The 54,658-nt window shown below is 71.6% G+C and carries 57 protein-coding genes and 2 pseudogenes (2 of these 59 only partly in view); 25 read left to right on the top strand and 34 right to left on the bottom strand.

The annotated features are described in order from the left end of the window. Positions 1–179: the beginning of a phospholipase gene (locus ACZ6CL_RS06375; protein ID WP_468931867.1), read on the bottom strand. 271 nt of this gene lie to the left of the window's left edge; the window shows 179 of its 450 coding nt (coding positions 1–179); it begins with the start codon at positions 177–179; the stop codon falls past the left edge of the window. A gap of 201 nt (positions 180–380) precedes the next feature. Then, positions 381–1,385, bottom strand: coding sequence for an Lrp/AsnC family transcriptional regulator (locus ACZ6CL_RS06370; protein ID WP_468931864.1), 1,005 nt, complete (start codon positions 1,383–1,385; stop codon positions 381–383). Between the two features lie 136 nt (positions 1,386–1,521). Between ACZ6CL_RS06370 and ACZ6CL_RS06365 the strand changes: the two genes are divergently transcribed. The 5 genes from ACZ6CL_RS06365 to ACZ6CL_RS06345 all read left to right on the top strand — a co-directional run bounded on the left by ACZ6CL_RS06365 (position 1,522) and on the right by ACZ6CL_RS06345 (position 6,571). After that, positions 1,522–3,066 carry an MFS transporter gene (locus ACZ6CL_RS06365; protein WP_468931861.1) on the top strand — a complete coding sequence of 515 codons (1,545 nt, stop codon included), beginning with the start codon at positions 1,522–1,524 and terminating at the stop codon, positions 3,064–3,066. A gap of 275 nt (positions 3,067–3,341) precedes the next feature. Beyond that, positions 3,342–4,094 (top strand): hypothetical protein, encoded by a 753-nt coding sequence (locus tag ACZ6CL_RS06360; RefSeq protein ID WP_468931859.1) that lies wholly within the window; start codon positions 3,342–3,344, stop codon positions 4,092–4,094. Positions 4,095–4,206: 112 nt separating this feature from the next. Beyond that, positions 4,207–4,917 carry a FadR/GntR family transcriptional regulator gene (locus ACZ6CL_RS06355; RefSeq protein WP_468931857.1) on the top strand — a complete coding sequence of 237 codons (711 nt, stop codon included), beginning with the start codon at positions 4,207–4,209 and terminating at the stop codon, positions 4,915–4,917. 35 nt (positions 4,918–4,952) lie between these two features. Beyond that, on the top strand, positions 4,953–6,245 hold the full coding sequence (locus ACZ6CL_RS06350) for a CynX/NimT family MFS transporter (RefSeq protein ID WP_468931855.1): 1,293 nt from the start codon (positions 4,953–4,955) through the stop codon (positions 6,243–6,245). Positions 6,246–6,346: 101 nt separating this feature from the next. Beyond that, positions 6,347–6,571, top strand: coding sequence for a hypothetical protein (locus ACZ6CL_RS06345; protein WP_468931852.1), 225 nt, complete (start codon positions 6,347–6,349; stop codon positions 6,569–6,571). Positions 6,572–6,595: 24 nt separating this feature from the next. On the opposite strand, the gene ACZ6CL_RS06340 is transcribed toward ACZ6CL_RS06345, so the two are convergent. The 8 genes from ACZ6CL_RS06340 to ACZ6CL_RS06305 form a co-directional block, all read right to left on the bottom strand. After that, positions 6,596–7,321: an ABC transporter permease subunit gene (locus ACZ6CL_RS06340; protein WP_468931849.1), complete on the bottom strand. Its 726-nt coding sequence runs from the start codon at positions 7,319–7,321 to the stop codon at positions 6,596–6,598. Between the two features lie 14 nt (positions 7,322–7,335). Then, complete coding sequence (locus tag ACZ6CL_RS06335; protein ID WP_468931846.1) at positions 7,336–8,262, bottom strand: ABC transporter ATP-binding protein; 927 nt, start codon at positions 8,260–8,262, stop codon at positions 7,336–7,338. Further along, entirely contained in the window at positions 8,259–9,158 is a 900-nt protein-coding gene (locus ACZ6CL_RS06330) for an ABC transporter permease (RefSeq protein ID WP_468931843.1), read from the bottom strand. The genes ACZ6CL_RS06335 and ACZ6CL_RS06330 overlap by 4 nt, the downstream gene beginning before the upstream one ends. Next, on the bottom strand, positions 9,148–10,182 hold the full coding sequence (locus ACZ6CL_RS06325; protein WP_468931840.1) for an ABC transporter ATP-binding protein: 1,035 nt from the start codon (positions 10,180–10,182) through the stop codon (positions 9,148–9,150). The genes ACZ6CL_RS06330 and ACZ6CL_RS06325 overlap by 11 nt, the downstream gene beginning before the upstream one ends. 136 nt (positions 10,183–10,318) lie before the next feature. After that, entirely contained in the window at positions 10,319–10,882 is a 564-nt protein-coding gene (locus ACZ6CL_RS06320) for a hypothetical protein (protein WP_468931838.1), read from the bottom strand. 75 nt (positions 10,883–10,957) lie between these two features. Further along, positions 10,958–11,545: a PspA-associated protein PspAB gene (pspAB, locus tag ACZ6CL_RS06315; RefSeq protein ID WP_468931835.1), complete on the bottom strand. Its 588-nt coding sequence runs from the start codon at positions 11,543–11,545 to the stop codon at positions 10,958–10,960. Positions 11,546–11,550: 5 nt separating this feature from the next. Beyond that, entirely contained in the window at positions 11,551–12,459 is a 909-nt protein-coding gene (htpX, locus tag ACZ6CL_RS06310) for a zinc metalloprotease HtpX (protein WP_468931833.1), read from the bottom strand. A 145-nt stretch (positions 12,460–12,604) separates the two neighbouring features. Continuing rightward, complete coding sequence (locus tag ACZ6CL_RS06305; protein ID WP_468931830.1) at positions 12,605–13,516, bottom strand: LLM class flavin-dependent oxidoreductase; 912 nt, start codon at positions 13,514–13,516, stop codon at positions 12,605–12,607. 117 nt (positions 13,517–13,633) lie between these two features. Between ACZ6CL_RS06305 and ACZ6CL_RS06300 the strand changes: the two genes are divergently transcribed. Then, positions 13,634–14,515: a Cof-type HAD-IIB family hydrolase gene (locus ACZ6CL_RS06300; protein WP_468931828.1), complete on the top strand. Its 882-nt coding sequence runs from the start codon at positions 13,634–13,636 to the stop codon at positions 14,513–14,515. A 64-nt stretch (positions 14,516–14,579) separates the two neighbouring features. Here the strand turns inward: ACZ6CL_RS06300 and ACZ6CL_RS06295 are convergent, their stop codons facing one another. From ACZ6CL_RS06295 to hisC, 6 genes are all read right to left on the bottom strand, one after another. Further along, a complete protein-coding gene (locus ACZ6CL_RS06295; protein WP_468931826.1) occupies positions 14,580–15,416 on the bottom strand; it encodes a hypothetical protein in 837 nt (278 codons plus the stop codon). A gap of 295 nt (positions 15,417–15,711) precedes the next feature. Beyond that, positions 15,712–17,391, bottom strand: a complete 1,680-nt coding sequence (locus tag ACZ6CL_RS06290) for a sensor histidine kinase (RefSeq protein WP_468931824.1) — start codon at positions 17,389–17,391, stop codon at positions 15,712–15,714. 60 nt (positions 17,392–17,451) lie between these two features. After that, positions 17,452–21,048, bottom strand: coding sequence for a thiol reductant ABC exporter subunit CydD (gene cydD / locus ACZ6CL_RS06285; protein ID WP_468931822.1), 3,597 nt, complete (start codon positions 21,046–21,048; stop codon positions 17,452–17,454). 31 nt (positions 21,049–21,079) lie between these two features. Further along, positions 21,080–22,081 (bottom strand): cytochrome d ubiquinol oxidase subunit II, encoded by a 1,002-nt coding sequence (gene cydB, locus ACZ6CL_RS06280; protein WP_468931820.1) that lies wholly within the window; start codon positions 22,079–22,081, stop codon positions 21,080–21,082. A gap of 25 nt (positions 22,082–22,106) precedes the next feature. Then, positions 22,107–23,702, bottom strand: a complete 1,596-nt coding sequence (locus ACZ6CL_RS06275) for a cytochrome ubiquinol oxidase subunit I (RefSeq protein WP_468931818.1) — start codon at positions 23,700–23,702, stop codon at positions 22,107–22,109. 232 nt (positions 23,703–23,934) lie between these two features. Then, positions 23,935–25,014, bottom strand: coding sequence for a histidinol-phosphate transaminase (gene hisC, locus ACZ6CL_RS06270; protein WP_468931815.1), 1,080 nt, complete (start codon positions 25,012–25,014; stop codon positions 23,935–23,937). A gap of 403 nt (positions 25,015–25,417) precedes the next feature. Here hisC and ACZ6CL_RS06265 point away from each other — a divergent pair, with 403 nt between their 5' ends. From ACZ6CL_RS06265 to ACZ6CL_RS06255, 3 genes are all read left to right on the top strand, one after another. Continuing rightward, complete coding sequence (locus tag ACZ6CL_RS06265) at positions 25,418–26,518, top strand: LacI family DNA-binding transcriptional regulator (protein WP_468931812.1); 1,101 nt, start codon at positions 25,418–25,420, stop codon at positions 26,516–26,518. A gap of 231 nt (positions 26,519–26,749) precedes the next feature. Beyond that, entirely contained in the window at positions 26,750–27,844 is a 1,095-nt protein-coding gene (locus ACZ6CL_RS06260; RefSeq protein ID WP_468931811.1) for a metallophosphoesterase, read from the top strand. A 190-nt stretch (positions 27,845–28,034) separates the two neighbouring features. Beyond that, positions 28,035–28,883, top strand: a complete 849-nt coding sequence (locus ACZ6CL_RS06255) for a hypothetical protein (RefSeq protein ID WP_468931808.1) — start codon at positions 28,035–28,037, stop codon at positions 28,881–28,883. On the opposite strand, the gene ACZ6CL_RS06250 is transcribed toward ACZ6CL_RS06255, so the two are convergent. Then, positions 28,880–29,413, bottom strand: a complete 534-nt coding sequence (locus ACZ6CL_RS06250; protein ID WP_468931805.1) for a TIGR03086 family metal-binding protein — start codon at positions 29,411–29,413, stop codon at positions 28,880–28,882. The genes ACZ6CL_RS06255 and ACZ6CL_RS06250 overlap by 4 nt on opposite strands. 361 nt (positions 29,414–29,774) lie before the next feature. Further along, a pseudogene (locus ACZ6CL_RS06245) lies at positions 29,775–29,954 on the bottom strand (helix-turn-helix domain-containing protein); the annotation flags it as partial. Between the two features lie 137 nt (positions 29,955–30,091). Between ACZ6CL_RS06245 and ACZ6CL_RS06240 the strand changes: the two are divergent. Further along, complete coding sequence (locus tag ACZ6CL_RS06240) at positions 30,092–30,637, top strand: flavoprotein (RefSeq protein ID WP_468931803.1); 546 nt, start codon at positions 30,092–30,094, stop codon at positions 30,635–30,637. Between the two features lie 200 nt (positions 30,638–30,837). Here the strand turns inward: ACZ6CL_RS06240 and ACZ6CL_RS06235 are convergent, their stop codons facing one another. Then, the gene (locus ACZ6CL_RS06235) at positions 30,838–31,254 is read right to left on the bottom strand and encodes a hypothetical protein (RefSeq protein ID WP_468931801.1); all 417 of its coding nucleotides are present in this window, start codon (positions 31,252–31,254) and stop codon (positions 30,838–30,840) included. An 82-nt stretch (positions 31,255–31,336) separates the two neighbouring features. Continuing rightward, entirely contained in the window at positions 31,337–33,100 is a 1,764-nt protein-coding gene (thiC, locus tag ACZ6CL_RS06230) for a phosphomethylpyrimidine synthase ThiC (RefSeq protein ID WP_468931799.1), read from the bottom strand. Positions 33,101–33,278: 178 nt separating this feature from the next. Between thiC and ACZ6CL_RS06225 the strand changes: the two genes are divergently transcribed. Continuing rightward, complete coding sequence (locus ACZ6CL_RS06225) at positions 33,279–34,700, top strand: YibE/F family protein (protein ID WP_468931798.1); 1,422 nt, start codon at positions 33,279–33,281, stop codon at positions 34,698–34,700. A gap of 29 nt (positions 34,701–34,729) precedes the next feature. Here ACZ6CL_RS06225 and ACZ6CL_RS06220 read toward each other — a convergent pair whose 3' ends face one another. The 3 genes from ACZ6CL_RS06220 to ACZ6CL_RS06210 all read right to left on the bottom strand — a co-directional run bounded on the left by ACZ6CL_RS06220 (position 34,730) and on the right by ACZ6CL_RS06210 (position 36,214). Then, positions 34,730–35,164, bottom strand: a complete 435-nt coding sequence (locus ACZ6CL_RS06220) for an SsgA family sporulation/cell division regulator (RefSeq protein WP_468931795.1) — start codon at positions 35,162–35,164, stop codon at positions 34,730–34,732. Between the two features lie 372 nt (positions 35,165–35,536). Then, the gene (locus tag ACZ6CL_RS06215; RefSeq protein WP_385443286.1) at positions 35,537–35,749 is read right to left on the bottom strand and encodes a DUF5326 family protein; all 213 of its coding nucleotides are present in this window, start codon (positions 35,747–35,749) and stop codon (positions 35,537–35,539) included. 147 nt (positions 35,750–35,896) lie between these two features. Beyond that, positions 35,897–36,214 (bottom strand): cupin domain-containing protein, encoded by a 318-nt coding sequence (locus ACZ6CL_RS06210; RefSeq protein WP_468931793.1) that lies wholly within the window; start codon positions 36,212–36,214, stop codon positions 35,897–35,899. A 66-nt stretch (positions 36,215–36,280) separates the two neighbouring features. Here ACZ6CL_RS06210 and ACZ6CL_RS06205 point away from each other — a divergent pair, with 66 nt between their 5' ends. The 5 genes from ACZ6CL_RS06205 (at position 36,281) to ACZ6CL_RS06185 (ending at position 40,025) form a co-directional block, all read left to right on the top strand. Continuing rightward, a complete protein-coding gene (locus ACZ6CL_RS06205) occupies positions 36,281–36,661 on the top strand; it encodes a phage holin family protein (RefSeq protein ID WP_468931790.1) in 381 nt (126 codons plus the stop codon). Positions 36,662–36,685: 24 nt separating this feature from the next. Further along, on the top strand, positions 36,686–37,231 hold the full coding sequence (locus tag ACZ6CL_RS06200; RefSeq protein ID WP_468931788.1) for a low molecular weight protein-tyrosine-phosphatase: 546 nt from the start codon (positions 36,686–36,688) through the stop codon (positions 37,229–37,231). After that, positions 37,228–38,358 carry a cystathionine gamma-lyase gene (locus ACZ6CL_RS06195; RefSeq protein ID WP_468931785.1) on the top strand — a complete coding sequence of 377 codons (1,131 nt, stop codon included), beginning with the start codon at positions 37,228–37,230 and terminating at the stop codon, positions 38,356–38,358. The genes ACZ6CL_RS06200 and ACZ6CL_RS06195 overlap by 4 nt, the downstream gene beginning before the upstream one ends. A 221-nt stretch (positions 38,359–38,579) precedes the next feature. Continuing rightward, positions 38,580–39,476: a LysR family transcriptional regulator gene (locus ACZ6CL_RS06190; RefSeq protein WP_468931782.1), complete on the top strand. Its 897-nt coding sequence runs from the start codon at positions 38,580–38,582 to the stop codon at positions 39,474–39,476. Between the two features lie 60 nt (positions 39,477–39,536). Beyond that, on the top strand, positions 39,537–40,025 hold the full coding sequence (locus tag ACZ6CL_RS06185; RefSeq protein WP_468931778.1) for an NUDIX domain-containing protein: 489 nt from the start codon (positions 39,537–39,539) through the stop codon (positions 40,023–40,025). A 50-nt stretch (positions 40,026–40,075) separates the two neighbouring features. Here the strand turns inward: ACZ6CL_RS06185 and ACZ6CL_RS06180 are convergent, their stop codons facing one another. The 3 genes from ACZ6CL_RS06180 to ACZ6CL_RS06170 form a co-directional block, all read right to left on the bottom strand. Beyond that, positions 40,076–40,954: a pyridoxamine 5'-phosphate oxidase family protein gene (locus tag ACZ6CL_RS06180; RefSeq protein ID WP_468931775.1), complete on the bottom strand. Its 879-nt coding sequence runs from the start codon at positions 40,952–40,954 to the stop codon at positions 40,076–40,078. A 49-nt stretch (positions 40,955–41,003) separates the two neighbouring features. Further along, positions 41,004–42,539 carry a globin domain-containing protein gene (locus ACZ6CL_RS06175; protein ID WP_468931773.1) on the bottom strand — a complete coding sequence of 512 codons (1,536 nt, stop codon included), beginning with the start codon at positions 42,537–42,539 and terminating at the stop codon, positions 41,004–41,006. A 351-nt stretch (positions 42,540–42,890) separates the two neighbouring features. After that, positions 42,891–43,523: an HAD family hydrolase gene (locus ACZ6CL_RS06170; RefSeq protein WP_468931771.1), complete on the bottom strand. Its 633-nt coding sequence runs from the start codon at positions 43,521–43,523 to the stop codon at positions 42,891–42,893. 110 nt (positions 43,524–43,633) lie between these two features. Between ACZ6CL_RS06170 and ACZ6CL_RS06165 the strand changes: the two genes are divergently transcribed. From ACZ6CL_RS06165 to ACZ6CL_RS06155, 3 genes are all read left to right on the top strand, one after another. Continuing rightward, on the top strand, positions 43,634–44,158 hold the full coding sequence (locus ACZ6CL_RS06165) for a DUF2269 domain-containing protein (RefSeq protein ID WP_468931768.1): 525 nt from the start codon (positions 43,634–43,636) through the stop codon (positions 44,156–44,158). 142 nt (positions 44,159–44,300) lie between these two features. After that, positions 44,301–44,765: a MarR family winged helix-turn-helix transcriptional regulator gene (locus tag ACZ6CL_RS06160; protein ID WP_468931766.1), complete on the top strand. Its 465-nt coding sequence runs from the start codon at positions 44,301–44,303 to the stop codon at positions 44,763–44,765. 22 nt (positions 44,766–44,787) lie between these two features. Then, positions 44,788–45,243: a GNAT family N-acetyltransferase gene (locus ACZ6CL_RS06155; protein WP_468931764.1), complete on the top strand. Its 456-nt coding sequence runs from the start codon at positions 44,788–44,790 to the stop codon at positions 45,241–45,243. A 21-nt stretch (positions 45,244–45,264) separates the two neighbouring features. Here ACZ6CL_RS06155 and ACZ6CL_RS06150 read toward each other — a convergent pair whose 3' ends face one another. After that, positions 45,265–46,656 (bottom strand): serine hydrolase domain-containing protein, encoded by a 1,392-nt coding sequence (locus ACZ6CL_RS06150; RefSeq protein WP_468931763.1) that lies wholly within the window; start codon positions 46,654–46,656, stop codon positions 45,265–45,267. 99 nt (positions 46,657–46,755) lie between these two features. Here ACZ6CL_RS06150 and ACZ6CL_RS06145 point away from each other — a divergent pair, with 99 nt between their 5' ends. Together ACZ6CL_RS06145 and trxA are read left to right on the top strand one after the other, a co-directional pair. Then, positions 46,756–47,199, top strand: a complete 444-nt coding sequence (locus ACZ6CL_RS06145) for a MerR family transcriptional regulator (RefSeq protein ID WP_468931760.1) — start codon at positions 46,756–46,758, stop codon at positions 47,197–47,199. A gap of 14 nt (positions 47,200–47,213) precedes the next feature. Next, the gene (gene trxA, locus ACZ6CL_RS06140; RefSeq protein WP_468931757.1) at positions 47,214–47,576 is read left to right on the top strand and encodes a thioredoxin; all 363 of its coding nucleotides are present in this window, start codon (positions 47,214–47,216) and stop codon (positions 47,574–47,576) included. A 109-nt stretch (positions 47,577–47,685) separates the two neighbouring features. On the opposite strand, the gene ACZ6CL_RS06135 is transcribed toward trxA, so the two are convergent. The 3 genes from ACZ6CL_RS06135 to ACZ6CL_RS06125 form a co-directional block, all read right to left on the bottom strand. After that, a complete protein-coding gene (locus ACZ6CL_RS06135; RefSeq protein WP_468931754.1) occupies positions 47,686–48,357 on the bottom strand; it encodes a class I SAM-dependent methyltransferase in 672 nt (223 codons plus the stop codon). A gap of 81 nt (positions 48,358–48,438) precedes the next feature. Beyond that, positions 48,439–49,041 carry a class I SAM-dependent methyltransferase gene (locus ACZ6CL_RS06130; protein ID WP_468931751.1) on the bottom strand — a complete coding sequence of 201 codons (603 nt, stop codon included), beginning with the start codon at positions 49,039–49,041 and terminating at the stop codon, positions 48,439–48,441. 82 nt (positions 49,042–49,123) lie between these two features. Beyond that, positions 49,124–49,669: a winged helix-turn-helix domain-containing protein gene (locus ACZ6CL_RS06125; protein ID WP_468931749.1), complete on the bottom strand. Its 546-nt coding sequence runs from the start codon at positions 49,667–49,669 to the stop codon at positions 49,124–49,126. Positions 49,670–49,782: 113 nt separating this feature from the next. Between ACZ6CL_RS06125 and def the strand changes: the two genes are divergently transcribed. Continuing rightward, positions 49,783–50,358, top strand: a complete 576-nt coding sequence (gene def, locus ACZ6CL_RS06120) for a peptide deformylase (protein ID WP_468931746.1) — start codon at positions 49,783–49,785, stop codon at positions 50,356–50,358. Positions 50,359–50,411: 53 nt separating this feature from the next. Here the strand turns inward: def and ACZ6CL_RS06115 are convergent, their stop codons facing one another. After that, on the bottom strand, positions 50,412–51,350 hold the full coding sequence (locus ACZ6CL_RS06115) for a quinone oxidoreductase family protein (protein WP_468931743.1): 939 nt from the start codon (positions 51,348–51,350) through the stop codon (positions 50,412–50,414). Positions 51,351–51,432: 82 nt separating this feature from the next. Between ACZ6CL_RS06115 and ACZ6CL_RS06110 the strand changes: the two genes are divergently transcribed. Then, on the top strand, positions 51,433–51,912 hold the full coding sequence (locus tag ACZ6CL_RS06110) for a MarR family winged helix-turn-helix transcriptional regulator (protein WP_468931741.1): 480 nt from the start codon (positions 51,433–51,435) through the stop codon (positions 51,910–51,912). Between the two features lie 127 nt (positions 51,913–52,039). Here ACZ6CL_RS06110 and ACZ6CL_RS06105 read toward each other — a convergent pair whose 3' ends face one another. Together ACZ6CL_RS06105 and ACZ6CL_RS06100 are read right to left on the bottom strand one after the other, a co-directional pair. Continuing rightward, positions 52,040–52,477, bottom strand: a complete 438-nt coding sequence (locus ACZ6CL_RS06105; RefSeq protein WP_468933371.1) for a hypothetical protein — start codon at positions 52,475–52,477, stop codon at positions 52,040–52,042. 225 nt (positions 52,478–52,702) lie between these two features. Next, a pseudogene (locus ACZ6CL_RS06100) lies at positions 52,703–52,906 on the bottom strand (helix-turn-helix domain-containing protein); the annotation flags it as partial. 1 nt (position 52,907) lies between these two features. Here ACZ6CL_RS06100 and ACZ6CL_RS06095 point away from each other — a divergent pair. After that, on the top strand, positions 52,908–53,408 hold the full coding sequence (locus ACZ6CL_RS06095; RefSeq protein ID WP_468931738.1) for a hypothetical protein: 501 nt from the start codon (positions 52,908–52,910) through the stop codon (positions 53,406–53,408). A gap of 219 nt (positions 53,409–53,627) precedes the next feature. After that, complete coding sequence (locus tag ACZ6CL_RS06090; protein ID WP_468931735.1) at positions 53,628–53,981, top strand: VOC family protein; 354 nt, start codon at positions 53,628–53,630, stop codon at positions 53,979–53,981. Between the two features lie 83 nt (positions 53,982–54,064). Here ACZ6CL_RS06090 and ACZ6CL_RS06085 read toward each other — a convergent pair whose 3' ends face one another. Continuing rightward, positions 54,065–54,658 carry the 3' portion of a helix-turn-helix domain-containing protein gene (locus ACZ6CL_RS06085; protein ID WP_468933279.1) on the bottom strand. Its footprint extends 216 nt past the window's final position, so 594 of the gene's 810 nt are visible here — the last part of the coding sequence; its start codon lies beyond the right edge, outside the window; it ends in the stop codon at positions 54,065–54,067.

Here is a 54,658-nt window from a genome sequence, read left to right as displayed (position 1 = left end):
CACGCGGCCTGATTGCCGCGGGCCGCGACCCAGGCGTTGTAGCTGGCGGCGCTGGTCTGGGTCCAGTTCGCGAGCACCTGGGCCTTGTCGGCGGGGACGGCCTGGGCGGGTGCGGCCAGGGCGACGGTGGCGGCCGCGGTGACGGCGGTGGCGGCGAGACTCGTGGCGAGACGACGCATTTCGGTTTCCTCCCGTTGGATGCTGACGGCAGCTCAAACCGCCCGCGTGGTGCACGGGTTGCGGGACGGTGTGAGGTGGCGCACATCCAGAGTTCGGCAGGTTCCTGACAAGCGTCAAGATCTAGACGGGCGTATGGATGAACAGAGTTCAACCAGCGGAGGTTCGGAGGATCCTCCAAGTAGGCCCCGGGAAAGGCCAGTTCAGGAGGGAAGCAGCGACGGGTCGCGCGGCGTGGGAGGCAGCGGCCCCGGCCCCTTGATCCGGCGGATGATCGGCGAGGTCTCCATGTGCCGTACGGCGGGCAGCGCGGCGATCCGCGTCGTCAGGTAGGTGTACAGCGCGGAGACGCCCTTGCACACCACTGTCGCCATCAGGTTGTGGGGCCCGGTGGTCGCGCACGCGAACGCGACCTCGGGGTGTTCGGCGAGCGCCTGGCCCGTGGCGGCCAGATCGGAGGGCGGCACCGACAGCCAGAGCACGGTCGTGGTCTCATGCCCGAAGATGCCCTGACGCTGCTCGACGTCGAAGTACAGCGTGCCGTCGGCGCGCAGAGCGGCGAGTCTGCGGCGTACCGTCGACTGCGACCAGCCGGTGACGGCGGCGAGTTCGGCCAGCGGCGCCCGCCCGTCGCGCGCGAGGACCGCCAGCAGCTTCCGGTCCCCGGCGGTCAGGGGCCCGGCGGATCGCGCGGCCCCCTCCGCCTCGGGCGCGGCGAGTCGCGCCACCTGCCCGGGACTCAGCACACCGGACTTGCTGACCAGGCCCAGCGCACCGCCGAAGAACTGATGCAGGACACAGCGTGCGCTCACCCCCGTCACCCGGGGCGTATGAGGCAATTTGCGCAGCAGCAGCGCATCGCTGTCCCGCTCGGAAGCCGTCCGCGTCGTCGCGACGACCTCAGTGCCATCGGAGAGCACATGCACCCAGGAGGTGTCGGTGCGGCGGGCCAGCGCCTCGGCGACCGGCACCGCGGCGTCCGGCAGGCACTGCACCCGCACCATCCACACCACCTCGCCGACCGACGCAGGGTCGGTGAGGCCCAGCACCCGGAGCGCCCCCGTGGTCCGCAGCCGGGTGTAGCGGCGCGCCACGGTCTGGTCGGAGACGCCCAGCACCTCGGCGACGCGGCTGAACGGGGCCCGGCCGTCGAGCTGGAGGGCGTGCACCAGCGCCCGGTCCAGATCGTCATAGGCATCGGATTTCACCGCTCAAAGCTAGCCGGTGTCGGATAACGCCACCAGACCCGGAGTCCGCTGGAGGTGAAGCCGGTGCGGTGGCGACTGTGAGGGCCACGGGGCCGCGGCGTCGGGCCCGCCCCCTGATTCCTCCCGGAGATTCCCCATGCGCACCACCTGGTGGCCCCTGGCCGCCATCACACTCGGCAACTTCATGCTGCTGATAGACGTGACCATCGTGAACACCGCGCTGCCGCAGGTGGCGCACGGACTGGACGCGTCCTTCACCTCTCTCCAGTGGGTGATGGACATCTACGCGCTGGCGCTCGCCGCGCTGCTCATGGTGGCCGGATCGGCGGCCGACCTCTTCGGTCGGCGGCGGCTCTATCTGCTCGGCCTCACCGTCTTCGCGCTCTCCTCGCTGATCTGCGGGCTCGCCCCCGACGCCGGGATGCTGATCGCCGCCCGCGCGGTCCAGGGCGCCGGGGCGGCGGCCATGTTCGCCACCAACACCCCGCTGCTGATGGCCACCTACTCCGGACGCGCCCGCGGCGTCGCCTTCGGGGTGTGGGGCGGTACGAGCGGGGCGGCCGCGGCGGTCGGCCCGGTGCTGGGCGGGGTGCTCACCGAGTACGTCGACTGGCGGGCCATTTTCCTGGTCAACCTGCCGCTGACGGCGATCGCGGCGTGGATCACGCTCCGTACGGTCGGCGAATCGCGCGGCGCGCCGGGGTCGCGCATCGACTGGCCGGGCGCCGTCTCCTTCACCACGTGCGCCGGGGCGCTGACGTACGGGCTGATGCGGGGCGGCGAGGAGGGCTGGTCCGACACCGGAACGGTCGTCGCCCTGACCGGTGCCGCGCTCGCGCTGATCGTCTTCGCCGCGGTGGAGCGCGGGGCCCGGCAGCCGCTGCTCGATCTGCGGCTGCTTCGCCGCCCGTCCTTCGCGGTGCTGATGGCGGCGGCCCTGCTGCTCCAGGCGGCGGCCTTCCCGTACCTCACCTACGCCGGGCTGTGGCTGCAGTCCGTACTCGACATGAGCCCGGTGCGGGCGGGTCTGGCGGTGACGCCGATGGCGGGGGTCGCACTGATCGTCGGCTCGGCGGGCGGGCGACTGCTGGAGAAGGTCGCGCCGGGGCGCACGCTCGGCGGCGGACTGCTGCTGGTGGGCGCGGGCGCGTTGGTCAACGGCGCGCTGGTGGACGCCTCTTCGGACTGGACGGCCTTCGCCCCGGGCCTGGCGCTGGCCGGTCTCGGTATCGGCCTCGCCATGCCCGTCCTGGTGTCGGCGGCCCTCGGCGCCGCCCCGCCGGAGCGGGCGGGCATGGCCAGCGGCGCGGTGAACACCTTCCGCCAAATGGGCTACGCGCTCGGCATCGCGGTCCTGGGCACGGTCTTCTCGGCCCGGGTGCGGGACGTGGTCACCGACAGCGGCGGCATCCCGCCGGGGGCCTCCGGACAGGCGGCCGACGCGATCACCGGCGGCCACGCGGATGCCGTCATCGCCGCCGCCCCACCGTCCCACGCGGCCGCTGCCCGCACGCTGGTCCACGAGTCGTTCGCCTCCGGCCTCGACCGGATCTGCCTGATCTCCGGCATCACGGCGCTGGCAGCGGGACTCCTCGTCCTCGCCGTCGTCCGCGGCCGCCCGAAGCCCCCGACGCCGGGGCCCCGGGCCGAGCCGTCCCCGACGGAGCCGGTCGCGGCGTAGGCACGACAGCTCGCGCTTCCGGCCCCTCGCCGTCAACGCGGCGGAATCGCGTAACTCTGCTGCAGTCGGATCGTTGTTCTAGATGACGCGTTATGCGTGGAGGCAACGCGGGCTTGAAGCTTCGGCCGGGCGACGGATCGACGGACAGCGATGTCACGGCGGTTGGGTCCGAATGGGGTAGGCAGCCTCCGCTCCTGGTCCCTGGATACGGGCGGCCATTCGCCCCTGGCTTGTGGGGCGCGACAACACCCGTATCCACACCGGAAGGCACACCCATGCCACCCGAGACCGCACTGCTGGAATCGCGCGCGCTGCGCGACAGCGTGATCGAACGGACCGACGCCCTCGACAAGGTCAAGATCCTGACCATGCTCCCCGATGGCGTTCACGTCACCACACGAATCGTCGCGGCTTACTTCGAGGTTGGGGAAGAAGCCATCAAAAGTCTGGCCAAGCGACACCGGGAGGAGTTCCACAGCAACGGGATGCACACCCTCCGAGGCCCTGACCTGCAAGTCTTTGAAAGGTCCAACTTGGACCTTTCAGATGTGAGTTATCCACAGGGGCGTGCCCACCTCACCCTCTACCCCCGTCGCGCGGTGCTCAACGTCGCCATGCTCCTGCGCGACAGTGATATCGCCAGGCGGGTACGGATGCATCTGCTCGACGTCGAGGAGCGCGCCCGGGCGGGGCAGGAACCCGGCGCGGCACGGCTCCCGCTCGAACAGATCCTCACCGAGCGGCTGCTGGAGGGGCCGATCGGCACCCGGCTCGACGCCGTCGAATCGCGGCTGGCCGACGTCGGTTCCGCGCTGCGGGAGCTGACTCCGTGGCTGGCCAGGATGTCGGCCCGGCTGGACGGCATGGACCAGCGGCTCGACGCGCACGGGCGGGTGATCTGCGCCATGAGTGAGCGGCTCTGCGACCTCGGCGAGGACATGAAGGAGGTCCGCCGGGACGTCGCCCGGCTCAAGGCCGCGGCGGAGCCGGGGCGTCCGGTGCGGGGCAAGGGACGGCGTCGGCGGTAGCCGTCTGCTCGGTGGGTCGGCGCCTGCCCGGCCCACCGAGCACTTAGGTGGTATAGGCATTTAAGTTGTAGGATGACTGGGCAACCGGTTGATTCGAGGGGAGTCACGAGACATGGCCTTGCGGGCCGCCGGGCGGCAGTCGCTCGTCGACGCCGTCGTGGAGCAGTTGCGGGCGCAGCTCACCGAGGGCGAGTGGAGAGTCGGGGAGCGCGTCCCGACCGAGCACGCGCTCGCCGAGCAGCTGCAGGTCGGCCGCAACACGGTCCGCGAGGCGGTGCGCGTCCTCGTGCATGCCGGAATGCTTCAGTCCAGGCAGGGCGAGGGCACCTTCGTGGTCTCCACCACCGACCCGGCCGAGGTCATGCGGGACGTACGGCGCGCCGGGATCCGGGACGTGCTGGAGCTGCGCATCGCGCTGGAGGCCGAGGGCGCCCGGCTCGCCGCGCTGCGGCATCAGCCCGCCGACCTGGAGCGGATGCGCGCGGCGCTGGCCTCGCAGGCGGCCTTTGAGGACGCCGGGGGACAGCCGGAGTCCGGCAGCCATGAGCTGTACGCGGCGCATGACGTCGCGTTCCACACCGCCGTGGTGGACGCCGCGCACAACGCCGCGCTGAGCGCCACGTACGGCTGGTTCAGCAGCTCGGTGCGCGAGGCGCTGGTGGCCTCGCTCGGCGACCGCGAGATGCCGCGCATCGTGCCCGGCGACCACCACGCCGTCGTCGACGCCATCGCGTCGGGCGATCCCACGGCGGCCGAGGACGCGGCGCGGGCCCTGCTGGAGACACCGAAGCGCGCCGTCGAGACATTGCTCAACGCGGGCTGATCCCCCAAAACACCCACCACAGTACGGAGTTGTCCTTGTCACGCCCGCACGCCCCCGGCCCCGAGGCCGAGCCGCTGCTCGTCGACGCCGAGACGGATCTGCGGCCCACCCCGGAGGTGACGGCCGCCCGGCGCACGCTGCGCGCCCGCCCGGCCCTCGTCCTGGTCGGCATCGTGCTGGCGTCCCTCAACATGCGCGCCTCGCTCGCCGGGGTCTCCCCGCTGCTCGGCGAGATCAGCGGGGACTTCGGGCTGAGCGCGACCACGGGCAGTCTGGTGACCACGATTCCGCTGATCTTCATGGGACTGGCCTCGCCGCTCGCACCCCGGCTGGCCCGGCGCTGGGGCACCGAGACCGTGCTGCTGGCGGCGCTGGTGCTGCTGGGCGCCGGGGTCCTGCTGCGCGTCGCACCGCCGCTGGTCGCGCTGTTCACCGGCTGCGCCCTGGTCGGCAGCGGGATCGCGCTGCTCAACGTGCTGATGCCGGGCCTGATCAAGCGGGACTTCCCGGACCGGGCGGCGGCCATGACCGCCCTCTACACGACCGCGATGATCGGCGGAGCGACCACGTCCGCGGCGGCCGCCGTCCCGCTGGAGAACGCGCTCGGCGGCTGGCGCGGCTCGCTCGCCTCCTGGTCACTGCTGGCCGCGGTCGCGGCGCTGCTATGGCTCCCGCAGGTGGTGCTCGCCCGGCGCGGTACCCACCACGGCCGGGCGGCCGCGACACCGGTTCAGACCCGGACCGGGGACGGCCGGGCGCTGTCCCGTTCGCCGCTGGCCTGGCAGGTGACGCTGTTCATGGGGCTGCAGTCGCTGATGGCGTACGTCACCATCGCCTGGATGCCGACGATCCTCACCGACCACGGCATGGACAAGGCCACGGCCGGTCTGGTCTTCGCCTTCAGCACGCTGGTGCAGATGTCCGGTTCGTTCGTGGTGCCGCTGCTGGCCGGGCGGATGCGCGCGCAGCGACTGCTCGCGGTCGCGGTGGCCGGGTTGCTGGCGGCCGGGATCGCCGGGCTGCTGGTGGCCCCGGTGCCCGGGGCCTGGGTGTGGGCGGCGCTGATCGGTGTGGGGCAGGGCGGCGCGGTGGGGCTCGCGCTCACCCTGATGGTGCTGCGGACCGGGGACGCCCACACCTCGGCGCGGCTGTCGGGGATGGCGCAGACCTGGGGTTATCTGCTGGCCGCCGCGGGGCCGCTGACGCTCGGCGCGGTGCACCAGGTCACCGGTGGCTGGACGCTGCCGATCGTGCTGATGCTCGCGGTGTGCGCGGCGCTGGCGCTGCTGGGGCTGGGCGCGGGACGGGACCGCAAAATCACGTCCTGATCCCCCGGTTCACAGCTCATCCGCAGGCGGCGGAGGGGATACGGACAACTCCGGCCGCCACGCTCGCTGTCATCAGGCACCGGCGAGGATCGGAGGACGGGATGAACCGCGAGGAAGTGAGGGGCGCGCGGTCGTGGCGGCGGATGCTGCGGGCGCCGTGGATCGTGGCCGGTGCGGTCGCGACCGTGACCCTCGGCTCGTCCGCGACCGTGGCCTCCGCGCTCGACCAGGCCAACGCCGCCCCCGGACACACGGTGGCGGCGGTCGTCACGACGACCGCCGCCACGGGCGAGACCGGCCGCTTCGTCAACCGCTGGCGGCCGTAGGCGCGGAGGCGCCCCGCAGGACGCTCACTCCTCGCCCGCGAGGGTCAGGGAGCGCATCTTGTGGCCCGCGAACCAGGTGGCGGCCGCGGTCACGACGATCAGCAGGGTGACACCGGCCGTCAGGCCCACGTCCGAGGTGACCGACTCGTCCGTGATCTTCTGGGCGATCGCCAGCGACCACTGCTGGACGCTGAGGGCCCTGGCCCCGGCCACCAGGCTGCCGAAGAACGCCTCCCAGACCAGGGCGTAGACCAGGCCCACCACGACCGCGTGCCGGGTGACCGTGCCCAGCAGCAGGAAGATGGCGCTGTAACAGACCGACGCGACGGCGGCGGCCACGGCGTAGCCGACCGCCATGTTGTGCGCGTTGCCGTTGAGGATGAAGCCCGCCAGCAGCGTGGGCAGGGCGGAGAAGGCGGCCGTGACGCCGATCGCGACGATCAGCTTGGTGAAGATGATCGTGGGCCGCTTCACCGGCTTGGCCAGCAGATAGACGACCGAGCCGTCGTCGATCTCCGGGCCGATCGCCCCGGTCCCGGCGATCACGCCGATCAGCGGGACCATGGTGGCGATCGCGAAGCCGTCCAGCAGGGAGTTGGCGGTGGAGTCGTCGACGCCGGTCAGCAGCCGGACGGCGAGCGAGATGGCCACCAGCAGCGCGGGCAGCAGGAAGAGGATCATCGCGCGGCGGCGGCCGAGCAGGGCTCGGTAGGTGAGCCGGGCGACGGTGGGATGGTAGAGCGCGGACATCGCAGGGGCTCCTTTCAGGCCGCGACGAGGTAGGAGAACACGCTCTCCAGGGACTCGTCGGAGGGCGAGACCGTGAGGAGCCTGATGCCCTGTTCACGGGCGACACGGGGCAGCAGTTCGGTGAAGCGCGTGAAGTCGACGGCTTGGATGTGCAGTCCGCCGTCGGCCCCTCCGCTCGCGTCCACCTGGATGCCGGTGGTCGACGGGTCGGCGATGAGGGCGGCGGCGAGCGCGCGGTCGTCGCTGGACCGTACGAGATAGCGGTGCGGACGGTCCGTCATCAGCCGCCGGATCTTGCGGAAGTCGCCGGAGGCGGCGTGCCGTCCCGCGACGATCACCTCGATGTGCGAGGCCAGTTGCTCGACCTCCTCCAGGATGTGCGAGGAGAACAGCACCGTGCGGCCCTCCGCGCCCATCCGCCGCAGCAGCTCCATCAGCTGCATCCGCTGGCGCGGGTCCATGCCGTTGAACGGCTCGTCGAGGAGCAGTACGGACGGCTCGTGGACCAGGGCGGAGGCCATCTTCACGCGCTGGCGCATGCCCTTGCTGTACGTGGAGATCTTGCGCGCCCCGGCGTAGTCCATCTCGACGGTGTCGAGCGCCTTGCGGGCGGCGGCGCGGGGATCGGGCAGCCCGTGCAGTTCGGCGTTGGCGATGACGAACTCGCGGCCGGTGAGGAAGTCGTACATCCCCTCGCGCTCGGGCACGATGCCGATGTGGCGGTAGGCCTGCTCGTTGCGCCAGATCGTGGCGCCGTCGAGGGTGACGCTCCCGGTGGAGGGGGCCAGGAAGCCGGCCATCATGTTGATGAGGGTGGACTTCCCCGCGCCGTTGGGGCCGAGCAGCCCGGTGACCCCCGGGCTGATGGTCATGGTCACGTCGTTGACGGCCACGACGTTCCCGAACCAGCGCGAGACGTTGTCGATGGCGATCGTGGTCACAGCCCGACCTTTCGGTAGCGGCGCATCAGCAGCCCGAACGATCCCGCGATCAGGCCGAGGAGGACGAGGACGTAGACGGCACCGGGCCCGGCGCCCGGGCCGAAGCCGCCGGGGAAGGACGACTCGGCACCGAGGAACGCCGTCTGCGTCCCGTCGATGATCGTGACCGGCGAGAACAGCCCGAGCCAGCGCACGACGCCGGTGGCGTCCTGGGCGAGCGCGATGGCCTGGACGGTGGACACCGCGCCGTAGGAGATGGTCAGGACGGCGATGACGGCGGCGACGCCGAAGCCGCGCCGCGGGGTGGCCGCGGCGATGACCAGGCTGATACCGGCGAAGAGGAGCGAGAGCAGACCCACGGAGACCAGTCCTTGCGCGAAGCCCTTCGTCTGGTCGGCGAAGTCGAGCTCGGCGAGCAGGGCCCCGGCGTACATGATCACCAGGGGCGAGGCGGTGAGCAGGAAGAGGGCGGAGGCCATGGCGCCGAACTTGGCCACCACGTAGTCCACCGTTTCGATGGGGCGCGAGAAGTAGAGCGGGATCGTCTTGAACCGCAGGTCGCGGGAGACGGCCTGCGGCGCCTGGGCGGCGATGTAGAGGCCGATGACCGCCTGGAGCATGACCGCGTAACGGGTGTACTCGACCGGGAGGTCCTTGAGGTCGGTGGCGATGGCGACCGAGACGATGATCGCCGCGGGCGCGCACATGACGGCGAACAGCAGCATCGGCGCGACCTTGGACTTCGCGGAGCGGCCGAGGCCGTAGGCGCCGCGCAGGGTCTGGACGAAGAGCGAGCGCCGGGCGTAGCCACGGCCGAGCCGGGGGCCGTCGTAGTGGCGGTAGCCGATGTTGTGAATGACGTCGGCACGCTGCTGCGGAACAGTCTCAGACGGCATCGACGGCACCTCCGTTTCCGTTGCCCGCACTGTCGCTGTCGCCGTCGCTTTCGCTGTCGGAGCTGAAGATCTCCGCCATGCGGTGCCGGCGCTGTTCCATGCGGACCAGGCCGAGGCCGAGACCGGCGATGGCGTCCCGGACCGTGTCGTACGTCTCCTCGCCCGCGACGTCCACGAGCAGCAGGTGCTCGGAGGCGGGCGCGCCGTCCGCGCCGCGGCGCGCGGGCGAGGCGGTGAGCCCGGCCCGGTCGAGGGCGGCGCGCAGCGCGGCGGTGCCGTCCGGGTGCTCGTCGGTGTCGGTGACCTCGACCGCGAGGGAGGCCGTCACCTGGGTGAACTCGCTGGTGGAGCTGGAGCGCAGCAGCTTGCCGCCGTCGATGACCACCACGTGGTCGCAGGTGCGCTCCAGTTCACCGAGCAGATGCGAGGTGACCAGGACCGAGATGCCGAAGTCGGTGTAAATGCGGCGGATCAGACCGAGCATGTCGTCGCGACCCACCGGGTCGAGGCCGTTGGTCGGCTCGTCCAGCAGGACCAGCTTCGGATCGTGCACCAGCGCCTGGGCGAGCTTGACGCGCTGCTTCATACCGGTCGAATAGCCACCGATGGGTCGATATCGCTCCTCGTACAGCCCGACGTGGCGCAGTGTGTCGGCGGTGCGCTCGCGGGCGGCGGACGACGGCAGCCCGGACATGCGCGCCATGTGGACGACGAACTCCGTCGCCGACACATCGGGCGGCAGGCAGTCGTGCTCCGGCATGTAGCCGACGCTCTCGCGGATGGCGCTGCCCTTCGTGGCCACGTCGAGGCCGAGAACGGCGGCACGCCCCTCGCTGGCGGGGGACAGACCGAGCAGGATCTTGATCAGAGTCGACTTACCAGCACCGTTGGCACCCACCAGGCCGGTGACGCCCGGTGTGATGTCGACGGACAGCCGGTCGAGCGCGGTGACCCTGGGGAACCGCTTGCTCAGGCTTTCGGTGGCGATCACAGTCACGCGTTCGACGGTAGTGGTGTGAGCCACAGTCCACGTCACCCCAGACGGCTGGATTCTCCTAGTCCTCCGGTCTGACACCCCCGTAAGGGGGAGGGGGTGCGCCCAGGCCCGTCACGCCCGCGCGGCGTCCGGGTCCGTCACGCCCGCGCGGCGCCCAGGCCCGTCACGCCCGCGCGGCGTCCGGGGCGAGCCGGGCCTTGGCGCGCTCCGGGTAGCGGGCGGTGCACAGGAGGGGGAGGACGAACCCGGCGGCCTGCACGGCGAGCGGCACCCAGGCGTCCAGACCGGCGGCCACCGAGGCGGCCAGCGCCGCGGCGGTCAGGGCGAAGGCGACCGCCCAGACCGAGGAGATCACCACGTTGATCCGCCGGAACACCGCGGTGTGCCACACCTCGCGCGGCGCCTGCCGCCGGGCGATACCGGTGGTGAACGGGTGTCCGACGGCGAGCGTCGCCCCGGCGGTGATGGCCAGCCAGCCCATCGACAGCGCTCCGCCGTACTCCTTGAGGCCGCTGTCGGGCCGGGCGAAGGACCAGGCGGTCAGCACCGCGAAGAACAGCACCGTGCTGGCGTTCAGGATCAGGGCGTCCGCGGCCACCCCCTCCCTGCGGTACTGGACCAGCAGCCAGCCGCCCAGCACCAGCCCGGACAGCGCGCCCCACTGCCAGCCCAGCAACGCCACGAGGGAGAAGGCGATCCATGGGGTGAATCCGCGCAGGTAACTCATGTCCGCTCCGCGTGCCCCCGGCAGCCCCGGGAAAACTCCCGGGCCCGGGCCGCGGGACGGGGTGGAGGCCGCCCGTCACTGGAGTCCGGGCGCTCCCCACACCGGGAACCAGCGGCTCAGGTCCTGCTCGATCCGCAGATCGTCCCCGAGCAGCGCCCGCACCTGCAGTTCCAGCGCGTTGTCCCGCTTCTCGGCGGCGCCCGGCAGCGGTGCGAAGGGATAGAACGTACCGCGCTTGTAGAGGTAGACGAGCGCGAGCGAACGCCCCGCCGCCTCGTGGAACCCGAGCAGCGAGCACAGCAGCTGCGGGCCGAACCCCCCGTCCTGGAGCAGGGTGTTGACCGCGTGCAGGTCGTTCACCAGGGCCGCCAGGTCGTCCGGCGGCTGCCGGGCCAGCATCCAGGTGTAGCCGTATCCGTCCCGGCTGAACTCCACGGGCACCCCGCCCCGGTCGGTGTCCGCGTCCAGCAGCTCCGTCACGTCCCGCTGGAGGCGGCCGAAGGCGCCGCCCTCGACGCTGGCGAAGCACACCGACCCGAGCCCCGTCGGGGTGAACCCGGCCCCCGCCTCCAGGGTGACGGCGGCCGACGGCAGCCCGAAGAGCTGGTCGAGGTCGGGCCGTACGGGCTTGCTGCGGCCGAGGATGGCGTCGAGGAATCCCATCTGCCTCAGCCCTTCCCCGGGCCGCCCAGCTGGGCGGAGATGCGCCCGAGCTGCCCGAGCCGCTGCTCCAGCGTCGGGTGCGAGGACAGCAGTCGGCTGAGGCTCTCCCCGGAGAGCGCGGGGGCGAAGAAGAAGGCGTTGAACGGCTCGGCCTTGCGCAGATCGCGGGTCGGGATGCGGGACATCTGCCCGGTCACCTTGGTGAGGGCGGCGGCGAGCGCCGAGGGACGGCCGGTCAGCAGGGCACCGGCCCGGTCGGCGGACAGCTCGCGATAGCGGGACAGCAGCCGGGTCAGCAGAAAGCTGATCGCGTACACCACGGCGCTGACCAGCGGGATCAGCAGCACCGCGATGCCCACGTTGTTGTTGCGGCTGCTGCGGGACAGCCCGCCCCACAGGGCGGCCCGGGTCATGATGCCCGCGAGCACGCCGAGGAACGAGGCGATCGTCATGACCGCCACATCGCGGTGGGCGACATGGGACAGCTCATGGGCGAGGACGCCTTCCAGCTCGTCCGGCTCCAGCCGCCGCAGCAGCCCCGTCGTCGCGCACACCAGCGCGTTCTTCTGGCTGCGGCCGGTCGCGAACGCGTTCGGCACATCGGTGTCGGCGATCGCGACCCGCGGCTTCGGCATGTCGGCCAGCGCGCACAGCCGGTCCACCGCGCCGTGCAGCTCGGGCGCCTGCCGCGGAGTGACCTCCCGGGCGCCCATGCTGAACGCCGCGATCTTGTCGCTGAACCAGAACTGCGCGATGAACAGCCCGCCCGCGATGAGCAGGATCAGCGGCCAGGCACCGCGCAGCAGCGCGATCAGCACACCGACGAAGACCACGTAGAGCAGGCCGATGAGGAACATGGTCACGACCATGCGGGTGGTCAGCCCACGGTCGGGGGCATAGCGGGTATGCGGCATGGGTGCCTCCACAGTCACTGCGGCAGCGAAAGCCTCTCTACCCGATTCTGCTCCTCATTCCGGCCTTCGCGGCATTCGCGGCGCACCCGGCATAACGGAACGCCCACTCAGCGAGCGGTCCCGGAAGGCGTCTCAGGGGGCGGGCTCAGAGGGCGGCGACCCGCTCCGCGCCCTCCGTGGCGATCTTCTCGAAGACCCCGGGGTCGGCCGCGAAGACCGAGTCGGCGATCGGCCAGTGCAGCACGATCTCGTCGATGCCCAGCCGCGCGTGCTCGCCCGCGAAGTCGACGAAGGCCTCCACCGAGCTGAGCGGACGGGTCCCGTCCGGGGTGAAGCCGGTGAGCAGGATCTTGTCCGGCCCGTCCGCTTCCCGCCCGGCGTCGGCGCAGGCCTTGCCGAGCCGCTCGACCTGGCGGCCGATGGCGGCCAGCGAATCGGCGGGCGTGCCCGTCTCGAAGAGCTTCGGATCACCCGTGGTCACCCACGCCTGCCCGAACCGCGCCGCGAGCCGCATCCCGCGCGGGCCGGTGGCCGCGACCGCGAACGGCAGCCGGGGGCGCTGCGCGCAGCCGGGGATGTTGCGCACCTCGCGCGCGCTGTAGTGCTCGCCCTCGTAACTCACCACGTCGTGCGTCAGCAGCCGGTCGAGCAGCTCCGTGAACTCACCGAACCGGTCCGCCCGCTCCCGCGGCGTCCACGGCTCCTGTGCGCCGCGCAGCAGCGCCGTCGCGTCGAAACCGGAGCCGCCCGCGCCGATGCCGAGCGTCACGCGCCCGCCGGAGATGTCGTCCAGCGAGATCAGCTCCTTGGCGAGCGTCACCGGGTGCCGGAAGTTGGGGGAGGTGACCAGCGTGCCCAGCCGCAGCCGGGACGTCGCCGCGGCGGCCGCCGTCAGCGTCGGCACCGCCCCGAACCAGGGTCCGTCGCGGAAGCTGCGCCAGGACAGGTGGTCGTAGGTGTACGCCGCGTGGAAACCCAGCTCCTCGGCGCGCTGCCATAGCTCCCTGCCGCCGTCGGCCCAGCGGTCGACGGGCAGGATCACGGTGCTCACTCGCATGGCGTCGAGCCTAAGCGGTGCCACTGACAGCGGTGCCACCGACAGTCGGCGGCGCACGGCCCCTACGGCATGCAGGAGAGCGCCCTTCCCGCACCGATGAGCGGGCCATGCGGGAGGATGGTTGCCGTGACCCCAGCGATCGAGCAGCCCGAGAACCCGGCACCTGACCGTTCCGCCACCGCCACGCCCCGCCCCCGGCTGATCGCCACCGACCTCGACGGCACCCTGCTGCGGGACGACAAGACGGTCTCGGACCGCACCGTCGCGGCCCTCGCCGCGGCCGAGCGGGCGGGCATCGAGGTGTTCTTCGTCACCGGCCGCCCGGCGCGCTGGATGGACGTGGTCAGCGCCCATGTGCACGGGCACGGCCTGGCGATCTGCGCGAACGGCGCCGCCGTGGTCGACCTGCACCAGGGCGGCCTGCTGGTCGACGTCCGCCCCCTGGCCGCCGACCGGGCGCTGGCCGTCGTGGAGGCGCTGCGCCGGGCCGCGCCCGGCACGTCCTTCGCGGTCGAGCGCAGCGGCGGCATCTTCTACGAGCCGGAGTACCCGCCCTTCCATCTCGACCCGGGCGCGGTCATCGCCCCCGCCGAGAAGCTGCTCGACGACGGCTTCCCGCACGCCGACACCCCGGTCCTCAAGCTGCTCGCGCACCACAAGGAGCTGGTGCCGGACGACTTCCTCCGGCTCGCGCGCGGCGTCGCGGGCGCACACGGCGACTTCACCCGCTCCAGCCCGTCCGCCCTGCTGGAGGTCAGCGGACTGGGGGTCAGCAAGGCCTCCACGCTGGCCCGTTGCTGCGCCGAGCGCGGCATCGCGGCGGAGGAGGTCGTGGCGTTCGGCGACATGCCCAACGACCTGGAGATGCTGACCTGGGCGGGGACCTCGTACGCCATGGCCAACGCCCACCCGGACGTGCTCTCCGCGACCACGTACCGCACCGGCGCCAACACCGAGGACGGCGTCGCGGCCGTCATCGAGCGGATCCTGACGGGGTGAGCGCCCGCCCATGCACGCCGCCCCCGGCCGGGTGGCCGGGGGCGGTTCGTTCGTCTGACCGGATTTACCAGAAGAAGACCAGGTAGCCGTTGCCGCCGGGGGAACCGGGAGTACCGGCGGAACCGGGGGTGTTGCCGCCGGGGCCGCCGACGCCACCGTCGCCGCCCGCGCTGGTGTTGGTCGGGGGGAGCTCGACGATGCCGTCGACCGCGTCCCCGCCCTCGCCGCCCAGGGCGCCGCTCTCACCGTTCTCACCGGTGCGGTTCACCACGTAGAGGCTGTTGCAGGCGCCGGTGCCGCCGGTGCCCGGGATGCCCGGGGCGGCCGTACCGCCGCCACCGCCCGTGCCACCGATGCCGCCGCCCGCGATGAGCTGGACGCCGCTGCTGGAGGCCAGAGTGGTCGCGGTACCGGTGCCACCGGTACCGGCCGCACCGCCGGGGTTGCCGCCCGCCGGGCCACCGGGCCCCCCGGTACCGGCGGTGCCACCGGTGCCCAAGTCCACCGTGTAGGTGGCGAACGGCGTGACGGGGAGGACACACCAGGTGAAGCCGCCTGCCCCGCCACCCCCACCGGTGCCGCCGGTGCCGGTCAGCGTCGCGCTGGCGCCACCGCCACCACCGCCGCCACCGCCACCCGCGCCCCAGGCCTGGACGTGCACCGAGGTGACCCCGGGGGGCGCCGTGAAGGTGCCGTCCGCGGTGAACTCCCGCACCCCGTGGAGGATGGTCGGCGGCTTCGGCGGCTTGGGGTGGCCGCCACCGGTCAGCGGCATGGCGCCCGCCTGGGCGGGCGCCATGATCAGCAGCTGGCTGGAGATGGCCGCCGCGGTCGCGACGGAGGCGAGGAAGACCCGGCAGCGCGTCCGCGATCGCTGAGGAGTAGGGCTCTGGCTGTTCACGTCATGACGTCCTTCCCCGCGTCGGGCCGAGGAGCTGCGCGGAGTGTGAAGGGATACGGAAGACCGAGCGGCCCGCGAGCCTCATCCCACCCGCGGGCCCGGCGCCACGCACTCTGACGAGCTGCTAGTTGGACCGCGTAGGTGAGGAGTTGGGCCGCCCGGGCGATCTACGCCGCCATGGGGTTCCGTGCTGACCAGGCCGGATCGGCACGCGGCACCGGGAAGTGCCCGTGCCGGGTGCCGCGTGGTGCCCGTGCCAGGCGCCGCGAGCCCGGCCTGAACGGCGGGGCACCCCCTACAGCGGCACCTGCCAGACCACCGTCGTGCCGCCCCCGCCGGGCCCGTTGCCCGGTCCGTTCCGCAGCCCGAGCCCCGGCCCGTACGTACTCGATCCGCCCAGCGCCTCCGCCCGCCGGGCCAGGTTCGCGAGGCCGCTGCGCCGTCCGCCCGCCGGAACGCCCACCCCGTCGTCCGCGACCGTCAGCCGCACCGCGGGCCGCCCGTCGGCGAGCCGCGCCGTCACGTCCACGACCACCTCGATGCGCGCCGCCCGGGCGTGCCGGAAGGCGTTGGACAACGCCTCGCGCAGCGCCGCGATGAGGCTGGTTCCGGCCGGTTCGCCGACCCGCGTGTCGACCGGGCCGACGAAGCTCAGCGACGGCTGGAAGCCCAGCGGCACCGCCGCCGCCCCGACTTCCCGCAGCACCCGGGTGCGCAGCCCGGACGGCGCCCCCTCCGGGCCCTGCTGCAACGCGAAGATGGCCGTACGTATCTCCCGGATGGTGGCGCCCAGTTCCCCGGCGGCCCGCTCGACCTGCTCCCCCACCTCCGGCGACGCCTCCGCGTGCCGCCGCGCGCTCTCCAGCAGCATCCCCGTCGCGAACAGCCGCTGGATGACCAGATCGTGCAGATCGCGGGCGATCCGGTCCCGCTCCTCCAGCGCCGCCAGCCGCTCCCGGTCGCGCTGCGCCTCGGCGAGCACCAGCGCGACCGCGGCCTGCGCCGCGAACTGGGTGGCGAGCCTGCGCTCGGTGGCGGTGAACGGCCGGGCGCCGGGGCCGCGCGGGGTGGCCAGCACGCCCAGCACCCGGTCGCCGCCGCTCAGCGGCAGCATCATGCTCGGCCCGTAACGGCCCAGGACCCCGGCGGCCAGCCGGGGTTCGGCGGGCGGCTCGTCGATGAAGACCGGCTCCCCGGCCAGCAGCCGCGGCACGGCGGGGGAGCGGGCCGGGACGACCGCGCCGAGCAGCGCGGCTCCCTCCGGAGGGTTCGCGGCGCAGGCCGCCACGATCTCCAGCCCGCCGCCGCTCTCCTCCGGCACCAGCACGATGCCCGCCGCCGAACCGGCCAGATGGCGGGCCTTCTCCGCGACGACCACCAGGGCGTCCTCGGCGTCGCCGGAGAGCAGGGAGTGGGTGACGGCCACCGAACCGTCGATCCACCGCTCGCGCTGCCGGGTCGCCTCGTGGAAGCGGGCGTTGCCGATGGCGATCCCCGCCTCCGTGGCCAGCACCTTGACCATGTGCAGATCGGGCACGCTGAACTCGCCACCGTCCCGCTTCTCGGCGAGGCACAGATGGCCGAAGACCTCGTCCCCCACCCGGATCGGCACCCCGAGGAAGGACCGCGGCAGCGGTTCGGCCGACAGCAGCCCCGCCCCGGCGGACCGCCCGGCCAGCAGCGTGCCGCACCGCTCCCGGTCCGCCTCGGTCACCCCGTACGTGACGACGTCGGCGAGCCCCTGACCCGCCGCGTCGTTCACCCCGATCGCCGCGCAACGGGCGCCCGCCAGCTCGGCCGCGGTCTCGGCGATGCGGTCGAGGACCACGCGCAGCTCCAAGCCGGTGCCGATGGAGCGCATCGCCTCCAGCAGCCGCGGAACGCGCGCGGTCAGCTCGGTGGACAGCCCCTGGAGCCCGCGGGTCGCCTCCGCGGCGACGTCCAGGGGGTCCGGTGAGGGTGCCGAAGCCGCCATGCTCCGAGCGTAATGAATGGCTTTTGCCCGGGAAAGCAGAGTTTTCCCGACGGGAACCGGTCAGACGGTGACGCCGGAACGTGCCGGAGCCGCCTCCGCCGCCTCCCGCTCCAGCATCCGGCGGAACGGCCCGTCCGCCACGGCCAGTTCCCGGTACGTGCCGCGCTGCACCGCCCGGCCGCCGTCGAGCACGATCACCTCGTCGACCGCCTGCAGGCCCGCGAGCCGGTGGGTGATCAGTACGGTCGTACGGCCCCGGGTCGCCGTCAGCAGATCGGCGGTCAGCGCGTCGGCCGTCGGCAGGTCCAGATGCTCGGCGGGTTCGTCCAGCACCAGCACCGGGAAGTCCGCCAGCAGCGCGCGGGCCAGCGCGAGCCGCTGCCGCTGACCGCCGGAGAGCCGGGCGCCCAGCTCGCCGACGTGGGTGTCGAGACCGTCCGGCAGCCCGTCCACCCACTCCAGCAGCCGGGCGGCGGCCAGCGCCGCGCGCAGCTCGTCCTCACCGGCGCCGGGGCGCGCGAGGCGCAGGTTCTCCCGCAGCGAGCTGTCGAAGATGTGCGCGTCCTGGGCGCACAGCCCGACCAGCCGCCGCACCGCGTCGCCGTCCACGGCCGCCGCGTCCCGGCCCGCCAGGGTGTACGTACCGTCCTCGGCGTCCAGGAAGCGCAGCAGCACCTGGGCCAGCGTGGTCTTGCCGGAACCGGACGGGCCGACGACCGCGACCCGGCGGCCCGGACGCAGCTCCAGGTCGAACCCGTCCAGCGCGCGGGTGGGCTGCCCCGCGTGGCGCGCCGACAGCCCGCGCACCACCAGCGGAAAGGCCGACGAGGGCGGCTCCTCGGTGCCGTCGTCCCGTACCGGAAGCGGCGCGTCGACCACCTCGTACACCCGCTCCGCGGCCCGCCGCACCCGCTGCCGGTGCTGCACCGCGAGCGGCAGCCCGGCGACCGCTTCGAAGGCGGCCAGCGGCGTCAGCACCACGACGGCCAGCCACACCCCGTGGATCCGCCCGTCGGCCACCGCCCCGACCCCGGCCCAGGCCGCGACGGCCACGGTCAGACCGCAGACGAGGGCGGACAGCCCGGCGCCCGCGCCGGTGGCGGCGGCGCCCCGCCGGGCGATCCGGGTGAGCACCCCGTCGGCCCGGCGCACCGCGTCCAGCCGACGCGGCAGCGCGCCCGCCACCGTCAGCTCGGCGGTCCCGGCCAGCAGATCCACCACCTGCGCCGACAGCGCGCCGCGCGCGGGCGACAACCGGCGCTCCGCCCGCCGGGCGAGCGCGCCCGACACGGCGGGCACCCCGGCCCCGGCCACCACCAGCCCGACCGCGAGCACGGCCCCGGCCTCGGGCAGCACCCAGGCGGTGAACCCGACCGAGGCGGCGCTCACGACCACCGCCGCGCCGACCGGCAGCAGCCAGCGCAGGAAGTAGTCCTGCACGGCGTCCACGTCGGCCACCAGCCGGGAGAGCAGATCCCCGCGCCGGGTCTCCTTGAGCCCAGCGGGCGCCAGCCGCTCCAGCCGCCGGTAGACGGCGACCCGCAGCTCGGCCAGCACCCGGAGCACCGCGTCGTGCGAGACCAGCCGCTCGGCGTACCGGAAGACGGCCCGCCCGATCCCGAACGCCCGCGTCGCGGTGACCGCCACCATCAGGTACAGCACCGGCGGCTCCTGGGACGCCCGCGAGATCAGCCACCCGGAGACGGCCATGAGCCCCACGGCACTCATGAGCGCCAGACTCCCGAGCAGCAGCGCCAGCCCGAACCGCCCCCGCGCACCCCGCGCGGCGTCCCGCACCCGAGCCAGCACCCTGGGCGCACCCGCTGCCCCGACGCCCGTACCGGCGTCGTACTCGCCGTCCATCGCAGGGCGCACCGGGGGCACATCAGACCCGGCCGAGGGACCGGCGTCCGACGCCGCCGCATCGTCCGTCACCATCCGCGCCGCGTCGGCAGGCTCGGCGCGGCCCGCGCCGACGCCAGGGTGGCCACGGTCGGCCGCAGGCCCTGGCAGGCCCGCGGGCCCCGGCAGGGCGATGACGCGGTCGGCCAGGGGCAGGAGGGCCGGGCGGTGGATGACCAGGAGGACCGTGCGGCCCTCGGCCAGGCGGCGCACCGCGTCGACGACCGCCGCCTCCGTCGCGCCGTCCAGGTTCGCGGTGGGCTCGTCGAGCAGCAGGACCGGGCGGTCGGCCAGGAAGGCGCGGGCCAGGGCGATGCGCTGGCGCTGGCCCGCGGACAGGCCCGCGCCCATCTCGCCGAGCCGAGTATCGGCCCCCTCCGGCAGGGCGGAGACGAAGCCGAGGGCGTCGGCCTGGCGCAGGGCCTCGCGGACGGCGGTGTCGTCGGCGTCGGGCCGTGCCAGCCGGACGTTGTCCGCGATGCTCCCGGCGAAGAGATACGGCCGCTGCGGCACCCAGGCGATCTGGCGCCGCCAGCTTTCGGGGTCGAGCGACGCCAGGTCGCGGCCGCCGACGAGCACCCGGCCCCCGGACGGTTCGGCGAAGCCCAGCACGGCGTTCAGCAGCGTCGTCTTGCCCGCGCCGCTGGGTCCGGTGATCGCCACCGTCTCGCCGGGGCGGACCTCGAACGAGACCGGGGCCAGGGAGGGGTCGGTCCGCCCGGAGTGACGTACCGTCAGCCCTTCGACCGTGAGCGCGGCGCCCCGGGCGTCGGGGGCGGGCGACGTACCAGCGGCGGCCGGTTCCCGCTCCAGCACGGCGAACGCCTCGTCCGCTGCGGCGAGTCCCTCCGCCGCCGCGTGGTACTGCGCGCCCACCTGCCGCAGCGGCAGATACGCCTCGGGCGCGAGGACGAGCACCATCAGCCCGGTGTACAGGTCCAGTTCGCCGTGGACGAGCCGCATGCCGATGCCGACCGCGACCAGCGCGACGGACAGCGTGGACAGCAGCTCCAGGGCGAAGGAGGACAGGAAGGCCAGCCGCAGCGTCTTCAGCGTGGCCCGCCGGTAGTCGCCCGTGATGGACCGGATCGCGGCGGCCTGGGCCTTGGCGCGGCCGAAGACCTTGAGCGTCGGCAGCCCGGCGACGACATCGAGGAAGTGACCGGACAGCCGGGACAGCAGCCGCCACTGGCGGTCCATCCGGGACTGGGTCGCCCAGCCGATGAGCACCATGAACAGCGGGATCAGCGGCAGGGTGACGACGATGACCACCGCCGAGACCCAGTCGGCGGTGACGATCCGGGCGAGCACGGCCGCCGGAACCACCACCGCGAGCCCCAGCTGGGGCAGATAGCGGGCGAAGTAGTCGTCCAGCGCGTCGATGCCCCGGGTGGCGAGGGTGGTGAGTTCGCCGGTGCGCTGGGAGTCCAGCCAGCCGGGCCCGAGCCGCACCGACCGGTCCAGCAGCCGCAGCCGCAGCTCCGACTTGACCGTGGCGCTCGCCCGGTGCGCGGCCAGCTCGGTCAGCCAGGAGACGGCGGCCCGGCCCCCGGCGACCAGCGCCAGCCAGATCAGCGGTGCGGTCAGGGCGCCGACGCCCTCGTCCCGCTGGAACGCGCCCACCACGATCTCGGCGATCAGCATGGCCTGCGCGATGACGAGCCCGGCCCCGGCGAGCCCCAGCGCCACGGACGCCGCCAGGAAGAACCGGGTCGCCCGCGCGTACCGGAGCAGTCGCGGATCGATTGGTTTCACGTGAAACACACCACCTGAGCCATCGGGCGCATCAGTGGGCGGCGGGGATGTGCTGGGTCCCGATGCGCTTGCGGAAGACCCAGTACGTCCACGCCTGGTAGGCCATGATCAGCGGCATCATGATGACCCCGACCCACGTCATGATCTTCAACGGGTAGGCGCTGGCGGCCGCGTTCGCCGCCGTCAGGCTCCACTCCGGGTTCAGCGAAGACGGCATGACGTCCGGGAAGAGCGCCAGGAAGAGCATCGCGACCGACGCCGCGATGGCCACCCCGGACAGGCCGAACGCCCAGCCCTCACGCCCGCGCGCGTTCATCACCAGGGCCGCGGCCAGCGCCGCCACCGCGAGGACCACCGCGACCAGGCTGCGCCCGTTGCCGCTGTCGGCCTGGGTCCAGCCGAGGAACGCGACCGCGGCCACGGCCGCGACGGGGCCCAGCCAGGCCGCGTACCGGCGCGACCGCACCCGGATGTCCCCAGCCGTCTTGAGCGCGGCGAAGACCGCCCCGTGGAAGGTGAACAGCACGAGCGTGACGACGCCGCCGAGCAGGGCGTACGGGGTGATCAGGTCACCCAGGCCGCCCGCGTAGTTCTTGTCCGGGCCGATCGGCACCCCGTGCACCAGGTTGGCGAAGATCGCGCCCCACAGGAACGCGGGGAGCAGCGAACACCAGAAGATCGTGTGCTCCCAGTTGCGCTGCCAGCGGTCCTCGCCGCGCTTGTGCCGGTACTCGAAGGCGACACCGCGCAGGATCAGACAGACCAGGATGGCCAGCAGCGGCAGGTAGAAGCCGCTGAAGAGGGTCGCGTACCAGTCGGGGAAGGCCGCGAACGTGGCACCGGCGGCGGTGATCAGCCAGACCTCGTTGCCATCCCAGACCGGCCCGATGGTGTTGATCAGCACACGGCGCTCGGTACGGTCCCGGGCGAGCAGCTTGGTCAGCACGCCGATACCGAAGTCGAAGCCTTCGAGGAAGAAATAGCCGGTCCACAGGAAGGCGATCAGCAGGAACCAGAAGTCGTGAAGGTGCATGAGTCTCTCCGCCCGTCGTGACGCGTCAGTACGCGAAGGTCAGCGGCTTGTCGGCGTCGTCCTCCGCGGCGGACCCGCCGCCGGGGCCGCCCGGTCCGCCCGAGGGCAGCCGCAGCTTCGGGTCCTCAGCGGGCGGCTTCTCGTCGGTGTCCGGCCCGGCCTTGGCGTACTTGGCCAGGAGCCGCACCTCGATCACGGCGAGCACGCCGTACAGCAGCGTGAAGACGCCGAGGGAGATGAGGACCTCGGTCTGGCTCACGCCGGGGGAGACCGCGTCGGAGGTCTTCATCAGCCCGTACACCGCCCAGGGCTGGCGCCCCATCTCGGTGAAGATCCAGCCGAAGGAGTTGGCGATCAGCGGGAACCCCATGGTGAGGATGCCGATCCGCCAGGACCACTTGGTGAGCAGCGGGCTCATCTCACGCTTCTTGGTGAGCATGAGCCGGGGGACCTCGTCGTCGGCGGTGCGGAAGGCGGGGTCGAGCCAGCGCTTCTTGCGGGTCGTCCACAGCCCGATGACACCGGCGGCGAACGAGGTCATGCCGAATCCGATCATCAGCCGGAAGCCCCAGAAGGTCATGAAGATGCTGGGGATGTAGTCCTCGGGCTGGCCCCCGTAGGCGGCGGCCTCCTTCTGGGCGACGTCGTTGATGCCGGGGACGGCGTCGGTGAAGTTGCTGTGCGCGAGGAAGGACAGCGCCGCGGGGACCTCCAGCTCGACGCTGTTGTGCCCCTCGCTGACATCGCCCACCGCGAAGACGGAGAAGGGCGCGGGCGCCTGGGTGTCCCACAGCGCCTCCGCCGACGCCATCTTCATCGGCTGCTGCTCGAACATCACCTTGCCGAGCGAGTCACCGCTGATCGCCGTACCCAGTCCGGCGACGACGGCCACGACCAGACCGACCCGCAGGCTGGCCCGCATCGCCCCGATCTGCTTCTTCTCCTTCGTGCCCAGGTCCTCGCCGCGGATCTGCTTGCGCTTCGCCCGCCACAGGTGCAGGGAGGCGATGCCCACGATGAAGGCGCCGCCGGTGAGGAACGCGGCGGTGAGGGTGTGGAAGACCACGACCAGGGTGGTGTCCTGGGTCAGCACCGCCCAGATGTCGGTCAGCCGGGCCTTTCCGGTGGCCTTGTCGATGGCGTACCCGGTCGGGTGCTGCATCCAGGAGTTGGCGGCGAGGATGAAGTACGACGACAGGACGGTGCCGAGCGAGACGATCCAGATGCAGGCGCAGTGGATCTTCTTCGGCAGCTTGTCCCAGCCGAATATCCACAAGCCGATGAAGGTGGACTCGAAGAAGAACGCGAGCAGCGCCTCCATCGCGAGCGGGGCACCGAAGACATCACCGACGAAGCGCGAGTAGTCGGACCAGTTCATGCCGAACTGGAACTCCTGGACGATGCCGGTGACGACACCCATCGCGATGTTGATCAGGAAGAGCTTGCCCCAGAACTTGGTGGCGTGGAAGTACTTCTCCTTGCCCGTGCGGACCCAGGCGGTTTCCAGCCCGGCGGTGATCGCCGCGAGAGAGATCGTCAGGGGGACGAAGAGGAAGTGGTAGACGGTCGTGATCCCGAACTGCCATCGCGCCAGCGTCTCCGGCGCCAGAGCCAGCTCCACGTGAATCTCTCCTTACGGTCTTGCCGTGCCCGCACGGTCGTGCCGTGCCGCTCCCCGAAGCGAGCTTGTGAACGTATTCACATTCACAAGCAATGATACGCACACGGATTCGCCCCCTCCCACCTGGGGGTGGGAGGGGGCGAATGGGACACGCTTGGGTATCCTGCGCTGCTGAGCGCCAGCCCGGCGTCGCGCGCCAAACCCGGCGTCGCCGCTCAGCGGCAGCCCGGCGTCACAGCTCCTTGCGGAACTCCTCGGCGGCCCGCAGGAAGAGGTCGTTCGCCTCCCGCTCGCCGATCGTCACGCGCGTCCCCTCGCCCGGGAACGGCCGCACGACCACGCCCGCCGCCTCGCACACCGCCGCGAAGTCGGCCGTACGCTCCCCCAGCCGCAGCCAGACGAAGTTCGCGTGCGAGTCCGGCACCGTCCAGCCCTGGCCGGTCAGCGCCTCGGCCACCCGTGCCCGCTCGGTGACCAGCGCCTCGACCCGCTCGCGCAGCGCGTCCTCGCTGTGCAGCGAGGCGACCGCGGCGTCCTGGGCGAGCTGGCTCACACCGAAGGGGACCGCGGTCTTGCGCAGCGCCGCGGCCACCGGCTCATGGGCGATCGCGAAGCCGACCCGCAGCCCGGCCAGGCCGTACGCCTTGGAGAAGGTCCGCAGGACGCACACGTTCGGCCGGTCGCGGTAGAGGTCGATGCCATTGGGGACCTGGTCGTCCCGGATGAACTCGATGTACGCCTCGTCCAGCACCACCAGCACATCGGACGGCACCCGGTCCAGGAACCGCTCCAGCTCCGCCCGGCGCACCACGGTGCTGGTCGGATTGTTGGGGTTACAGACGAAAATCAGCCGGGTGCGGTCGGTGATCGCATCCGCCATCGCGTCCAGGTCGTGGACCTCCGCGTCGGTCAGCGGGACCCGCACCGAGGTCGCGCCCGCGATCTGAGTGATGATCGGATATGCCTCGAAGGACCGCCAGGCGTAGATCACCTCATCCCCCGGCCCGGCCGTCGACTGGACGATCTGCTGGGCCAGGCCGACCGAACCCGTCCCGGTGGCCAGGTGCTCCAGCGGTACGTCGAACCGGCTCGCCAGCTCGGCGATCAGGGCGGTGCAGGCGAGGTCGGGGTAGCGGTTGAAGGACGCGGCGGCGTTCGCCACCGTCTCCAGCACCCCGGCCAGCGGCGGATACGGATTCTCGTTGGAGGACAGCTTGAAGGAGCTGGGTCCGTTCCCGGCGGCCGGCTTACCGGGCTTGTACGTCGGAATCCCGTCCAGCGCGGCGCGCAGCTTGGGGTTCTTCTCACTCACCGGCAGTCCTCCTCGACCCGTCCCTTCGGCTCCGTGCGCAGGCTTCGCACACGGCAATACTGCACACCTTATGAGGATTGCCCCGCCCGGCGTACCCGCCGGGGCGCCCGCGTCCCCGCCGGCGGCGCCCGCGTGCCCGCCGGGGGGAGCGCCCCGCTCATTCGCGCGCGCCGGTGGCGAGCGCCGTAGCGCGCGTCACTCGTGCAGGTGAGTTGAGACCTCTTCGAGACATCGAGCAATCGCCAGGCGTGGATATGCCAGAGGCGACCAGACCCCTCCCCGTCACCCCAACTGGCTTCACTTCCAAGGGAATTGGCCGGAGCGCTCATGCAGAAACGTGCCTTCCGAATACCGATGGCGGAATCGCGCAGACCGGGCACTCGGGCCCTACTATCGGCTGGCCATGACAGCAGCAGGGAAGCACCAGGTGAGCCGGTCGGCCGGCCGCCGGTTAGGCAGGGCGGGCATCCGGGATGTGGCCGCCGCCGCCGGGGTCTCGATCACGACCGTCTCCGACGCGCTCAACGGCAAGGGACGGCTCCCGGATGCCACCCGCCGCCACGTCCGCGAGGTCGCCGAGCGGCTGGGCTATCGCCCGTCCGCCGCGGCCCGTACCCTCCGTACCGGCAAGTCCGGCCTCCTCGGCCTGACCGTGACCACGTACGGGGATGAACCTTTCACCTTCACCGAGTTCGCCTACTTCGCCGAGATGGCGCGGGCCGCGACCTCCGCCGCGCTGGCCCGGGGCTACGCCCTGGTGATCCTCCCGGCCACCTCCCGCCACGACGTGTGGTCCAACGTCGCGCTCGACGGCACCATCGTGATCGATCCGTCCGACCACGACCCGGTCGTCGCCGAGCTGCTCCGCCAGGGCCTGCCCGTGGTCAGCGACGGCCGCCCGGCGGGCACCCTCCCGGTGACCGCCTGGGTCGACAACGACCACGAGGCGGCCGTGCTCGGGCTCCTGGACCATCTCGCCGAGGCCGGTGCCCGCCGTATCGGGCTGCTCACCGGCACCACCACCGACACGTACACCCGGCTCTCGACCGAGGCGTATCTGCACTGGTGCGAGCGGGTGGGACAGGACCGGGTGTACGAGGCGTACCCGGCCCACGACCCCCGTGCCGGGGCCGTCGCCGCCGACCGGCTGCTCGCCCGTCCGGACCGCCCCGACGCGGTCTACGGGCTCTTCGACCCCAACGGCACGGATCTGCTCGCCGCCGCCCGCCGCTACGGGCTGCGCGTCCCGGAGGACCTGCTGCTGGTGTGCTGCAGCGAATCCACGGTCTACCGGACCACTGAACCGCCCATCACGACGCTCTCGCTCAAGCCGCGCCGGATCGGCACCGCCGTGGTGCAACTGCTCATCGACGCCATCGAGGGGCTCGACAGCGACCGCCCCGTCGAGCAGGTGATACCCACCGAACTGATCGTGCGGACGTCGTCCCAGCGCCGTCCGCCGCGTACGACGGTCAGCCCGCCGCGCAGCCGCGCCGGAGGATGATCTGAGGGTGACTCAAGGATGACCCGAAGAGGACCCGCGCCCCGTGGGCTTCCCCTACCGGGCCAATCCGGGATAAATGACCGTCCAAGCAGGGCCGAACACCGATTGACGGCACCCTGGTGCGTCACAAGCCCTCTCGGTCATTCCTATGATGGGCGGACGACACCGCGGACCGCCGTCGACCAGGCAAGGTCCACAAGGTGGGACGGCGGCGCGATGGTGGAGGGGTCGATGACTCAGGGGGCCGGTCTGGAAGCCACGGCAGGGACCACGGCGGCACATCCGCCCGTGCCCGCGTACGGGGCGTCCACGCCGCCCGGGCCGGTGCCTGCCGCACCCGCGCCTGCCCCGATGCCGCACGGGTACACCCCGACCGAGAAGCTGCCGGTCGTGGGCCCGGGGCACACCATCGCGGACACCCGGCTGGTGCCCCCGCAGGACCGCCCGACCATCGCGCTCACCTCGGTGACCGATCCGGAGGCCGAACTCGCCGACGACGAGGGCCCGGGCCCGCTGTACGTCGTGGGCGACGTCCACGGGTACCACGACGAGCTGCGCGAGGCGCTCGCCGCCCAGGGCCTGATCGACGACAAGGGCAGCTGGGCGGCCGGGAACGCCCGGCTGTGGTTCCTCGGCGACTTCACCGACCGCGGCCCGGACGGCATCGGCGTCATCGACCTGGTGATGCAGCTCTCCGCCGAGGCCGCGGCCGCGGGCGGCTACTGCAAGGCGCTGATGGGCAATCACGAACTGCTCCTCATCGGCGCCAAGCGGTTCGGCGACACCCCCGTCAACTCCGGTGCCGGCACCGCCTCCTTCCAGGCCGCCTGGCTGCTCAACGGCGGCCAGCGCACCGACATGGAGCGGCTGGAGGACCATCACCTCCAGTGGATGTCACGGCTGGACGCGATGGCCGAGGAGGACGGGCATCTGCTCGTCCACTCCGACACCACCGCCTATCTGGAGTACGGCGACTCGATCGAGGCCGTCAACGACACCGTCACCGAGACACTCCAGCGCAGTGACGCCGACGAGTGCTGGGACCTGTTCCGCAAATTCACCAAGCGCTTCGCCTTCCGCGACGAGGACTCCGGCCCGATGGCCGCGCGTGAATTGCTCGGCACCTACGGCGGGGAGCGCATCGTCCACGGGCACAGCCCGATCCCGTATCTGCTGGGCGAAGTCGGCTCGGAGGACGGCGAGGACGACGGCACGCCCGCGGTGGAGGGCCCGCACGTCTACGCGGACAATCTCGCGGTCGCGATGGACGGCGGCATCACCATGGCCGGAAAACTGCTGGTCGTACAACTGCCGCTCGGCACGTGAGGGTGACGCGGACGCGCGACGGAAGAGCCGGACGGGGCCACCGGGGCTGAGCAAATCACGAAACTTGCTGTCACCCCGCGCCGGATCGGCTCTACCATCGGTTTATCCGTCGCAGGCTCTCCTCCGTTTCCGCCCGACTGCCCGGTGAAAGCCGGACACCAAGGCCTTACGGAGTATCGGGGGATGCACCATGAAAAGCGCTCCGCACCTGTTCGCCGAGGACCGCCCGGAGTTCGAGCGAGTTCTCGACGAGGTGCTGCGTACCGCGGACCGCCGACCGGATCTGCCGGGCATAGGACAGCGGCTCACCACCGAGCAGCTGCGCACCATGGCGCTCAGCGCCTCGGCCGCCATCACCGCGTGCGCGGCCGCCGAATACCAGGATTACGTCCTCGCCCGCACCCGGCTGCGCGAGCCCGCCCCGCCCCTCCCCATGGCCGCGGTCCCCGAGGACGACGACGAGCACGCGCACTCCGCCGGGTTCACCGGCGCCGTCCTGGACGCCTCGGGGGCAGGGCTGCTCCCCATGCTCGCCGTCCTGGCCCCGGTGCTGGCCGGGACCGCCGCGCTCATCTTCCTGCTCGTCGGCTATGTGCTGCACGTCCTGGACCCCGTGCCGTCCATCGCCCAGCCGATGATCACCGCGGGCTGGTTCTTCGCCGCCCTCACCGCCGCGGGCATCCTGCTCGCCGCCGTCGGCCTCCTCCTCACCGCCCTGCGCAACGGCTCCAGCGCGATCCGCGGCGAGGCCCTGGCCGAGCAGCTGGAAGAGGTGGACCGGGCCAGAGAGGCCTGGCGGCAGGCCCTGCTGGAGCGGGGCGTCCTCCCCTTCCTCCACGAGGCCCTGGCCAACCCCTCGGCCCCCGCCCCGTGGACCGCCTACGTCCCCGGCCGCTCCGAGGCGGGCCGCACCCCCCACCTCGGCTACAGCCGCCCGGGCTTCAGCACCGACGACGAGGGCCCCAGGGCCCGCCCCCGCTACACCAGCCCGGACTACACCAGCCCCGAGTACGGCGGCCCGGAGAACCAGCCGGACTAGCCGCTCGCCCGCCCGGTGAGCGCCAGCATCCGCGCGAACGGATCCGCCCCGGGCCCCGGGTCGGTGCCGACCGCGAACGCCCCCGTGGCACCGAGCCCCGGCCCCGCCGGGACCAGCCACTCCAGCGCCGCCCCGGTCAGCTCCTGATCGGGCGTGAACTCCGCGCCCCGGGCCCGCGCCAGGTCCCAGGCGTGCACATAGACATCGCTCCAGCGGATCCGCACCGCCGCGTCCCCACTCAGCTCGCCGACGACCGGATTCCGTACGGTCCGCCCGGACACCCCCGGCAACCCGGCGGCCCGCTCCGCCCGCCCGGCCCACTCCGCGAACGTGTCCCCGGGCCCGGGAGCGACCTGGTCGCCCGTCAGGGCGGACACCAGATGCGCATGGCCCAGCAGGACGTGCCTCACCAGCTCCCGCACCGTCCACTCGCTGCACGGAGTGGCCAGCCCCCACGCGTCGTCCTCGATCCCGTCAAGGTGCTGGGCGAAGCGCTGGTTGGCGATGCGCAAGGCGCGTAAGTTGTCCATCGGCTGCTCCGGAAGGCTCGCGTAGGCGTCGGGCTTCGTGACGGCCCCACCCAAGCACGAACCCGCCGCCGCGACGAGGGGTCACGGCGACGGGCTTCCGAGGCGTCAGTGCGAGCTGGTCTCCCTCACGGCGTACGCGCAGTCCCACCGGAGCGGGCTCGATGCGCCACTCAGGCTGAGCGCGACGGTCCGGGCTCAGCCCCGTGCTCCCCTCGTTTGAGTCGGTCGGGTGTCCTCGTCCTCGTCGGGGAGAGGGATGCGCCTGCCACGGCTCTCCGCCACCCGCAGTGCGTCCCGCAGCGCCTCGACCAGGCGGTTCGCGAGGAAGCGCAGCTCTCCGGCCTCCGCCTTCGGGTTTGCACAGGGCCTTGGCGACAGCGGCCACCAGATCAGGGCTGGCCGGTTTGTGCCCGGACTCGACCTGAGTGAGCAGGCTGTACGAGTAGGGGACCTTCTGGGCCAGTCCGCGCTGCGTCAACCCATCCCGTTTCCGGTGATGTGCGATCCGAGTGCCCGTGTGATCGTCGCTGGGGAGCGGCATGCATGCCGCCCTGTTCGTGACTCACTCAGCAGCACGCTACCCGCCGGGACGAGGCCGACAATGGCGAACAGCGATCTCAGCCCCCGGCTGGGGATGACGGTTTGCGGGTGAGGCGCGCATCGCGGTGAACTGCCGCCATGACTGCGAATCGCGTCTTGTACCTGCTGGGAAGCGCTGCCCCACCCGTACTGAACATCGCAGGCGTCATTGAGCAGGCCCAGGCCGCCGACTGGGACGTCTGCCTCGGATTGACTCCCACGGCCGCACGCTGGCTTGACGACGAGCTGCCAGCGCTGGAAGAGCTAACCGGATACCCGGTGCGCAGCCAGTACAAGCTCCCCCGAGAGCCGGACGTCTGGCCCCCCGCGGACGTCGCCATCGTGGCACCCGCCACCTTCAACACGATCAACCAATGGGCATTGGGGATCACCGACAAGTTCATCGTCGGGTTCGTGGCTGAAGCCATCGGCAAGGGCATCCCCACCGTGGCCATGCCATGCGTCAACGCCGCCTACGTGCGGCACTCCCAGTTCGACGCCAGCATTGCCACGCTACGGGCAATGGGAGTGCGTGTGCTCTACGGCGAAAGCGGCTTCGTACCCAACGAGCCGGGCCAAGGTCGGCCAGAGGGCTACCCGTGGCACCTGACCCTGGACGCGGCTTCGCGGATGCTCCGCCTATAGACGTCGAATGACTTGCGCTTCCGCTCTTTCGACTGGTGTACGGCTGTAGACATGCACAAGCGCGAGATGGAAGAGCGCCGGGGCGAGAGGCGCCCACCGGTGGATGCGATCGGCGCGCAGCAGGTACTTGGCCACGGCAGCGGGACGGAAAGGTACGTAGTCGATGGTCTGATGTTCCCATCGGTCGGCGACTCCCCTGCTCATACGTGCTTGCAGGACATCCCCTCGTTGACAGAGGAGTTCCATACCCCCGGCGCCATGCGGACCCGGTCACTTCGCTGGCTGACGACGAGCATGTCGTCAGCCGTGACCACCGCGACGTTCACAGCGAAGCTGCAGTGCAGGAACGCAGGTGCTCGCAGCGGGTTGTCCGGGTCCAGGTAGCGGGTACGAGGGGTTGTCCCGTCGGACAGTCGCCGGTCCAGTTGCTGAGCCGCAAGAAAGGTGTAGTAGTCCGTCGGGCGCAGCCGCAGGTGCACCTCGGGCTGCTCGTCGAGGGCCGTCCGGGAGACGTCGAACGATTCGACCGCGTAACGAGGACCGTTCCACAGCGGCGTCCGGCCCTCGGCCCGCAGACGCTCACTCTCCGTATCGATCTCCTCCCGCCAACCCGCCATGGGACGCGCGCCACAACGACCGAGCCGCCGGGCTCCGGAAAGTGTGTTTCCGGAGCCCGGCGGCCGTAGAGCAGGGCCGGGATCAGTCGGCGATCGGCAGATAGACCCGGTTGCCCGCGGCCGCGAACTCGCGTGACTTCTCCGCCATTCCGGCTTCCGCTTCCGCCTCGTCCATCGCGGCGCCGTGTTCGCGCCGGATGTCGTGGCTGATCTTCATGGAGCAGAACTTGGGCCCGCACATGGAGCAGAAGTGCGCCGTCTTGGCGGGCTCCGCCGGGAGCGTCTCGTCGTGGAAGGCGCGCGCCGTGTCCGGGTCGAGGGCCAGGTTGAACTGATCTTCCCAGCGGAACTCGAAGCGCGCGTCGGAGAGCGCGTCGTCCCAGGCCTGGGCGTCGGGGTGGCCCTTGGCCAGATCGGCTGCGTGGGCGGCGATCTTGTAGGTGATCACGCCGGTCTTCACGTCGTCGCGGTCCGGCAGCCCCAGGTGCTCCTTGGGGGTGACGTAGCAGAGCATCGCCGTGCCCCACCAGGCGATCATCGCGGCGCCTATCCCTGAGGTGATGTGGTCGTAGGCGGGCGCGACATCCGTGGTGAGGGGGCCCAGGGTGTAGAAGGGGGCCTCCTCGCAGATCTCCTGCTGGAGGTCGACGTTCTCCTTGATCTTGTGCATCGGGACATGGCCCGGGCCCTCGATCATCGTCTGGACGCCGTGCTCCTTGGCGATCCGGTTGAGTTCGCCGAGCGTGCGCAGCTCCGCGAACTGCGCCTCGTCGTTGGCGTCGGCGATGGATCCGGGGCGCAGTCCGTCACCGAGCGAGTAGGTGACGTCGTACGCCGCGAGGATCTCGCACAGCTCCTCGAAGTGGGTGTAGAGGAACGACTCCTGATGGTGGGCCAGGCACCAGGCGGCCATGATCGAGCCGCCTCGGGAGACGATGCCGGTCTTGCGGCGGGCGGTCAGGGGGACGTACGGCAGCCGTACGCCCGCGTGCACCGTCATGTAGTCGACGCCCTGCTCGGCCTGTTCGATGACGGTGTCCTTGTAGACCTCCCAGGTCAGCTCCTCGGCCTTGCCGTCGACCTTCTCCAGCGCCTGATAGAGCGGCACGGTGCCGATCGGCACCGGGGAGTTGCGCAGCACCCACTCGCGGGTGGTGTGGATGTTGCGGCCGGTCGAGAGGTCCATGACCGTATCGGCGCCCCAGCGGGACGCCCAGGTCATCTTCTCGACCTCCTCCTCGATGGACGAGGTGACGGCGGAGTTGCCGATGTTGGCGTTGACCTTCACCAGGAACCGCTTGCCGATGATCATCGGCTCGATCTCGGGGTGGTTGACGTTGGCGGGCAGCACGGCCCGGCCCGCCGCGATCTCCTCGCGGACCACTTCGGGGGAGACGTTCTCGCGGAGCGCCACGTACTCCATCTCCGCGGTGACCTCGCCCCGGCGGGCGTACGCGAGTTGGGTGACGGGGGCGCCGTCGCGGGACCGGCGGGGCTGGCGGGGCCGTCCGGGGAAGACCGCGTCGAGGTTGCGCAGGCCCCCGCGTGGCGCGGTGTGTTTGATGCCGTCGTCCTCGGGCCGGGCCGGACGGCCGGAGTACTCCTCGGTGTCGCCGCGGGCGACGATCCAGTTCTGCCGCAGCGGCGCGAGGCCACGGCGGACGTCGGTGTCGATGTGGGGGTCGGTGTACGGGCCGGACGTGTCGTACAGCGTCACGTCCTGGCCATTGGTGAGGTGCACGCGGCGCACCGGGACCTGGATGTCCGGGCGGGAACCCGTGACATATCCCTTATGCCAGCCGAAATCGCCAGCGTTTTCGCGCGTGTGTGCATCCTGCTGAGTCATGAGACCCACTCCCTACGCCGGCATTACCCGGTAACAGGTTCAGCGGTCGGCGCAGCTCTCGAGTCAGCGCCCTCTCAGCCCGGTGCTCCGAGCTCCCGCGATTGCAAAGGTGCCCCCACGCTAACGGTTTCCCCGCATACCTGAACAGGGGGCCTGCCGCTCTTGCGATGATGCGACGGTGACCGCGACACAGCAGGACCATCCGCCCGAGCAGCCCCACCCGTCCGGCCAGGCCCAGGGCCACTCCCACGGCCATGGCCACAGCCACGCCCACTCCCACGGCCCGGCCGCCCCCGTCTCCGCGCGCCTCCGCAAGGTCATCGCGGCGGTGCTCATCCCCTTCGCCGTCGCCGTCGTCGCCGGGCTGGTCGCTCTGTGGCCGGGCGGCCCCGAGCACACCACGCAGGGCCGCAGCGGGCTCGGTTTCGACCAGGAGACGGTCGCCGGGCGGGTGGTGAAGGTGGAAGAGGTCAACTGCGCCGACGTCAACGCGCAGCCGCAGGCACCCACCGAACCGGGCCAGCAGGGCGGCGCCCCGGCACCCGGCGGCGGCGCGCCCGGGGGCAGCACCGGAGGCGGAGCGGGCGGCGGCAAGAGCGTCTGCGAGAAGGCCACCATCGAGGTCACCTCGGGCAAGGACAAGGGCCGTACGTTCCCCGAGATCGTCCAGCCGAACGCCTCACGGAAGCTCAGCGCCGGGCAGGAGCTGAAGCTGTCGTACGCGCCCAAGGCACCGAAGAACCTCCAGTACTCGGTCTCGGACGTCGACCGCTCGTTCCCCATGGCCCTGCTCGCCGGGGTGTTCGCGCTCGTGGTCGTGGCCGTCGGGCGGCTGCGCGGCATCTTCGCGCTGGTGGCGCTGGCCATCAGCTTCGGGGTACTGACGCTGTTCATCCTCCCGGCGATACTGCAAGGCTCGAATCCGCTGGTGGTCGCGGTCGTCGGGGGCAGCGCGATCATGCTGCTCGCGCTCTATATGTGCCACGGGCTGAGCGCCCGGACGTCGGTCGCCGTGCTCGGCACCCTGGTCTCGCTGCTGCTGATCGGCGTGCTCGGCTCGCTGTTCATCGGCTGGGCCTCGCTGACCGGCAACACCGACGACCAGACCGGTCTGGTGCACGGCCTCTATCCGGACATCGAGATCAAGGGTCTGCTGCTGGCAGGGGTGATCATCGGTTCACTGGGCGTGCTGGACGATGTGACGGTCACCCAGACCTCGGCGGTGTGGGAGCTGCGGGAAGCGGACCCCTCGACGAGCCGCCGGAAGCTCTACGCGGCCGCGATGCGCATCGGGCGGGACCACATCGCGTCCGTCGTGAACACCCTGGTGCTGGCGTACGCGGGCGCCTCGCTTCCGCTGCTGCTCCTCTTCTCGATCGCGGACAGCGGAGTGGGAACGGTGGCGACGAGCGAGATCGTCGCGGAGGAGATCGTCCGCACGCTGGTGGGCAGCATCGGGCTGGTCGCCTCGGTGCCGGTGACCACGGCGCTGGCCGTGCTGGTGGTCTCCGCGGACCACGCGCACGCGCCGGAGGACGGCACGGCGGCGAGCGGGGGCGGACGGGGCCGGGGGAGGCGCCGCCGGGCACGCGCACGCTGAGCGCGCCACCGCGAGCGGGCGCTTCGGCGCTACGCGTAGCGGTCCTCGGCCAGGATGCGGTCCAGTTCGGCGTCGAGGTCGTCGACCGGATCGCAGGCCGCGGGCTCCTCCCCGAACGGGACGAGCCGGTCCGTACGGTCCAGGAACGCCACCAGCGGCGCCGCCCCGGCCCGGAACAGGGCTCTCTCGGACCCGACCTGCAGTCTGATGAACACGTCCGAGAGCCCTTCGGGCGAGGCCGGTGCGATCCGCACGTCGCCCTCGCCGGAGGGTTTGCTGAGGCCGTCCAGCAGCAGCTCACGGGCGAAGGCCCAGCTCACCGGCGCGTCGCCGGGCAAGTGGAAGGTGATCTCGACCGCGTAGGGATCGCCGCTGTCGTACGACAGCTCGACCGGGATCCGGAAGGACAGTTCCTGCGAGACCAGAAAGGTCATCGTCACTTCCGCCTGGACTGTGTCACGCATGTCACGCATCGTTCGCCGCCCCGGGTAGTTCAGACTTGGCCGACTCTGGAGCGTAGCGACTCGATTGCGGGGCGGAGTCGCTTTGCCTCATGTGAGGGAACGGAAATGGCCAGTGTTGCCGTGGTGGAACCCACGGGGCCGGGCGACGCCGGCCCGGTGCGCGGGCGATCAGGGCCGCTTCAGCGGCCGTGTCGATGTTCGCTGTCGTCAACAGGCACCCCCGGGGTGTTGTTGCGAGGCAGACGCCGAGATGGGGAACGTCGCGGACTCGCACTCTAACCACAGTGGTGCCGTGGGGCCGATGTTTGGCTCCGCCGTATCCCTCGCGCGGCGTACCCGCCGCGCGGAGTCGGGGTCACCCGTCGCGCGGGGTCACCAGTCGCGCGACGAGGACGAGGTGAACTTCCGTACGACGTAGATCAGACCGCCGATCAGCGCCACCAGCACCAGTGCCTTGAAGAGCAGGCCGATGACGAAGCCGACCACGCTCATGATCATCCCGCCGAAGACGGCGAGGACGAGAACCGGCACCGCGATCCATGTCACCCACCACGGCAAGCCCCGGAATATGTCCTTCGCGGCCACGTCTGCTCCTTGCTCTCTCCTGGCTGGCGGGGCCGGCCTTACGGCACCGGCCCCTGCCCTCGATGCTAGGGCGGAGAAGAAGCGGACGGAGGGCTTCCATCCCCCGTCCGTCCCTGACCGGACCCGTAGGGGACCGGAGCGCTGCCGTCAGCTTTCCGGGGGAGAGAACACCACCATGACCCGCAGATCCTCGGTGATGTGGTGGAACTTGTGCGCCACGCCCGCCGGTACGTACACCACGCTGCCCCGCGCCACCTGGGTCGTCTCCATGCCCACCGTGATCGACGCCCGGCCGCTCATCACCAGGTACACCTCGTCCTGGCCGTGCGCCGACTGCGGGTCGGTCTGGCCCGCGTTCAGCGCGTAGAGCCCGACCGACATGTTCCGCTCACGCAGGAACTGCAGATACGCGCCATCGTTCGCGGCCCGCTCCGCCTCCAGCTCGTCCAGCCGGAACGCCTTCATTCGCCTCTCCACCCCTGCCTGCCATGCCCCTGCCCGTCCCCGGGCCTGTCTGCGACGATCTCAACCATGAAGAATTTGCTCGTCAAGACGCTCGCCAACGCCGGCGCCCTCGGCGTCGCCATCTGGCTGCTCAAGGACATCACGCTGACCGGTGAGAACACCGGACGTCAGACGATCACCCTCATTCTCGTCGCCCTGCTGTTCGGTGTGGTGAACGTGGTGGTGAAGCCGGTCGTCAAGCTGCTGGCATTTCCGCTGTTCATCCTGACCCTCGGACTGATCACCCTGGTGATCAACGCCCTGATGCTGCTGCTGACCTCCTGGCTGGCCGGGCAATTGGATCTCAGCTTCCACGTCGACGGCTTCGGCGCCGCCTTCCTCGGTGGCCTGATCGTTTCCATAGTCGCCTGGGCGCTGCACGTCGTCCTCCCCGATGACAAGGACTGACCGCGGCCGGGAATGATGACAGGTATGAGAGCCCCGTCGCCTTATCGTGTCTGCTTCGTCTGCACCGGCAACATATGCCGGTCGCCGATGGCCGAATCCATCGTCCGCGCCCATGCCGGGGACGCCGGATTCGACGGCCTCGTCGAGTGGGACAGCGCGGGCACCGGCCCCTGGCACGAGGGCGACGGGGCCGACCGCCGCGCGATCGCCGTGCTCACCGACCACGGCTATGAGCAGGATCACATCGCGCGGCAGTTCCAGCCCGCGTGGTTCGACGGCCTCGATCTGGTGATCGCGCTGGACAGCGGCCATCTGCGGGAGCTGCGCGCCTTGGCGCCCACCCCACGGGACGCCGCGAAGGTGCGGCTGCTGCGCTCCTATGACCCGGACGCCTCCCCGGACGCACCGGGCGGTCTGGACGTACCGGACCCCTACTTCGGCGGGACGGACGGCTTCGAGGAGGTCCTGGAGATGATCGAGGCCGCGAGCGGCGGACTGCTGGACGCGGTCGCCGAGGCCCTCGACGGCGCGTCCGAGGCATCTGACACATCTACCGAGGAGCGCGTATGACCGGCGACGGCACCCGAGCCGTACGGGCGGGACTACCCGAGGCCGAGCCTTACGAACCGGCGCTGCCCGGACCGGTCTTCGCCGCGCACTACCACCTCCCCGGCGACGCCTCCGGCCCCTTCGCCTACGGCCGCGACGCCAACCCCACCTGGTCCCGGCTGGAGCGGGCGATCAGCGAACTGGAATCCCCGGACGACGACGCCGAGACCGTCGTCTTCGCGTCCGGCATGGGCGCGCTCGCGGCCGTCCTCCTGTCCCAGCTGCGGCAGGGCGACACCGCCGTCCTGCCGTCCGACGGCTACCAGCTGCTCCCGGCGCTCAGCGAGCGGCTGCGGAGCTTCGGTGTCCGGGTACGCACCGCCCCGACCGCGGGTGACGCCCAGCTGACGGCCCTGGACGACACCACCGGGCTGCTGTGGCTGGAGACCCCGTCCAACCCCGGCCTCGACGTGTGCGACATCCGCGGGCTCGCCGACGCCGCGCACGCGCGCGGCGCGCTGGTCGCCGTCGACAACACCCTCGCCACCCCGATCGGCCAGCGCCCCCTGGAGCTGGGCGCCGACTTCTCCGTGGCGAGCGGCACCAAGGCGCTGACCGGCCACGGCGATGTCCTGCTCGGCTACGTGACCTGCCGCGATCCGGAGCTGGCCGCCGCCGTACGCGGCTGGCGCAAGACGGTCGGCGCGATCCCCGGCCCCATGGAGGCCTGGCTCGCCCACCGCTCCCTGGCCACCCTCCCGCTGCGCGTCGACCGGCAGGCCAGCACCGCCCTCGCGCTCGCCGGGGCGCTGCGCGACCGGCCCGACGTCACCGGGGTGCGCCACCCCGGGCTGCCGGACGATCCCGCGCACCCGGTCGCGTCCGGGCAGATGCGCGGCCGCTTCGGCTGTGTGCTGTCCTTCACCCTGCCCGGCAAGGAGCACGCGGAACGATTCCTCGCCGCGCTGCGGCTGGTCGACGACGCCACCAGCTTCGGCGGCGTGCGCTCCACCGCCGAGCGGCGCGGCCGGTGGGGCGGCGACGCGGTCGCCGAGGGCTTCATCCGCTTCTCGGTGGGCGCGGAGGACCCGGACGATCTGATCGCGGATGTGCTGCGCGCGCTCGATGAGGCGCGCGACACCGTGTGAAGGCGGCCGAAACTCGCCGTATCGCCCGCGCGCGGGTACGCCTGACGGGCGTCTCAAGCCTCCCCCCTCGTGGCTTGAGACGCCCCGGTTCTTCTCGTGGAGAACCGCTTGAACAAGGCTAGTTGACTCAGCGTCAGTGTCCAATCACAGTAGCGACATGGACCTATCGGCATATTTATAGTTGGCATGCGGCGGGGGTGCGTCGACGCGAGGGGAACCGCATGGATCTGGCCCTCTTACGCACGTTTGTCACGGTGCACCGCGCCGGGTCCTTCACCCGCGCCGCCGCGCTGCTCGGACTCTCCCAGCCCGCCGTCACCGGCCAGATCCGCACCCTGGAGCGGCAGCTCGGGCGGCCGCTGTTCCTCCGTACGGCGCGCGGGGTCATCCCCACCACCGTCGGCGAGGAGCTGGCCCACAAGACCGCCCCGCACCTCGACGCGCTCGTGGAGATCACCGAGGCCGGGCTGGACGACCACTCCGCGCTGCGCACCCTGCACCTCGCCGGTCCCCCGGAGTTCACCGCGCTGCGCGCCCTGCCCGCGCTCACCACGCTCGTCACCCAGGGGCTCGCGCTGCGGTGCGCGTTCGGCAGCTCCGAGGAGCTGTTCAAGGGGCTCGGGGCGGGCCACCACGACCTGGCCATCAGCACCGCCCGGCCGCGCGGCCGCCCGCTGGCCGCCACCCCGCTGTGCGACGAGGAGCACGTGCTGATCGCGTCGCCGCGCTGGGCGGCCCGGCTCGGCGGCTCCGCGGTGCTCCAGGTCAAGGGCGCGAGCGCGCTGGAGGCGCTGCCCGTGGTCGAGGTGCACGAGACCCTGCCGCTGGTCAGCCGCTACTGGTCGGCCGTCTTCGATACCCGCCCGGTCACCTCCGGCACGGTCATCGCCCCCGATCTGCGGGCGGTGCTGGCGTGCGTCGCGGAGGGGGCGGGGCTCGGCGTGCTGCCGCGCTATCTGTGCATGGACGCCCTCGACGCCGGGGAGGTGGTGGCGCTGCTCAACCCGCCGGTGCCGCCGCTGCGCACCTACTTCCTGGTGGTGCGGACGGGCGGGCTCGCGGTGCCGCACGTCGCCCGGGCGCACGAGTGGCTGCTGCGCGCCGCTGTGGACTGGTGAGCCCCTGTCCACTGATGAGTATGGGGTTTCAGCCGGGGACGGCTGCGGCAGATGTCCTGCATGACCGAACGACCCGTGGTCAAACGCACCGCCCGCGCCATCCTGCTCGACGGCGGCGCCGACCCGCGGATGATCCTGATCAAGCGGACCAAGCCCGGTGAGCAGCCCTACTGGATCACCCCCGGCGGCGGTGTGGAACCCGAGGACACCACCGTCGTCGAGGCCCTGCACCGCGAGGTGGACGAGGAGCTGGGCGCGAAGGTGACGGACGTGGTCCCCGCCTTCGTCGACACCGTCCCGCACCCGGAAGGGGAGGTCCAGGGCGGCGTCAAGGTGCAGCACTTCTTCGTCTGCCGACTCGCCTCGATGGACCTCAGCAGGCGGCACGGTCCGGAGGTGGAGGAGCCCTGCGGGGAGTACGACGTGGTCCGGATCCCGTTCACCCGCGAGGGGATCGCCTCCATCGGGATGGTGCCGCCGTCGCTGCGCGCCTACCTCGACGCCAACATCGAGGGCGTGCTCGCCCTGCTCGCGGACGACCTAGGCTAATCAGCCTCGATCAGCCTTGATCAGGGACGATCGACCGTGATCAGCGTCGGTCAGCGGAACCAGCCGCTGAACGGCTGCGGACCCTTCTGAGCCGCCCGCCGACGAGCCTCGGCGAGCACCCGCTCCGCCTCCTGCAGCCACTCGTCGGGACGCGCGGCAGGGGGCGTACGGCGCCGCTCGCGCGCCTCGGCGGCGGCACCGAAGAAGTCGCCGCCCTTGCGCTTCACGTCGTCCGTCCCCCAGGCCTGCCCCTGCTCCGGGACACGGGGCTGGTCGGTGCCCGTGCCGTCCTCGGCGCGGGCGCGCCGCCGGGCGGGCACCTTCTGCAGATGGGGGATGTGCTTGGCGCAGTGGATGTACGCCTCCTCGACGGCCACCTCGACCCAGACGACCGCACGGCGGCCGGGCACCGGGTCGACCGGCAGACCGGGGTGGCGGGCACGCATCGCGTCGTCGTCGACCACCCGGGCGCGGCCGTTGACGTGCAGCCCGATGCGGTCGCGGAAGAAGTCGACCATGAGGATGCCGAGGTGCGGGTTCTCCTCGATGTTGCCGAGGCTGGCCAGCACGCCGTTCCCCCGGTATTCGGGGTAGGTGAGGGTGCGTTCGTCGAGCACGCGCAGAAAGCCGGGCGGCCCGGCCCGGAAGGTGCTGTCGCACTCCCCGTGCCGGTCGGCGGTGGCCAGGAAGAACATCTCCTGGCGTGCGATGAACTCCCGCATCCGGTCGTTGAGGTGGTCCAGCACCTGCTCGTCGTAGAAGCGGTCGGCGCGGTCGGCCGTGCCCAGCCGCTGCTGGAGGAGGTGCTCGCCGTCGCTCCCCGGACGGCCCGTGCGCTCGGCTCCCTCCAGCCCCTCCAGCCTCTCCAGACGCTCCGTACGGTGGCCGGGTGCCGGCGCGGCCGCCCGCTCGTGCCCGACGTCGTCCACAGTCCTTTGTCCCCGTTCTGAAATCGCCGTCTGTCTGTAGCGTTTCTGCCTACTCCGCCGCCGCCATCAGCTCTTCGATCGAGTCGTGCCGTATGCGGTGCGACGGGACACCGACGCCCATCAGCGCGTCCACGCCGCTGCGGATCATTCCGGGCGGGCCGGAGAGATAGGCGTCGAACGCGTTCCACGGGCCGTACTGCCGCACGGCGTCGGGAAGTCTGCCGCTGAGCCCGCTCGTCGGACCGTCGGAGACCACCGGACGGACCGAGAGCCAGGGGTGCCGCTGGGCGAGCCGCAGCATGGTGTCGATGTCATAGAGGTCGTGGTCGCTTCGGGCGCCGTAGAAGACCTCGACCGCCCGCTGGCGGCCGTGCTCGGCGACGTCCTCGACCAGCGCCTTGATCGGCGCGATACCGGTGCCGCCGCCCAGGCACAGCAGCCCGTTGTCGGTCGAGTGGTCGACCGTCATCGACCCGGCGGGCGGCCCCAGCCGGATCACATCACCGGGACGGGCGCGGTGCACCAGCGCGGAGGAGACCCAGCCCGCCGGTACCGCCTTCACGTGGAAGGACAGCAGCCCGTCCGGGCGCGGCGCGGAGGCGAAGGAGTAGTGCCGCCACACCCGCGGCCACCAGGGGGTCTCCAGCGAGGTGTACTGGCCCGCGAGGAAGGGGTACGGCTGGTCCGGGCGGACGGTGACGACGGCGATGTCGGCCGTGCGCGACTCGTGCCCGACGACCTCGGCCTGCCACCAGGCGGGGGCGCGCAGCTCGTCCTCGGCCGCCGCGTCGATCATGATCTGGGAGATCGCGGTGTAGGCCCGGACCCATGCCGCCTCGGCCTCGTCGCTCCAGGTGTTGGTCGCGTACCGGGTGAGCGCGGCGAGCAGGCACTCGCCGACGGCCGGATAGTGCTCGGGCTGGGTGCCGTACTTGCGGTGCCCCCGGCCGAGCCGGGAGAGGAAGTCGGTGAGGATGTCCGGGTCGTCGATGAGCCGGGCGGCGGTCAGGATCGCCTTGAACAGCCGGTCGCGCTGGGCGTCCATGGCGGCCGGGAAGAGCGGCCGCAGCTCGGGGTGCTGGACGAAGAGCAGCGCGTAGAAGTACGAGGTGACCTTGTCGCTCACCGGCTCGATCTCGGCCATGGTGCGGCGCAGCAGGATCGCGTCGGGCGAGGCGGTCTCGGGCGCGGTGAAGACGGATTCGGCGGCCGGGCGCGCGCCCTGCGGGGCCGGTGCCTCATCGGGCCGCTGATGCTCCTCGCGCCCGGACGCGGGCGGCACGGCGGACGCGGGGGCGCCGGGGGAGGCGGGCGGCACGGCGGAGGCGGGCGGCACCGCGGACGCGGGGGGTATCGGGGACGCGGGGGCCGGTGCGGGGGGCGCCGAGCGGCGCTCCGCCTCCGTACCGGCCCGGCGTATCGGGCTCACCGGGCGGGCGGCCGCCCCGTCGTCGTCCGCGCCGTCCGTTTCGGGGGAACGGGGCTGGTCATCGGCGCGTTTCCTGCTCGGGGTGAACCAACCCCAGTCGCCACTGTTTCCCCCGCCGTCGTTACCGGCCGACGATGTGGTGGTCGGAGCGTCCATGGTTGCCTCGCCTCGAACATCTTTCTGTCGGTCTTCGCACTTCCGCTGGCGGAATGTGCCCGCAATTCCCCGCTCTGGTCGACTGGTTCACGTGAGATTGGTCCTGTCGGCCCGCTCCGTACTCTGTTCCGGGCAGCATGCCACGCTCCTTCCGCACCCCGAGAACTTCACCCGAAGTCCGGGTAACAGGGGCTGTGTTCCCGATATGCTGGTTGGAGCGGGTTGCCCGGTTGTCGTCCCGTCACCGCTTCCCGGGACGGAACTGCCCCGACCCTACCGGGCCCGGATGAATTCACAAGCCCTACTGATGACGCATCCGTTACACCCGACAACGCACGTAATTACCCGTAGTTACGTGCAGTTACCCGTCAATTCGTAGGCCTCTCGGAGATCGTTCCCGCTATACCAGCTGGATGCGATTTCGCTCACATGGTGATCCGCGTTCACCGCGACCGAGAAGGGCACCACCGCGAACAGCTCGGCATCCGACATCGAATCGCCGTAAGCGACGCAGTCCGCCCTGGTCAACCCGAACTTCCCGCAGAGTTCATCGGCGATCCGCACCTTAGCGGCCGGGTTCAGGATGCCCGCGGGATCAAGCCGCTCCCGGAACGGCACCGACGGCCAGGCCGACCCGTGCGCCGCGTCCGCGCCCCAGTCCAGCAGCCGCTCCACGAAGAAGCCGGGCGAGAGCGAGATCACGGCGCACCGCTCGCCACGCGCCCGGATGTCCGCCCACACCTCCCGGATCCCCCTCAGCCACGGCGCCCCCTCGAACGCCGCCGCCACCTGCGCCTCCGTCAGCTCCCCCCACAGCGCACAGGCCCGTTCCGCGAACCGCGCGGGCGCCAGCCCGCCCGCAGCGAACTCCCGCTCCAGCTCCGCGATCTCCCGCTCCACGCCGAGCTGACGCGATATCTCGATGGCCGCGGCCGAACCGTGGATCAGCGTCCCGTCCAGATCGAACAGATGCAGTCTGGTCATGGGGATCGAGCGTAGAGGCAGCCGCACGCGGGAGCACCACACTCGGGAGTAGCCGCGGATACTCCCGCCGTCAGACGCGGCAGGCGGCCCGGGCGCGCGACCGTGAGCGCATGGAACAGCTGAAACGGCCCGTGCGCCGGGCCCTCCTCGTCGTGCATGTGGTCGTCTCCGTCGGCTGGCTCGGGCTGACGCTCGGCGTGCTGGCCCTGGGCATCGCCGGGGCCACGGCCGGGTCGGCCGAGGCCGCCGAAGGGGCGTACCGGTCGATGAACGTCCTCGGGGACTGGCTGCTCATCCCGGTCAGCCTGCTCTCCCTGATCAGCGGGGTGGTGCTGGCCCTCGGCACGCCCTGGGGCCTGGCCCGCTACCGCTGGGTCTACGTGAAGTTCTGGCTGACGCTCGTGACCACCGCCGCGACCGCCTTCGCGCTGCGCGCCCGGATCAACGCGGCGATGGCCGACGTCTCGGCGGGCCGGGCGGTCGGAGCGGCCACCGATCTGATCCTGGCACCATCGGTCAGCCTGTGCGTCTACGCCTTCCTGACCGCGATCTCGGTGGTCAAGCCGTGGGGCCTGACCGCACGGGGGCGGCGGCTGCGCGGCCGTCGGCCCATACCGCGCCGGGTGGCTGGATAGTTGCATACGCGGGCATTTTTGTCGGCAGGATTATCCTGGGAGCGACTCACCCGCCGACGCCTTCGAAGAAGCCGAAAGAATCGAAGGCGGGCGAGGAAACGAAGGCGGGCGAGGAAACGAAGGAAACCGAAGGGAAGGTTCCATGCCGGACGAGCCGCACGGCACCGCCGCCCCGCCGTCCGGGCAGGCCCTCGCCCAGGGCTGGTGCGCACTCTCCTCCCTGCACGGCCGCATCGAGGCGCACATCGAACGCGCGCTGCAGACCGGGCACGAGCTGAGTGTCCGCGAGTTCTCGGTACTGAACGTGCTCAGCGGCCAGCACGACGGCGACGGCGGGCATCTGCAGATGAAGCAGCTCGCCGACTCCGTCGTGCTCAGCCAGAGCGCCACCACCCGGCTGGTCACCCGGCTGGAAGACCGCGATCTGCTCTCCCGCTACATCTGTCCGGGCGACCGCCGCGGCATCTATACGAACGTCACCCCCGAGGGGCTGAAGCTGCTGGAGGAGGCACGTCCGACACACGACGCCGCCCTGCGCGAAGCGCTCCGGGAGGCCGCCCTGCGGCCCGAACTGGCGCCTCTGGTAGCGGCCGTGGAAGGGCTGTGAGCGGCCGCGTAGGCTCGCGGGCGTGACCGACTTCGAGATCCGGCGCGCGACCGCCGAGGACATATCCGCGATCGTCGCCCTGCTCGCCGACGATCCCCTGGGCGCCCAGCGGGAGTCACTGGACGACCCGGCCCCGTACCGGGCCGCGTTCGAGCGGCTGAGCCGGGACCCGAACCAGCAGCTCGTCGTCGCGGTCCGGGACGGGCGTACGGTCGGCACCCTCCAGCTCACGGTGGTGCCCGGGCTCTCCCGGCGCGGCGCCACGCGCTCGATCATCGAGGCCGTCCGCATCCACGCCGACGAACGCGGCAACGGCCTCGGCACCGAGCTGATCCAGTGGGCGGTCGAGGAGTCGCGCCGCCAGGGCTGTGCGCTGGTGCAGCTCACCTCGGACGCGACCCGCATCGACGCGCACCGCTTCTACGAGCGGCTCGGCTTCGAGGCCAGTCACCTCGGCTTCAAGCTGCCGCTCGGCTGACCGGGCGCGCGCCGCGACGGGCTACCGCGGGCCGGGCCGCCAGCCGTCCGGGTCGACGCCCCCGGGCACCGCGCCCTCCGGGGCGTACGGCTCCCGCGTCAGCACGAAGGTGCCGAGGTCGAGATGGCCGGGCGCACCGTCCCCGCGCCCCGCGACCACGCGCAGCGTCTCCCCCGCGTAGTAGCCGTCGAGGCCCGTCCAGGTGCCGTCCGGCTCGGCCCGGAAGCGCGCGCCGCGGCCCGCTCCGGAGACCGGCGACAGCTCCAGGCCGCGGTCGGCACGCAGCCGCAGCAGGAAGGGCGTCGGCCCCCAGTACCAGGGCCCGGTCAGCGCCAGCAGCGCCGGATCGGCCTCGGGCAGCGGCCGCCAGGGGGCGGGGATCGGCGGCTCGTGCTCCGCCGTGATCCGTACGAGGTCGGCGGCGACGGAGCCGACGGAGGGCCCCGAGGTGACGTTGGCCAGCGCGATCCCGGCCAGCCGGTCGTCCGCGCTGACCCACAGGGTGGCCAGGAAGCCGGGCATGGAGCCGCCATGGCCGAACAGGAACCGGCCCTCGCGCCGCCCGAGCTGCACCCCGAGGCCGTAGCCGCCGTCCCAGTCCCGGCCCTCGGGCGGGGCGGCGGGCATGCGCATCTCGGTGAGCGTGGCGGCGCCGAGCACCCGCTCGTCCCCGTCCAGCAGGAAGGCGGCGAAGCGGGCCAGGTCGGCGGCGGTCGACCACAGCTGTCCGGCGGGCGCCATCCGACCGGTGTCCTCGGCGGGTTCCGGCAGCAGCGCATCCGCCCAGGGGTGAACGGCCCAGCCCCCGGCGTGCGGAGCGCGCGGCTCCGTGGACGTACGCGTCATCCCCAGCGGCTCCAGCACCTCGCGGGCGAGGACGTCGGCCCAGGCCGCGCCGCGCAGCCGCTCGACGAGCGCGCCGAGCAGGGCGAAGCCGGTGTTGGAGTAGTGGTGACGGCGTCCGGCGGGGTGCACGAGGGGGCGCTCGCCGAAGATGTCCGCCGTCTCGGGGCGCAGCGCGCCCGGTGTGCGCTCCCACCATGGGCCGCGCGCCTCGGCGGCCAGCCCCGCGGTGTGGGCGAGGAGCTGGGCGATCGTGGCGCCCTCCGCCTCGGGCACCTCCAGATGCTTGGCCAGCGGATCCCCGAGGTCCAGCAGCCCCTCGTCGCGCAGCCGCATCACCAGCACCGCGGTGAACATCTTGGTCAGCGAACCGATCCGGTACTGGGTGTCGGCGTCGGGCAACTGCCCGTCCGTACCGCCCCGCGCTCCCGTCCACACCAGCTGTCCCTCCCGCATCACGGCCCCCACCAGGGACGGCGCCCGGCCCTCGGACTGGCCGACGGCGACGCGGTGGAGCAGGGCACGGCGGGTGGCGGGCAGCAGCTCCGCGAAGTCCTCGGATGCGGTCATGCCCGCACCCTACGGGCCGGATTCCGTGCCGTCAGCGGCATTTCAGGCGATCGGAACGACTCTGGCCTTGACGTCGGCGGCAAGGTCTACGGTCGGGCCATGCGGATCGGAGAGCTGGCCGAACGGGCGGGTACCACCACCCGCACCCTGCGCTACTACGAGTCGATCGGGCTGCTGCCCGCGCGGCGCACGGGCAACGGGTACCGGGCGTACGACGAGGACGACGTCCGGCTGGTCCGGCAGATCCGCACCCTGCAGGACTTCGGCTTCGGGCTGGAGGAGACCCGGCCGTTCGTGGAGTGTCTGCGCTCCGGCCATCCGGCCGGTGACTCCTGTCCGGCGTCACTGGAGGTCTACCGGCGCAAGCTGGCCGAGCTGGACGACTGCATCGCGCGGCTGAACGACGTACGGCGGCAGGTCGGGACACAGCTCGCCCAGGCGGAGCGGGCCCGGGCGGCGCTGGAGGCGGCGGCGACGGCGCCCGGCGGGGCACCGGAGCCGCGCTGCGAGCTGACACCAGACATAAAGGACATAGGTGAATAGAAGGGATGAACAAGATGACACGGACTCAGACCGGGCCTCGGACCGGGACTCGGACCGGGGAAGTGCCCGCGGTCACGGACGCCACCTTCGCCGAGGAGGTGCTGACGGCCGGGCTGCCGGTGCTCGTGGACTTCACGGCCGCCTGGTGCGCGCCCTGCCGCATGATCGCGCCGGTGCTGGCCGAGATCGCCCGGGAGGAGGGACACCGGCTGAAGGTGGTCCAGCTGGACGTGGACACCAACCCGGAGACGACGGCGGCGTACGCAGTGCTCTCGATGCCGACCCTGATGCTGTTCCGGGCGGGCGAACCGGTGCGGTCGATGGTCGGGGCCCGGCCCAAGCGGCGGCTGCTGCGAGAGCTGGCGGACGTGCTCTGAGCCGCCGCCGGGCGGCGGGCCCTGACCGAGCGGCGGGCCCTGACCGAGCGGCGGGCCCTGACCGAGCGGCGGGCCCTGACCGGTCGGCGAGCCCCGGACCGGTCGGCCGCTACGGCGTTTCCGCGGGGCGCGCTTCCGGCTTACGGGCCAGGAGAAACGCCTGCGGAACCACCTCCCTGCCGTCCGGCTCGCGCACCTGCCGCGCCCGTACGGCGAACCCGGCCCCTTCGATCAGCGTGGCGATCCCGTCGGGCGACAGCCGGCGGAAGTCGAGCGACACGGGGTGGCCGAACGGCTCGGCCAGGTGCAGCGGCTCGTCGCCGACCTGGAAGGCGACCAGCAGATTGCCGCCCGGGGCCAGCAGCCGGTGGAACTCGGCCAGCACCGCGGGCATCCGCTCGGCGGGGGTGTGGATGAGGGAGTAATAGGCGACGATGCCGCCGAGCGCGCCGTCCGGCAGGTCCAGCCCGGTCATCGACCCCTCGTCGAACCGCAGCTCCGGATGCTCCCGCCGGGCCACCGCGAGCATCCCCGGCGACAGGTCGACACCGAAGACGTCCAGCCCGAGGCCGTGCAGATACGCCGTCACCCGCCCCGGACCGCAGCCGAGATCCGCGACCGGCCCGGCCGCCTCGCCCTCCTTCACCAGGTCGGCGAAGGCGCCGAGCATGGCCCGGTCCAGCGGCTTGTCGTCCAGCGGAGCCTTGAACATCTCCGCGTAGTCGTCAGCGATGGCGTTGTAGAAGGTCCGGGTGGTCAGCAGATCGCTCGGCTCGGTCATGGACGGGGAGACTAGCGCTCCGCGCTCCGTGATCCGTGCGGGGCGGCGGTTTCCGGACGGCCACGGACGGCCGCGGACGGCTTACCGCAGGCGCCGGGCGCGCAGGACGGTGTCGTGGGTGTGGGGGGTGCCGGGCGGGGCGGGAACGGTGCGCGGCCGGGTTTCGTCGACCAGGACCGTCCAGTCGCCGTCGAGTAGCCCGGCGATCTCGTGGGGCTGGTAGTAGTCGCCGGGGGCGATGCCGTTCTCCATGCGTTCGGGGAGGACGGCGAGGTCGTGGCCGACGTAGAGCAGGGTGCCGCCGGCGGCGACGGCGTCGAGCAGGCCGCGCAGCGCGGTGTGCTCCGGCTGGCGCAGGAGCGGGAAGTACTGGGCCGACACCAGGTCGAACGCGGCGGCCGGGGGTGGCGTCACGGTCAGGTCGGCTTGGGTCCACGCCACCTGGCCGGAGAGGTCCGGGGCAGTGGCGGCGGCGCGTTCCACCGCGGTGTGGGAGATGTCGGTCGCGGTGACCTGCCAGCCGCGACGGGCCAGCCAGATGGCGTCGGCGCCCTCACCGCATCCGATGTCGAGCGCTCGTCCCGGCACCAGGCCGGTGACCTCGGTGACGAGCACTCCGTTGGGGTTGCCGCTCATGATTTGGTCGGCGCTGCGATACATGTCGTCCCAGAACTGTGCGTCCATGCGCACACGGTGGCCGCCCATATGGCCACAAGACAAAGTTTTTCGCGGAAACAGCAAACGATGTGCCCCGCCCGACCGCTCCTCAGCCCCCGTCCGTGCCGTCCGGGGTATGGGGAAGGAGCGGGAAGAGCCGGGCGATGAGGGCCACCGGCCGAGCGTCCTCGGGGCGGGCCAGGGGGCGTTGTTCGCGGTCCTGGTAGGGCGCGAGCGTCCGCCGGATGACGTCCGCGACCCGGCTCATCTCGTCGGGCGTCAGATAGGCGACGGCGCTGAAGGCCTCGTCGTGGCGCCATGCGGGAGGCGCCTCGTCCCGCTGGGCCAGCCATCGCTGCCAGCTCTCGTCCTCCAGCCCCCTGGCCACCTCGCCGAACTGATCCTCCGCGCTCCCGGCGGCCGTGGCGGCGGGCTGCTGCCTCAACCGCCAGGGACGGGCCCGGCCGCCGCTGTGGGGGGCCTCCTCGATGTACCCGTGGCGCGCGAGCTGCCGCAGATGAAACGAGCAGAGCCCGGAGCTGTAGCCCAGCCGGGAGGCGGCTTCGGTCGCCGTGACGGTGCCGACCTCGCCGAGCAGGCCGAGCAGATCGGTGCGGACGTGATGGTCGCGCAGGCTGACGTCATCTTCAGTCACTTTGCAAAGCCTGCTACTTTGCAAAGCACTTGGCAAGCACGGTCATGCGGCGAGCACGGTCATGCGGCAGGCACAGTCATGTGGCAAGCAGCGTGCGAAAAGGGGAGACCACCATGGAACAGGGCTCGGTTCGCAGGATCACGGTGGTGGGCGAGGAGGTGCTGAGCCGTCCGTGCCAGGAAGTGACCGCGTTCGGGACCGCGGAGCTGTCGGCGCTGATCGACGACATGTTCCTGACCATGTACGTGGCCGACGGCGCCGGTCTGGCCGCCAATCAGGTGGGGGTCGACGCGCGGCTGTTCGTGTACGACTGCCCGGACGACGAGGGCGTCCGGCATGTCGGCCACGTCATCAACCCCGTTCTGGAACTGCCCGGTCCGGGCGCCCGCCGCCTCGTCGACGACATCGAGGGCTGCCTGTCCGTACCGGGCGCCGCCAAGGAGGTCCCCCGCACCGATCGTGCCGTCGTCCGCGGGTTCGACCAGGTCGGCGCCCCGCTGGTCATCGAGGGACGGGGGTACTTCGCCCGGTGCCTGCAGCATGAGACCGACCACCTCCTCGGCCACACCTACCTCGACCGGCTCTCTCAGCGGGACCGCAAGGACGCCCTGCGGCAGATGGAAGAGCGCCGCGAGGAGGTCTTCGCGCGGCGCGCGCTCAAGGCCGCCGACCTGGCACCGCGCCTGTAGGACCTCGCCACCCGTGCCATAGCCACGCGTTTCCCGATGAGTCAGCTTCACCGTCAGGGCAGCAGGATGACCTTGCCGAGGTTGGCGCGGGCTTCGACGATCTCGTGCGCTCGTGCCGCGTCAGCCAGCGGAATGCGGGCGTGGACGACCGGCTGCAACTGTCCGGACATGGTCAGCTTCCACAGCGCCTCGCCATGCTGGTCATAGAGTGCGCGCTGAGTGTCGGCAAACCTCGCCATGGTGAGCCCGGTGATGGTTTTCGATCCTGCCAGGAGGTCGAAGGCGGGAACGGTGCCGCCGCCCGAGTTGAAGAAGACGAGTCGCCCGCCGGGTGCGAGGGCCGAGACGGCGCGTGGGAGGAGATCTCCGCCGACTCCGTCCAGGACGACGTCGACCGGCTTCCCCCAGTGCTCGCTGTCATAGGTCACGATCTCGTCGGCGCCCAGACCACAGAGGAACTCCGCCTTGGCGTTCGAGCTCACGGCCGCGACGACCCGTCCAATGCCCTGAAGCTTGGCCAGTTGGACCGCGAGATGCCCCACTCCGCTCGCGGCGCCCGTGATGAGGACCGACTCGCTTCCCAGGGGGCGGGCCGTGGCGAGGGCAGCGAGGGCGACGTGTCCACTGCGCACCAGCGCGACGGCCTGGACGGCGCTCGCTCCGTCCGGTATGCGGCTCGCCATGAAGCCGGGGACGATTGCGAGTTCGGAATACGAGCCGCCGCTGAAAGTGAGCGACGTGACGCGGTCGCCGACCGCGAAATCCGTCACGTCCCGGCCGAGTGCGATCACCGTTCCGGCGACCTCGCCTCCAAGGACTCCCGGTAGCGGCGTCCTGCCGCCTTCTCCGCGCACCTTGCGCACGGAGGGAAGGGTCACGCCGATGGCTTCCGTGCGAACCAGCAGGTCCCCAGGGCCGGGCTCGGGGGCCTCCGCGTCTTCGACGCGGAGCACTTCCGGACCGCCGTACTCATAGAAGCGGACCCGCCGCATGCACACCTCCGGGTCATTGGGGGGCCCAACGATAACGAAAGGTCGTAGGGAGCCCCAATGATTTACTGGTTAGCCTGGCCCCATGTCCGAGACCACCCGCGCTCCCGCCCGCATCCGCTCCCTCCCCAGCTGGCTCCTGGGCCGTGCCGCAGCTCGGGGCCACCGGCTCGTCGCTGAAGCCCTGGCTCAGGTGGGCATGCGGATGATGCACCATGCCGTCCTGTCGGCCGTCGCCGAACTCGGCCCCGTATCGCAGGCCGAGCTGGGCCGCAGCCTGAGCATCGACCCCAAGGACATGGTCGCGATCCTCAACGACCTCCAGAACGATGGCCTCGTGACCCGCGCGCCGGACGCCAAGGATCGTCGCAAGAACGCCATCGCCCTTTCGCCGAGCGGGAAACATCGCCTGCTTCGGACGGAGCAACTGGGCCGTGAGGCGAACGATGAACTGACCGCTGCCTTGACGCCTGCCGAGCGGACCCAGCTCATGGATCTCCTCGCACGCATAGTCCAGCCGGAAGAGCCCTGCGCTGAAACCGGCCCAGGCGGACCTGCACTGTAGGTTCCCAGCGCCCGTGTCCTCTGCCGACGCTGTGACCTGGGCCTTCTCTTGGTGTCTCACACCATGTCATCCGCTGGCGTGTCTCGACTCCGTGTCAGGTGGAGGAGCACCCGCAGACCGGCCGGGCTCAGCGGGCGAAGCGTCGAGCGATGCCCAGCGCTCCGAAGTGGACGGTGGCGCCTGCGAGTCGGGCGCGGATGAGGACGCCGGCGGTTCGGACGGTGATCATGGCCAAGACCATGAGGACGAAGGCGGTGCCGTAGGTGGCGGCCGGAACCTGGTGCTGGATCGAGAACGTCGCGAGGGCGTGGGTGAACCAGTGGGTCGAGCCGTAGGCGAAGCCGAGGCGCATGGCCATCGCGGCCGTCCATAGTGCGGCGTAGGGCCAGCCTGCGACGGTGACCAGGCGGGAGTCGGCCGGGTCGCGGTGGACCTGGATCAGGGCGACCGAGGCCAGGCCGAACAGCAGGCCGAGTGCGAGCCCGGCCGCCTCGATCAGGTGGGCCGTGCTTCCGGAGAAAATCTCCTTGAGGTACTTGAAACCGACGCCCGCGACGATTCCCACGGGCAGTAGCAGCCGCCTGGCGTCCGGACGCCGTGTGCCGAAACGGCCGCAGCGCCGTAGGCGACATCGCCAAGCGCACCGGCCTGGCCCAAAGCCGCGTCTCCACCCCTCCACCAACTCCTCGTCGCCGGCCGCGCACAGCGCCGGTTTCCGGACACGGTCACCCCCTGAACCGCTCGGTATCCCCCCTGAGCTGACCGCGTCGGCCACGCGTTTCCCGAACGGGGTGGGCTTCATGAGTCGTCCGCGTTCGGTGCGTTCGAGGAGGGACCGCCCGAAGTCGCGCTCGAGACGGGCGATCTGGTTGGTGAGGACGGACGGGCCGATACCGTTGGTGCGGGCTGCCGGACCGATCGTGGGGTGGTCCAGGGCTGCTGCGAAGCGTTCGAGTCGCTGGCGACCGTTGGGGCTGGCGAGGGCGGCCTGCAGGATGCCGGGGTTGCTGGGTCGCTTGCTCGGGTCCGCGGAGGGCTGCGTTGTGGCTGGCTCCGCCGCGAAGTACTCCAGGGGCGGTGACGCTGCTGCCCGCAGGAATTCAGCGCCAACGGGGTTCCTGGTGTCACCGGTGCCGTCTTCCTTCTCCCAGGTCATCCAGATGTCCGAGCGTGACGGCTTCGAGCCCCACGAGAGCAAGAGGGACTTGCGCCAGGTCGGACTCAGTTTGCGAGACGAGGGCGATCGGCTCCGGGTGCTGGCGCGTGTGGAGCCGTTGTTCGGATTGCCGCCGCGCCCGCGGCGCCCGCCAGCGGTGCGTCTGGTCTCGGGGCAGTGGGTCCGTTGGCAGTTGAACTATCGGTTCAGTAGCGCCGCCGGAATACGGGACTGGTCGTACTGGCTCGACACGTTCAACGTTGCCTATGGGCCCGTCGACCCGAACGTCTTCCTGTCGGAGCCGACCGTTCTGGTCGATGAGTGCGGTCCTGTTCGATAGCCGTCCGTCGGCGATCGGCTGGTCATGGGTTCTGCCTGAAGGCGGGCGGCGAGGTGGTGTCCCCTGGAGTGGTGTAGCAGCGATCACTTCTCGCGACTTGCTGCTACCACATCGCGCTACTACACCGCTCTGCGGGACACGATCCGCACACCGGACCGGCGGTCGACGGCAGTCACCCTCAGCCCTGGCAGCCAGCCGACCCTGTTTATGCTCACGCCCATGGCACTCGAATGGGAACAGATCATTGTCGACTCCTCCGACCCCATCGCCCTCGGGCGCTGGTGGGCCGAGGCTCTCGACTGGGTAGTGGTCGACGAATCCGAGGAGATCATCGAGATCCGGCCTGAGCCGGACCAGATGCCGGGGCTGCTCTTCGTGCCTGTCCCCGAGGGCAAGACGTCGAAGAACCGGCTCCACCCCGACTTCCGCCCCGACGACCAGGAGGCCGAGGTCGCCCGGCTGCTCTCCCTCGGTGCCCGGCGCGCCGACACCGTGCAGGACGAGCAGCACTGGGTGACCCTCCTCGACCCGGAGGGCAACGAATTCTGTGTCCTGGGTGAGCGGAAGAGCTGAGCGGGGCCGGGCAGCCGTTCGGGCGGAGGTGCCGGACGGTTTCGCCCACCCGCAGGTGCCCCAGCCGCTGTTCGCCGACCCGGCTACACCACTAAACGGGACATGACCGGCGGCGACGAGGCGATAGGCATGCCGGTCTCGATGGTGTTGCCGCCTAGTCGAGCGCCTTCGATGTCGGTCAGAGCTTCCATCACGGCTTGTCCGGCCTGGGTGGGGCGGAGTGATTCGCCCCGGCGGGGGCGGATGTAGAGCTGGACGTCCAAATCCCTTTCCAGGGCATCGAACTGGGTGTAGAGGACCGAGCGGGCGGTGCCGAGATGGCGTGAGGCCTCGGCGAGGGTGCGATATTCCATCGCTGCTCGAAACCGCTGAAGGCGGCCCCAGCAGCGCCGATCTGTGAGGGCCGGCCTGATCAGCGGCGGTACTGAGTCGAGTTCCGTTTGGCTCACGGCCCGGCGTCCGCCGCGTGGACGGAGTTCGATGCCCGTGGCCCGGAGATGGCGTGTCAGCGTCGTTGGGCTCATGTCCAGCTCGGTTGCGATGCTGGCCAGGGTCCGGGCCTGCCGGATGTACTGCTCTCGGAGCCACGGCTCATCGACGATCGGCTTCCTCGATGGCTCTCGGCTAGCGATGAGGCCGGACTGATTTGGTCGGCCGGGCAGGCAGAGTCCTGCGGC

Source organism: Streptomyces sp. NPDC041200, assembly GCF_055591805.1.
The sequence above is the reverse complement of the archived record's forward strand: the minus strand, read 5'-3'. Positions and strand labels throughout refer to the sequence as shown.

Excerpts from the sequence above, each read along its gene's own strand:
- ACZ6CL_RS06365 (WP_468931861.1), top strand. The coding sequence starts at position 1,522 with ATGCGCACCACCTGGTGGCCCCTGGCCGCCATCACACTCGGCAACTTC.
- ACZ6CL_RS06360 (WP_468931859.1), top strand. The coding sequence starts at position 3,342 with ATGCCACCCGAGACCGCACTGCTGGAATCGCGCGCGCTGCGCGACAGC.
- ACZ6CL_RS06355 (WP_468931857.1), top strand. The coding sequence starts at position 4,207 with ATGGCCTTGCGGGCCGCCGGGCGGCAGTCGCTCGTCGACGCCGTCGTG.
- ACZ6CL_RS06345 (WP_468931852.1), top strand. The coding sequence starts at position 6,347 with ATGAACCGCGAGGAAGTGAGGGGCGCGCGGTCGTGGCGGCGGATGCTG.
- ACZ6CL_RS06340 (WP_468931849.1), bottom strand. The coding sequence starts at position 7,321 with ATGTCCGCGCTCTACCATCCCACCGTCGCCCGGCTCACCTACCGAGCC.
- ACZ6CL_RS06330 (WP_468931843.1), bottom strand. The coding sequence starts at position 9,158 with ATGCCGTCTGAGACTGTTCCGCAGCAGCGTGCCGACGTCATTCACAAC.
- ACZ6CL_RS06320 (WP_468931838.1), bottom strand. The coding sequence starts at position 10,882 with ATGAGTTACCTGCGCGGATTCACCCCATGGATCGCCTTCTCCCTCGTG.
- pspAB (WP_468931835.1), bottom strand. The coding sequence starts at position 11,545 with ATGGGATTCCTCGACGCCATCCTCGGCCGCAGCAAGCCCGTACGGCCC.
- htpX (WP_468931833.1), bottom strand. The coding sequence starts at position 12,459 with ATGCCGCATACCCGCTATGCCCCCGACCGTGGGCTGACCACCCGCATG.
- ACZ6CL_RS06305 (WP_468931830.1), bottom strand. The coding sequence starts at position 13,516 with ATGCGAGTGAGCACCGTGATCCTGCCCGTCGACCGCTGGGCCGACGGC.
- ACZ6CL_RS06300 (WP_468931828.1), top strand. The coding sequence starts at position 13,634 with ATGGTTGCCGTGACCCCAGCGATCGAGCAGCCCGAGAACCCGGCACCT.
- ACZ6CL_RS06290 (WP_468931824.1), bottom strand. The coding sequence starts at position 17,391 with ATGGCGGCTTCGGCACCCTCACCGGACCCCCTGGACGTCGCCGCGGAG.
- cydB (WP_468931820.1), bottom strand. The coding sequence starts at position 22,081 with ATGCACCTTCACGACTTCTGGTTCCTGCTGATCGCCTTCCTGTGGACC.
- ACZ6CL_RS06265 (WP_468931812.1), top strand. The coding sequence starts at position 25,418 with ATGACAGCAGCAGGGAAGCACCAGGTGAGCCGGTCGGCCGGCCGCCGG.
- ACZ6CL_RS06260 (WP_468931811.1), top strand. The coding sequence starts at position 26,750 with ATGACTCAGGGGGCCGGTCTGGAAGCCACGGCAGGGACCACGGCGGCA.
- ACZ6CL_RS06255 (WP_468931808.1), top strand. The coding sequence starts at position 28,035 with ATGAAAAGCGCTCCGCACCTGTTCGCCGAGGACCGCCCGGAGTTCGAG.
- ACZ6CL_RS06250 (WP_468931805.1), bottom strand. The coding sequence starts at position 29,413 with ATGGACAACTTACGCGCCTTGCGCATCGCCAACCAGCGCTTCGCCCAG.
- ACZ6CL_RS06240 (WP_468931803.1), top strand. The coding sequence starts at position 30,092 with ATGACTGCGAATCGCGTCTTGTACCTGCTGGGAAGCGCTGCCCCACCC.
- ACZ6CL_RS06235 (WP_468931801.1), bottom strand. The coding sequence starts at position 31,254 with ATGGCGGGTTGGCGGGAGGAGATCGATACGGAGAGTGAGCGTCTGCGG.
- thiC (WP_468931799.1), bottom strand. The coding sequence starts at position 33,100 with ATGACTCAGCAGGATGCACACACGCGCGAAAACGCTGGCGATTTCGGC.
- ACZ6CL_RS06220 (WP_468931795.1), bottom strand. The coding sequence starts at position 35,164 with ATGCGTGACACAGTCCAGGCGGAAGTGACGATGACCTTTCTGGTCTCG.
- ACZ6CL_RS06210 (WP_468931793.1), bottom strand. The coding sequence starts at position 36,214 with ATGAAGGCGTTCCGGCTGGACGAGCTGGAGGCGGAGCGGGCCGCGAAC.
- ACZ6CL_RS06205 (WP_468931790.1), top strand. The coding sequence starts at position 36,281 with ATGAAGAATTTGCTCGTCAAGACGCTCGCCAACGCCGGCGCCCTCGGC.
- ACZ6CL_RS06200 (WP_468931788.1), top strand. The coding sequence starts at position 36,686 with ATGAGAGCCCCGTCGCCTTATCGTGTCTGCTTCGTCTGCACCGGCAAC.
- ACZ6CL_RS06195 (WP_468931785.1), top strand. The coding sequence starts at position 37,228 with ATGACCGGCGACGGCACCCGAGCCGTACGGGCGGGACTACCCGAGGCC.
- ACZ6CL_RS06190 (WP_468931782.1), top strand. The coding sequence starts at position 38,580 with ATGGATCTGGCCCTCTTACGCACGTTTGTCACGGTGCACCGCGCCGGG.
- ACZ6CL_RS06185 (WP_468931778.1), top strand. The coding sequence starts at position 39,537 with ATGACCGAACGACCCGTGGTCAAACGCACCGCCCGCGCCATCCTGCTC.
- ACZ6CL_RS06175 (WP_468931773.1), bottom strand. The coding sequence starts at position 42,539 with ATGGACGCTCCGACCACCACATCGTCGGCCGGTAACGACGGCGGGGGA.
- ACZ6CL_RS06170 (WP_468931771.1), bottom strand. The coding sequence starts at position 43,523 with ATGACCAGACTGCATCTGTTCGATCTGGACGGGACGCTGATCCACGGT.
- ACZ6CL_RS06165 (WP_468931768.1), top strand. The coding sequence starts at position 43,634 with ATGGAACAGCTGAAACGGCCCGTGCGCCGGGCCCTCCTCGTCGTGCAT.
- ACZ6CL_RS06160 (WP_468931766.1), top strand. The coding sequence starts at position 44,301 with ATGCCGGACGAGCCGCACGGCACCGCCGCCCCGCCGTCCGGGCAGGCC.
- ACZ6CL_RS06150 (WP_468931763.1), bottom strand. The coding sequence starts at position 46,656 with ATGACCGCATCCGAGGACTTCGCGGAGCTGCTGCCCGCCACCCGCCGT.
- ACZ6CL_RS06145 (WP_468931760.1), top strand. The coding sequence starts at position 46,756 with ATGCGGATCGGAGAGCTGGCCGAACGGGCGGGTACCACCACCCGCACC.
- trxA (WP_468931757.1), top strand. The coding sequence starts at position 47,214 with ATGACACGGACTCAGACCGGGCCTCGGACCGGGACTCGGACCGGGGAA.
- ACZ6CL_RS06135 (WP_468931754.1), bottom strand. The coding sequence starts at position 48,357 with ATGACCGAGCCGAGCGATCTGCTGACCACCCGGACCTTCTACAACGCC.
- ACZ6CL_RS06130 (WP_468931751.1), bottom strand. The coding sequence starts at position 49,041 with ATGGACGCACAGTTCTGGGACGACATGTATCGCAGCGCCGACCAAATC.
- def (WP_468931746.1), top strand. The coding sequence starts at position 49,783 with ATGGAACAGGGCTCGGTTCGCAGGATCACGGTGGTGGGCGAGGAGGTG.
- ACZ6CL_RS06115 (WP_468931743.1), bottom strand. The coding sequence starts at position 51,350 with ATGCGGCGGGTCCGCTTCTATGAGTACGGCGGTCCGGAAGTGCTCCGC.
- ACZ6CL_RS06110 (WP_468931741.1), top strand. The coding sequence starts at position 51,433 with ATGTCCGAGACCACCCGCGCTCCCGCCCGCATCCGCTCCCTCCCCAGC.
- ACZ6CL_RS06095 (WP_468931738.1), top strand. The coding sequence starts at position 52,908 with ATGCCGGGGTTGCTGGGTCGCTTGCTCGGGTCCGCGGAGGGCTGCGTT.
- ACZ6CL_RS06090 (WP_468931735.1), top strand. The coding sequence starts at position 53,628 with ATGGCACTCGAATGGGAACAGATCATTGTCGACTCCTCCGACCCCATC.